This is a genomic window from Actinospineispora spinosispora DSM 44797 (assembly GCF_000429025.1).
Classification (GTDB): Bacteria; Actinomycetota; Actinomycetes; order Mycobacteriales; family Pseudonocardiaceae; genus Pseudonocardia; species Pseudonocardia spinosispora.
Genome location: NZ_KE386834.1, coordinates 226,393 through 274,740 on the forward strand (window position 1 = coordinate 226,393; position 48,348 = coordinate 274,740).

Annotated in this window: 44 protein-coding genes (1 of these 44 only partly in view); 22 read left to right on the top strand and 22 right to left on the bottom strand. The window is 70.0% G+C overall.

Annotated features, from left to right (window positions below):
- The 11 genes from G406_RS0130505 to G406_RS0130555 form a co-directional block, all read right to left on the bottom strand.
- Positions 1–172 carry the 5' portion of a hydrogenase maturation nickel metallochaperone HypA/HybF gene (locus G406_RS0130505; RefSeq protein ID WP_028936734.1) on the bottom strand. The gene continues 158 nt to the left of window position 1, outside the view, so only the first 172 of its 330 coding nucleotides appear in the window; the start codon lies at positions 170–172; its stop codon lies off the left edge, out of view.
- Between the two features lie 2 nt (positions 173–174).
- Positions 175–1,263 (bottom strand): hydrogenase expression/formation protein HypE, encoded by a 1,089-nt coding sequence (hypE, locus tag G406_RS0130510; protein WP_028936735.1) that lies wholly within the window; start codon positions 1,261–1,263, stop codon positions 175–177.
- A complete protein-coding gene (hypD, locus tag G406_RS0130515) occupies positions 1,260–2,387 on the bottom strand; it encodes a hydrogenase formation protein HypD (protein ID WP_028936736.1) in 1,128 nt (375 codons plus the stop codon). Before hypD ends, hypE begins: the two co-directional genes overlap by 4 nt.
- A gap of 10 nt (positions 2,388–2,397) precedes the next feature.
- Complete coding sequence (locus G406_RS0130520) at positions 2,398–2,673, bottom strand: HypC/HybG/HupF family hydrogenase formation chaperone (protein ID WP_028936737.1); 276 nt, start codon at positions 2,671–2,673, stop codon at positions 2,398–2,400.
- A gap of 12 nt (positions 2,674–2,685) precedes the next feature.
- Positions 2,686–3,168 (bottom strand): hydrogenase maturation protease, encoded by a 483-nt coding sequence (locus G406_RS50880; RefSeq protein WP_051342906.1) that lies wholly within the window; start codon positions 3,166–3,168, stop codon positions 2,686–2,688.
- Positions 3,165–4,517, bottom strand: a complete 1,353-nt coding sequence (locus tag G406_RS0130530) for a hypothetical protein (protein ID WP_028936738.1) — start codon at positions 4,515–4,517, stop codon at positions 3,165–3,167. Before G406_RS0130530 ends, G406_RS50880 begins: the two co-directional genes overlap by 4 nt.
- Positions 4,514–5,149 carry a DUF6084 family protein gene (locus G406_RS0130535; protein ID WP_028936739.1) on the bottom strand — a complete coding sequence of 212 codons (636 nt, stop codon included), beginning with the start codon at positions 5,147–5,149 and terminating at the stop codon, positions 4,514–4,516. Before G406_RS0130535 ends, G406_RS0130530 begins: the two co-directional genes overlap by 4 nt.
- A gap of 1 nt (position 5,150) precedes the next feature.
- Positions 5,151–5,702, bottom strand: coding sequence for a DUF5947 family protein (locus G406_RS0130540; RefSeq protein ID WP_028936740.1), 552 nt, complete (start codon positions 5,700–5,702; stop codon positions 5,151–5,153).
- A 143-nt stretch (positions 5,703–5,845) separates the two neighbouring features.
- Positions 5,846–6,730, bottom strand: coding sequence for a NifU family protein (locus G406_RS0130545; RefSeq protein ID WP_028936741.1), 885 nt, complete (start codon positions 6,728–6,730; stop codon positions 5,846–5,848).
- On the bottom strand, positions 6,727–8,520 hold the full coding sequence (locus tag G406_RS0130550) for a nickel-dependent hydrogenase large subunit (RefSeq protein ID WP_051342907.1): 1,794 nt from the start codon (positions 8,518–8,520) through the stop codon (positions 6,727–6,729). The genes G406_RS0130545 and G406_RS0130550 overlap by 4 nt, the downstream gene beginning before the upstream one ends.
- A 4-nt stretch (positions 8,521–8,524) precedes the next feature.
- Complete coding sequence (locus tag G406_RS0130555) at positions 8,525–9,568, bottom strand: NADH-quinone oxidoreductase subunit B family protein (RefSeq protein WP_037079382.1); 1,044 nt, start codon at positions 9,566–9,568, stop codon at positions 8,525–8,527.
- Between the two features lie 242 nt (positions 9,569–9,810).
- Here G406_RS0130555 and G406_RS0130560 point away from each other — a divergent pair, with 242 nt between their 5' ends.
- The 4 genes from G406_RS0130560 (at position 9,811) to G406_RS0130575 (ending at position 13,480) form a co-directional block, all read left to right on the top strand.
- On the top strand, positions 9,811–10,071 hold the full coding sequence (locus G406_RS0130560) for a hypothetical protein (protein WP_028936744.1): 261 nt from the start codon (positions 9,811–9,813) through the stop codon (positions 10,069–10,071).
- Between the two features lie 110 nt (positions 10,072–10,181).
- On the top strand, positions 10,182–10,322 hold the full coding sequence (locus G406_RS57405) for a hypothetical protein (protein WP_156935239.1): 141 nt from the start codon (positions 10,182–10,184) through the stop codon (positions 10,320–10,322).
- Positions 10,323–10,337: 15 nt separating this feature from the next.
- Positions 10,338–13,118 carry an FtsK/SpoIIIE domain-containing protein gene (locus tag G406_RS0130570; RefSeq protein ID WP_028936745.1) on the top strand — a complete coding sequence of 927 codons (2,781 nt, stop codon included), beginning with the start codon at positions 10,338–10,340 and terminating at the stop codon, positions 13,116–13,118.
- Positions 13,115–13,480 (top strand): hypothetical protein, encoded by a 366-nt coding sequence (locus G406_RS0130575; RefSeq protein WP_028936746.1) that lies wholly within the window; start codon positions 13,115–13,117, stop codon positions 13,478–13,480. Before G406_RS0130570 ends, G406_RS0130575 begins: the two co-directional genes overlap by 4 nt.
- 266 nt (positions 13,481–13,746) lie before the next feature.
- Here the strand turns inward: G406_RS0130575 and G406_RS57965 are convergent, their stop codons facing one another.
- A complete protein-coding gene (locus tag G406_RS57965; protein ID WP_169736820.1) occupies positions 13,747–13,917 on the bottom strand; it encodes a DUF6104 family protein in 171 nt (56 codons plus the stop codon).
- A gap of 367 nt (positions 13,918–14,284) precedes the next feature.
- On the opposite strand from G406_RS57965, the gene G406_RS0130585 reads away from it, so the two are divergent.
- Positions 14,285–14,926 carry a peptidase inhibitor family I36 protein gene (locus G406_RS0130585; RefSeq protein WP_028936747.1) on the top strand — a complete coding sequence of 214 codons (642 nt, stop codon included), beginning with the start codon at positions 14,285–14,287 and terminating at the stop codon, positions 14,924–14,926.
- 268 nt (positions 14,927–15,194) lie between these two features.
- Here G406_RS0130585 and G406_RS0130590 read toward each other — a convergent pair whose 3' ends face one another.
- Positions 15,195–18,887 (bottom strand): multifunctional oxoglutarate decarboxylase/oxoglutarate dehydrogenase thiamine pyrophosphate-binding subunit/dihydrolipoyllysine-residue succinyltransferase subunit, encoded by a 3,693-nt coding sequence (locus tag G406_RS0130590; RefSeq protein WP_037079682.1) that lies wholly within the window; start codon positions 18,885–18,887, stop codon positions 15,195–15,197.
- 304 nt (positions 18,888–19,191) lie between these two features.
- On the opposite strand from G406_RS0130590, the gene G406_RS50885 reads away from it, so the two are divergent.
- Positions 19,192–19,911, top strand: coding sequence for a GNAT family N-acetyltransferase (locus G406_RS50885; protein ID WP_245607270.1), 720 nt, complete (start codon positions 19,192–19,194; stop codon positions 19,909–19,911).
- Positions 19,912–19,933: 22 nt separating this feature from the next.
- Here G406_RS50885 and G406_RS0130600 read toward each other — a convergent pair whose 3' ends face one another.
- Positions 19,934–23,599, bottom strand: coding sequence for an ABC transporter ATP-binding protein (locus tag G406_RS0130600; RefSeq protein ID WP_028936749.1), 3,666 nt, complete (start codon positions 23,597–23,599; stop codon positions 19,934–19,936).
- A 136-nt stretch (positions 23,600–23,735) separates the two neighbouring features.
- Between G406_RS0130600 and G406_RS0130605 the strand changes: the two genes are divergently transcribed.
- From G406_RS0130605 to G406_RS57415, 5 genes are all read left to right on the top strand, one after another.
- Entirely contained in the window at positions 23,736–24,029 is a 294-nt protein-coding gene (locus G406_RS0130605; RefSeq protein WP_037079687.1) for a hypothetical protein, read from the top strand.
- 331 nt (positions 24,030–24,360) lie between these two features.
- Positions 24,361–24,552: a hypothetical protein gene (locus G406_RS0130610; RefSeq protein ID WP_028936751.1), complete on the top strand. Its 192-nt coding sequence runs from the start codon at positions 24,361–24,363 to the stop codon at positions 24,550–24,552.
- Positions 24,553–24,557: 5 nt separating this feature from the next.
- Positions 24,558–25,088: a DUF6879 family protein gene (locus G406_RS50890; RefSeq protein ID WP_156935240.1), complete on the top strand. Its 531-nt coding sequence runs from the start codon at positions 24,558–24,560 to the stop codon at positions 25,086–25,088.
- Positions 25,066–25,932: a helix-turn-helix domain-containing protein gene (locus tag G406_RS0130620; protein ID WP_084216485.1), complete on the top strand. Its 867-nt coding sequence runs from the start codon at positions 25,066–25,068 to the stop codon at positions 25,930–25,932. Before G406_RS50890 ends, G406_RS0130620 begins: the two co-directional genes overlap by 23 nt.
- Positions 25,933–25,977: 45 nt before the next feature.
- Complete coding sequence (locus tag G406_RS57415; RefSeq protein WP_156935241.1) at positions 25,978–26,220, top strand: hypothetical protein; 243 nt, start codon at positions 25,978–25,980, stop codon at positions 26,218–26,220.
- A 122-nt stretch (positions 26,221–26,342) separates the two neighbouring features.
- Here G406_RS57415 and G406_RS0130625 read toward each other — a convergent pair whose 3' ends face one another.
- Positions 26,343–27,125, bottom strand: a complete 783-nt coding sequence (locus G406_RS0130625; RefSeq protein ID WP_028936753.1) for an IclR family transcriptional regulator — start codon at positions 27,123–27,125, stop codon at positions 26,343–26,345.
- 192 nt (positions 27,126–27,317) lie between these two features.
- On the opposite strand from G406_RS0130625, the gene hutH reads away from it, so the two are divergent.
- On the top strand, positions 27,318–28,817 hold the full coding sequence (hutH, locus tag G406_RS0130630; protein ID WP_028936754.1) for a histidine ammonia-lyase: 1,500 nt from the start codon (positions 27,318–27,320) through the stop codon (positions 28,815–28,817).
- On the opposite strand, the gene G406_RS0130635 is transcribed toward hutH, so the two are convergent.
- Positions 28,801–30,213 carry a purine-cytosine permease family protein gene (locus tag G406_RS0130635; protein WP_028936755.1) on the bottom strand — a complete coding sequence of 471 codons (1,413 nt, stop codon included), beginning with the start codon at positions 30,211–30,213 and terminating at the stop codon, positions 28,801–28,803. The two genes, hutH and G406_RS0130635, sit on opposite strands and share 17 nt — an antisense overlap.
- 190 nt (positions 30,214–30,403) lie before the next feature.
- Here G406_RS0130635 and hutU point away from each other — a divergent pair, with 190 nt between their 5' ends.
- Genes hutU through G406_RS0130660 form a run of 5 tightly spaced genes read left to right on the top strand, consistent with a single transcriptional unit; the run spans position 30,404 to position 36,240 of the window.
- Positions 30,404–32,053 carry a urocanate hydratase gene (gene hutU, locus G406_RS0130640; RefSeq protein ID WP_028936756.1) on the top strand — a complete coding sequence of 550 codons (1,650 nt, stop codon included), beginning with the start codon at positions 30,404–30,406 and terminating at the stop codon, positions 32,051–32,053.
- Positions 32,050–33,264, top strand: a complete 1,215-nt coding sequence (locus G406_RS0130645; RefSeq protein WP_028936757.1) for an allantoate amidohydrolase — start codon at positions 32,050–32,052, stop codon at positions 33,262–33,264. Before hutU ends, G406_RS0130645 begins: the two co-directional genes overlap by 4 nt.
- A complete protein-coding gene (locus G406_RS50895) occupies positions 33,261–34,631 on the top strand; it encodes a formimidoylglutamate deiminase (protein ID WP_051342911.1) in 1,371 nt (456 codons plus the stop codon). The genes G406_RS0130645 and G406_RS50895 overlap by 4 nt, the downstream gene beginning before the upstream one ends.
- On the top strand, positions 34,628–35,785 hold the full coding sequence (gene hutI / locus G406_RS0130655) for an imidazolonepropionase (RefSeq protein ID WP_028936758.1): 1,158 nt from the start codon (positions 34,628–34,630) through the stop codon (positions 35,783–35,785). Before G406_RS50895 ends, hutI begins: the two co-directional genes overlap by 4 nt.
- A gap of 44 nt (positions 35,786–35,829) precedes the next feature.
- Positions 35,830–36,240 carry a PPOX class F420-dependent oxidoreductase gene (locus tag G406_RS0130660; protein WP_028936759.1) on the top strand — a complete coding sequence of 137 codons (411 nt, stop codon included), beginning with the start codon at positions 35,830–35,832 and terminating at the stop codon, positions 36,238–36,240.
- Positions 36,241–36,362: 122 nt separating this feature from the next.
- Here the strand turns inward: G406_RS0130660 and malQ are convergent, their stop codons facing one another.
- Genes malQ through G406_RS50905 form a run of 4 tightly spaced genes read right to left on the bottom strand, consistent with a single transcriptional unit; the run spans position 36,363 to position 41,229 of the window.
- The gene (malQ, locus tag G406_RS0130665; RefSeq protein ID WP_245607272.1) at positions 36,363–38,288 is read right to left on the bottom strand and encodes a 4-alpha-glucanotransferase; all 1,926 of its coding nucleotides are present in this window, start codon (positions 38,286–38,288) and stop codon (positions 36,363–36,365) included.
- Between the two features lie 38 nt (positions 38,289–38,326).
- Positions 38,327–39,133, bottom strand: a complete 807-nt coding sequence (locus G406_RS0130670; RefSeq protein WP_028936761.1) for a hypothetical protein — start codon at positions 39,131–39,133, stop codon at positions 38,327–38,329.
- The gene (locus G406_RS50900; RefSeq protein WP_037079388.1) at positions 39,130–40,230 is read right to left on the bottom strand and encodes an ATP-binding cassette domain-containing protein; all 1,101 of its coding nucleotides are present in this window, start codon (positions 40,228–40,230) and stop codon (positions 39,130–39,132) included. Before G406_RS50900 ends, G406_RS0130670 begins: the two co-directional genes overlap by 4 nt.
- 30 nt (positions 40,231–40,260) lie before the next feature.
- A complete protein-coding gene (locus G406_RS50905; RefSeq protein ID WP_051342912.1) occupies positions 40,261–41,229 on the bottom strand; it encodes an alpha/beta hydrolase in 969 nt (322 codons plus the stop codon).
- A gap of 289 nt (positions 41,230–41,518) precedes the next feature.
- On the opposite strand from G406_RS50905, the gene G406_RS50910 reads away from it, so the two are divergent.
- From G406_RS50910 to G406_RS0130695, 3 genes are all read left to right on the top strand, one after another.
- Entirely contained in the window at positions 41,519–42,010 is a 492-nt protein-coding gene (locus tag G406_RS50910) for a cysteine dioxygenase (RefSeq protein WP_037079391.1), read from the top strand.
- Between the two features lie 20 nt (positions 42,011–42,030).
- Positions 42,031–42,402 (top strand): rhodanese-like domain-containing protein, encoded by a 372-nt coding sequence (locus G406_RS50915; protein ID WP_051343036.1) that lies wholly within the window; start codon positions 42,031–42,033, stop codon positions 42,400–42,402.
- 634 nt (positions 42,403–43,036) lie between these two features.
- Positions 43,037–44,575 carry a long-chain-fatty-acid--CoA ligase gene (locus G406_RS0130695; protein WP_028936762.1) on the top strand — a complete coding sequence of 513 codons (1,539 nt, stop codon included), beginning with the start codon at positions 43,037–43,039 and terminating at the stop codon, positions 44,573–44,575.
- Between the two features lie 72 nt (positions 44,576–44,647).
- Here G406_RS0130695 and G406_RS0130700 read toward each other — a convergent pair whose 3' ends face one another.
- Entirely contained in the window at positions 44,648–45,331 is a 684-nt protein-coding gene (locus tag G406_RS0130700) for a DUF899 domain-containing protein (protein ID WP_028936763.1), read from the bottom strand.
- A 130-nt stretch (positions 45,332–45,461) separates the two neighbouring features.
- On the opposite strand from G406_RS0130700, the gene G406_RS0130705 reads away from it, so the two are divergent.
- Entirely contained in the window at positions 45,462–46,130 is a 669-nt protein-coding gene (locus tag G406_RS0130705) for an ATP-binding cassette domain-containing protein (protein ID WP_037079699.1), read from the top strand.
- Here the strand turns inward: G406_RS0130705 and G406_RS0130710 are convergent.
- Positions 46,127–46,888, bottom strand: coding sequence for an SDR family NAD(P)-dependent oxidoreductase (locus G406_RS0130710; protein WP_028936765.1), 762 nt, complete (start codon positions 46,886–46,888; stop codon positions 46,127–46,129). The two genes, G406_RS0130705 and G406_RS0130710, sit on opposite strands and share 4 nt — an antisense overlap.
- A 42-nt stretch (positions 46,889–46,930) precedes the next feature.
- Here G406_RS0130710 and G406_RS0130715 point away from each other — a divergent pair, with 42 nt between their 5' ends.
- Positions 46,931–47,959, top strand: a complete 1,029-nt coding sequence (locus G406_RS0130715; RefSeq protein ID WP_028936766.1) for an LLM class F420-dependent oxidoreductase — start codon at positions 46,931–46,933, stop codon at positions 47,957–47,959.
- Positions 47,960–48,348 lie beyond the last annotated feature (389 nt).

Sequence of the window (48,348 nt, forward strand, 5' to 3'; positions counted from 1 at the left end):
CGGCCCCTGCCAGGCACGTCCCGCCGGTGGCCAGCTCGAAACAGAACCGCAGAGCGTCCGGGACGACACCGCAGAGCCGTCCGACCTCGACCCGCACCCGGCGGATCGGCGTGGCCGCCACCTTGTCGGTGACCGCCGCGACGATGCTCTCCGCGATCGACAGCTCGTGCATCGTCAACAGATCCGGGGCAGCGGGTCACCGACCAGCATGTCCACGATCCGGGTGCCGCCGAAGCCGGTCTTGAGCAACACCAGACCAGGTGGGTCCTCGGCGACCCGACCGATCACCGTCGCCCCCTCGCCGAGCGGGTGTCCCAGCATCGCGGCGAGCCCGGCGTTCGACTCCTCGGCCGGGATCACCGCGACGAGCCGCCCCTCGCACGCCACGTACAGCGGGTCGATCCCGAGCAGCTCGCTCGCGCCCCGGACCTCGGGCCGGACCGGCACCGCGTCCTCGTCGACGACGATCGCCACCTTCGACGCGGTGGCCACCTCGTTCAGGATCGTCGCGACCCCGCCCCGGGTCGCGTCGCGCAGCAGGCGGGTGTGCGGTGCGGCGTCCAGCAGCCCCGCGACCAGCTCGTGCAGCGGGGCGGTGTCGGAGACGACGTCCGCCGCGATGTCCAGCTCGCCTCGGGCCAGCATGACGGTCACCCCGTGGTCACCGATCGGTCCGGACACCAGCACCACGTCACCGGGGCGCGCGTGCGCGGCGTTCAGCTCCACCGGGCGTTCCCGCACCCCGATCCCGGCGGTGTTGATGTAGCAGCCGTCGCCCTTGCCGCGCTGCACGACCTTCGTGTCACCGGTGACGATCTGAACGCCCGCCGCGCGCGCCGCCGCCGCCATCGAGGCCACGACTCGGCGCAGGTCGTCGGTCGGGAATCCCTCCTCCAGGATGAACGCCGCCGAGATCACGAGTGGTCTGGCACCGGACATGGCCAGGTCGTTGACCGTGCCGTTGACCGCGAGCTCACCGATGTCACCGCCGGGAAAGAACAGCGGCGACACCACGTAGGAGTCCGTGGTGAACGCCAGCCGCGCATCGCCGACCTGGACCGATGCCGCGTCCGACATCTGTTCCAGCTCGGGGTTGCGGAACGCGTCGAGGAAGATCGCGTCGATCAGGTTGTGCGTGGCTTTGCCGCCCGCGCCGTGCGACAGCGTGATCCGGGCCTCCTTGACCCTCGGTCTCGCCGCCCGCACCCGGTCGATGCGTTCCAGCACCTGCTGTTCGCGGCTCAGGTGTTCGGTACCCGTCATCGATGCGTCGCCTCCTTGACGCGCTCGCGGGTGAACCGGCCGAAGTTGTAGTAGGCGGCGCACGCTCCCTCGGACGACACCATGCACGTCCCGATCGGCGTCTCCGGCGTGCACGCGGTGCCGAAGACCTTGCACTCCCACGGTCGCAGCACGCCCTTGAGGACCTCACCGCACTGGCAGGCCTTCGGGTCGGCGACCCGCACCCCGGGCACGGAGAAGATCCGCTCCGCGTCGTGCGCCGCGTACTTCTCCCGCACCTGCAGCGCCGACCGCGAGATGAAGCCGAGGCCCCGCCACTCGAAGTACGGCCGCAGCTCCATGACCTCGCCGATCACCCGCAGCGCCTTCGCGTTGCCGTTCCACGGCACCACCCGCGAGTACTGGTTCTCCACCTCGCAGCGCCCCTCGCTGACCTGCAGCATCAGCTGGTACACCGACTGCAGGATGTCCAGCGGCTCGAAACCGGCGCAGACCAGCGGCTTGTTGTAGTCCCGCGACACGTACTCGTAGGGCCGGCAGCCGACGACCGTCGAGACGTGGCCGGGGCCGATGAACCCGTCCAGGCGCATGTCCGGGGAGTCCAGGATCGCCTTGATCGCCGGGATGATCGTCACGTGGTTGCAGAAGATCGAGAAGTTGTCCAGGCCCTCGGCGTGCGCGCGCAGCACGGTCATCGCGGTGGACGGGGCGGTGGTCTCCATACCGATCGCCATGAACACGACCCGCTTGTCCGGGTTCTGCCGGGCGATCTTCAACGAGTCCAGCGGTGAGTAGACCATCCGGATATCGGCGCCGGCGGCGTTCGAGTCGAAGAACGAGCCTCGGCCCCCGGGCACCCGCATCATGTCGCCGAACGTCGTCATGATCACGTCGGGTTGCTCGGCGATGGCGATCGCGTCGTCGACCCTGCCCATCGGGATGACGCACACCGGGCAGCCGGGGCCGTGCACCAGGCGCACCGACTCCGGCAGGTAGTCCTCGAGGCCGTGTTTGTAGATGGTGTGCGTGTGGCCGCCGCACACCTCCATGAACTTGTACAGCCTGCCCGGCTCGCACAGCTCGGCGATCCGGTGCGACAGCATCCGGGCCTTCTCCGCGTCCCTGAACTCGTCGACGAACCTCATGCCGCGCCCCCTACTGGGATAGATCGGACCGGGCGAGCGCGATCAGCTCGTCGGTGTAGGCCTGGCCCATGCCCTCGAGCATGCGCAGCGAATGGGCAGCCTCCTCCTCGTCGATCTTGGAGAGGGCGAAGCCCACGTGGATGAGGATCCAGTCGCCGGCCGCCAGCTCCTCGTCCTCGAGCAGACCGATGTTGACCGCCCGCTTCACGCCGGCGACGCTGACCATCGCGAAGTCCTCGCGGTCGGCCAGGATTTCGACGATCTCGCCGGGGATACCCAGGCACATGGCGTGCTCCTCTCAGCCGATCCGGGCGAGGATCTGGGGGACGTACTCGGCGGCGCGCGGCACCGAGGCCGCGACCGGTTCGGACAGTCCGATGCCGTCGTCGACGGTCGACGGTTCGCAGCCGAGCACCAGTACCGTGGCGAGCCCGGCGGTCGGTTCGAGACCGCTCGCCGTGGCCAGCGACCGCAGCAGCGCCAGCACCGCGTCCGGGGTCATGCCGTGTGCGTCCGGGACGTCCGGTTCGGGTTGCGCGCTCAGGTCGTGCTCCAGCAGGTACAGCTCGCCGGGCCGTCCGCCGCGCTCGGTCGCGTCGATGATCAGCAGCGCACGGTAGCCGTCCAGCAGCTGGTGGGCCAGGTGCATGCCGCGGATACCGATGTCGACCACCTCGACGTCCGGCGGTAGCTCCTGGTGCCTCAGCGCACGCACGACCTCGACCCCGAAGCCGTCGTCGGACTTGAGGACGTTGCCGACACCCGCCACCAGGATGTTCATTCGATGACCTGGACCTCGTGCGGACCGAAGTAGCGGAACCGGCCGTGCGCCGCCTGGAACTCCGACGCCGGGTCGTCGAGCAGGCTGACCGCGAGGTGCACCTGGCCGTCGATGTCGTTCAGGACAGCCTCGACCAGGGCTTCCTTGCCGTCGAGGAACAGGTCCTGGGCGTCGGCGTTGCCGCTCGGCCGCAGGCGCACGTGCGTCCCCCGGCTCACCGGTGTCGCGTCGACCAGCACCGAGTCGGTGTCCGGGTCGACCGAGGCGTCGGCGGCCGGGTCCCACCAGGGCTTGCCACCCGTCTCGGTCGAGTAGGTCGGGACCTCGTCCGAGGTCCGAGGTTCGACGCCCGGCCCGGACATCGAACGGATCACCCCGTGCAGCCGCTCGAAGATCTCCGGCGGCATCGAGTCCACCGCGTCGACGAGCGCCGCCGCTCTCGGGTCGGTGGCTCTGGCCTCGCGTTTCTCCGCGTCGGTCAGGACGAGGGTGCGCAGCGTCAGGATCTCGTCGTTCTCGGTGCCGTCGAACATCTCGTTCGGGCTCTCCGGAGCGATCTCCGGGAAGTCCGCCAGGATGATCGGCGAGGACAACACCAGCCGAGGTCGCTCGGGTGAACCCGCCAGCACCGGCCAGGTGTGCTCGTTCGTGCAGGATCGCGCGGCGGGACGGGCCCATTCCGGCGGGTCGGTCAGGGACAGGAACTCGCCCTCGGTCAGCGCGAGGATCGTGTGCGCGCCGATCAGCGAGGACCGCAGCGCCTCGTCCCTGGACCCGGCAGGCCCGGTACCGAGGTTGGTGACCCGCAGGCGCAGCCGCAGCGCCCCGTACGGGCCGGGCAGCGGCTCGGCCGAGACGGCGATCATGGCGTTGAGCGGCCAGGTCTCCCGGACCAGCCTGCCCTCGGTGTCCAGCAGCTCGGTGGCCGTCGCGCCGGGCAGCTCGACCGGGACGCTCACCTGGCCGGCGAGCAGGTCGGTCACCGGGAACGACGCGTCGACGACCTCCGGAACGCCCTCCTCCCACGGCAGGTGCAGCTCGTCGCCGACGGTGAGCTCGTCGACGTCGACGAAGCCGTACGGCCCGGCCCGCTGCACCCTTCTGCCGCGCAGGCGTAGGAACCGCAGGCGCACCTGGACCCGGGTGCCGTCCCGGGGCTCCAGGAGGCATTCGGTGTGCGAGTAGTGGGTCTCGTTGTGCTCCCTGGCCCAGTCCTGAGGGGTCAGCACCCCGAACTGCCAGCGCAGCTGGTTCTTCTGCGCCGACGCCCGGTACGGATACAGCAGGTAACCCTCGAACAGGACCGTGTCGGCGACCTTGGCCACGTCGTCCATCAGCGTCGCGGTCATCGGCCATCCACTCGTTTCAGCAGGTCCGCGAGGGTGTCGTCCCAGTTGAGCGTGCCGCGTCGCGCGCGGTAGCTCTGCAGCGCGACGTGTGTCTCGGTGCGGACCGACAGCCACGTCGACGCGGGGAAGTGCTGGTCCATCACCTGGCGCCACACGGTCACCGGCAGCCGGTGGGCCACCTCCAGGTGCCAGGGCACCAGCTCGACCTGGACACCCGCCTCGGACTGGTAGAACGCGGTCCCGCTGAACAGCATCAACAGCGGGATCTCGCCGTCGTCGAGGCCGTGGAAGTACTTGCCGGTGGCCACCTCGGTGTCTGCCGACAGCGGGACCGGCATGGGCACGTCGATCGACTCGGTGAAGCCCTGCACCATCACTCCGACCGTGGCCAGCTGCATCGGCTTCACCGTGTCGCCCCAGCGGGACGGCTCGCCGAACAGGTCGGTCAGCCGGGACGCCTCGTTCGCCGAGTACCGCCGCTTGTGCGGTTCGATCCGCAGCTGACAGCGCAGCGCCACGGTATGCATCCGAACGCCGGTCGCCTCGCTGACCCGCAGGGTGAACAGCAGGCTGGGGCTTGCCGCGTAGGGTTCCGCGACCGCCCCGGTGCAGCAGAATCCGAGCTCGGGCATGTCAGGTCCCCAACGCCCGGGCGCGGTCGGCCAGGTCGGCGAAGAACGCGTCGATGCGCTCCCAGGCCTCCTGACCGCCGTCGAAGCCCTTCCAGTACAGCCGCACCAGGCCGACCAGCTCGTAACAGACGTCGATCGGCACCAGCAGACAGCTCGACACACCGCCGACCTGCCGCAGCAGCAGCGCCTCGACGTCCGGTTCCAGCTGCGCGGCGAGCGGGGTCGCGCCGAGCCCGTCGCGCCAGGCGTCCATCGGCAGCAGGCTCTCCGTCGCGCCCGCCGGGCTCGGGTAGAACGCCAGCGTTCGTTCCTGGTCGGAGTTGTGGAAGAAGAACGCCATCCGCACCGGGATCTGCAGCGAGTCCCATTCCGTCCCGGTCATGGAGAATCCCGGATCGTGCAGGTAGCGGCTGGGCACCGCGCGGTAGCGGCCGCGACCGGCGCCGCGCTCGGTGAACAGCAGCGCACACGGCCGGCACGTGCACAGCAGCGACCGCTTCTCCAGGTGCACGACGTGCGAGTGCTCCCGCTCGTCGATGACCTCGGTACACATCTCGCACCGCTCGTCCGGTTGCACTAGCGGCCGCGGCTCCGCCTGCTTCGGCCGCAGGAGCCGCCGTAACGCTAAGCCGCTGGTCACCTCCCGTGAGTGATGTGGGCTGTCCTGGCAGCCCACATCACTCACGGGTTTGGTGGTCATGAGGCTGCGCCGACGGTGGGGCGGGGGATCGCCAGCCGGAGGCCGCCTGCTCTGGTGACCAGCGGCAACGGCTCCAGGTGCAGGCCGCCGGTCAATGCGCGGCCTGCCTTGCGGACGTCGTAGCCGGCCTGGCAGGACGGGCAGAACAGCCGGTCGCCGGTCAGCGGCGCGCCGTCCAGCTCGCCTCGGCAGACCGGGCAGCGGTTGCGGTAGGCGACCAACCCACCCGACCCCGGCGGCAGTGCCAGCAGCACCGGACAGCCCTCGACGTCGAGCGTCGCGCACTGGCCCGGTCGCAGCGACGGATCGTCCAGGACCACCCAGGACGTCTCGACCGGCGGGCCGGACTGAATCTGCAGCAGCGGCAGCTCCTTGACCGATGCCGCAGGTTCGTTCATGCCCTCGACGTCGACCCGCAGCACCTCTGGGCAGGCCTCCACGATGGCCTTCTCGATCGCCGTCTTCACCGTCATCGCCGAGGACGGGCATCCGTCGCAGCTGCCCTTCAGCCGCAGCGTCACGACCACGCCCTCCGGTTCGTCGGCCACGCCGAGCAGCTCGACGCCACCGGCGTGCGACCCGAGGTAGGGCCGTACCGTCTCCAGCGCTCGCGCGACCCTGGCCGAGGTGTCCTCGGGATGCAGGTCGTGCAGCACCAGCAGGCTCGACACCAGGTCGTCCTCCAGGAGCTTCGACAGCAGCGCGGGCCCCTCCAGCGCGGACCCGGCGAGCATCGAGACGATCCGCTCCAGACCCGCCCCGTACATGCCCATCAGCAGCCGGACGAGCTCCTCGGCCACGTCCGTGACAGCGGGCTCGCCGAGCTCACCCAGGAGCGCCTCGATGCGCTGCCCCACCTCCTGGGGATCGGTCGGAGTCACTCCGGCAGGTTGAGCATCGCGGGCGACGTGGTCTTGTCGAGCGTCTTGCCGTTGCCCAGGTACATGTGCACACCGCACGGCAGGCACGGGTCGAAGCTGCGGACCGCGCGCATGATGTCGATGCCCTTGAAGCTGTCCGGCGGGTTCTCCTCGAAGATCGGCGTGTTCTGCACCGCGTCCTCGTACGGGCCGGGTGTGCCGTAGCTGTCCCGGACGCTGCCGTTCCACGGCGTCGGCGGGTACGGGTGGTAGTTGGCGATCTTGCCGCCCCGGATCACCATGTGGTGGCTCAGCACGCCGCGCACCGCCTCGGTGAACCCGACGCTGATCGACTCGTCGGGGACCTTGAACGGCTCCCACGTCTTGGTGTGCCCCGAGCGCACCTCGGCCATGGCCTTCTCCGCGAAGTACAACGCTTGCGCGGCCGCGTACGCCTGGAAGTAGGTGCGGGCCCGGTTACGTTCGATCGCGTTGGACCACTTCGGGATCGTCCACTCGAAATGCGCCTCGGGCTTCAGGGCCGTACGCGGCAGGTTGATCTGGACGCTGTGGCCGGTCGCCTTCACATAGCCGGTATCGACGAGCCCGGCCAGCGCCGTCACCCACAGCCGGGGCAGCGGGCCGCCGCCGGTGTCCAGCGCGAGATGGTCGGTGCCGTCGAACCAGCGCGGCGACATCGTCCAGCTGTACTTGTCGTCGAAGTCGCGCTTCTGCGGCGCGGGGATCGTGTGCTGGTTCCACGGGTGACGCCGGTCGACCGGGTTGCCAAGCGGGTCCCTGGTCACGAACATCTCCTGGTCTTCCCAGTCCCGGTAGAACGAGCTGCCGAGCAGGATGCGAATACCCAGGTTGATGTCGACCAGACTCGTGGTGACGAGTTTGCCGTCCACCACGACGCCCGGGGTGACGAACATCTTGCGGCCCCAGGACTCCATGTTGCGGTAGCTGAAGTCGCAGTGGTCCGGGTCGTTGAACGCGCCCCAGGAGCCCATCAGGATGCGTCGCCGCCCGACCTCCTCGTAGCCGGGCAGGGCCTGGTAGAAGAAGTCGAACAGGTCGTCGTGCAGCGGGACGACGAGTTTCATGAACTCGCAGTAGCGCATCAGCCGGGTCAGGTAGTCGGTGAACAGCTGGATCGTGGCGACCGTGCCGACACCGCCCGGGTACAGCGTGGACGGGTGCACGTGGCGCCCCTCCATCAGGCAGAACATCTCCCGGGTGTACCGGCTGACCTGCAGCGCCTCGCGGTAGAACTCGCCGGTGAACGGGTTGAGCGCCCGCATGATGTCGCCGATGAACTTGTAGCCGTGATCACCGGCGTGCGGTGCTTCGGTCCGGTTCGCCAGCTCCAGCACACCCGGGTTGGTCTCGGCGACCATCCGCTCGCAGTAGTCGACCCCGACCAGGTTCTCCTGGAAGATGTTGTGGTCGAACATGTACTCGGCGGCCTCACCGAGGTTGATGATCCATTCGGCCAGGTGCGGCGGGCGCACGCCGTAGGCCATGTTCTGGTTGTAGACCGAGCAGGTCGCGTGGTTGTCGCCGCAGATGCCGCAGATCCGGCTGGTGATGAAGTGCGCGTCGCGCGGGTCCTTGCCCTTCATGAAGATCGAGTAGCCGCGGAAGATGGACGACGTGCTGTGGCACTCGGCCACGCGCTTCTGCTTGAAGTCGATCTTCGTGTAGATGCCGAGGCTGCCCACGATCCGGGTGATCGGGTCCCAGGACATCTCCACCAGGCCCTGGTCATTGGTCTTGAACGAGCCCATTCGGTCCTGTGTTGCGGTCATGGCTCTACCAGACCTTCCGATAGCCGGTGCTCAGTTCGCGGCCCTTGGCGCGCCACTTGGGTTCGGCGTCCAGCTTCTTCGCGGTGATGTTGCGCAGCCGTCGGATGACGCCGCCGTACGCGCCGCTCGCGGCGCCGGAGACCTTGCTGCCCGGCGGTGCGTCCATGAACGGCATGAACTTGTCCGGGAAGCCGGGCATCGTGCAGCCGATGCAGATGCCGCCGACGTTCGGGCAGCCGCCGACGCCGTTGATCCAGCCGCGCTTGGGCACGTTGCACTTCACGACCGGACCCCAGCAGCCCAGCTTCACCAGGCACTTCGGCGAGCCGTACTCCTTGGCGAACTGGCCCTGCTCGTAGTAGCCGCCCCGGTCACAGCCCTCGTGGACGGTGGCCTCGAACAGCCACTTCGGCCGCAGCTCGTCGTCCAGCGGGATCATCGGCGCGGCGCCGGTGGCCTGGTAGAGCAGGTAGAGGATCGTCTCGGACAGGTTGTCCGGGTGGGTCGGGCAGCCGGGCACGCACACGATCGGGATGCCGGCCTTGGACTTCCAGTTCCAGCCGAGGTAGTCCGGGACGCCCATCGCGCCGGTCGGGTTGCCGGCCATCGCGTGGATGCCGCCGTAGGTGGCGCAGGTCCCGACCGCGAGCACGACCAGTGCCTTGGGTGCCAGCCGGTCGATCCACTCGCTCGTGGTCATCGGCTGGCCGGTGGCCGGGTCGTTGCCGAACCCGCACCAGTATCCCTCCGGCTTGATCGCCTCGTTCGGGATGGATCCTTCGATGACCAGCACGAACGGCTCCAGCTCGCCGCGTTCGGCCTTGAAGAACCATTCGATGAAGTCGTTCACGCCGCCCACCGGGCCGTTGTCGAAGTCGATCAACGGCCAGTGCACGGCGACCTTGGGCAGTCCGGGGAGCGCGCCGAGCGCGATCTCTTCGATGCTCGGCTGGGTGGCGGCGGTCAGTGCGACCGAGTCGCCGTCACAGCTCAGTCCTGCGTTGATCCACAAGATGTGGACGGTCGGGTCTTCGCTCTCGGTCGACATCGGTGTCGCCCCTAACAGCGTGAGGGCACCGAAAACGGCAGCGGTGCCTGGCCTCGTGGTGGGAGGACCCCTGGTCTACTCCTGTCGGGCTAGCGCCGGTAAGTGACCGGGGTCACTAGAGGCGCGATGCATGCAGCGTCGACCTGCGGATTCACCGAGGTGGACCGCATGTCCTCCCCGCTGTGAGCACGGCGGGGGATTACTTTTGTTCCCACAGCCAAATGCGATCGTGAGGTGGGCTCGTGGCAAGCATCGGAGAAGCCGGCAGTGCGATGAAGCAGGCGGGTCAGAAGGCCGAGGAGAGCCTCGGCATGTTGCAGCAGGCGCAGTCGCACATCGAGGAAGCGCAGGCCATGATCCAGCGAGCGGGTGAGGGCAGCTCGCAGTCCGACGTCCAGGAAGCGACCAATCAGCTGCAGCAGGCGGCCAGCAGCCTGAACGACGTGCAGCAATTGGTGCAGGCGGCGGTCAGCACCACCGAAGGCATTTCGCAGCGGCTGTGAGCGCGTCCATAGCTGAGGTCCGAGCCCAGCTCGCGGAGGTTTCGGAGCAGCTGCGCAACGCTTATCGTTGTGGACGGGATGCACAACAGCAGCTGGCTGAGGTGGTGGCGATGCTGACCGAGCTGGAACGGTCGCATCACGAGAAGCTGGTGTCGGCCGACCTGCTGCGCGCACACGAGGAATTGACGTCAGTTCTGGGGTTGATCAGCGGTGGAGCCGATGCGGTTGCGGCCCTCGACGCACGGATCTGAGATCGGGCCCGGACGATGAGCCGCCGGGGCGACCGGCGGACGCGCATCGACGCCGCGTTCGAGGAGTTCCGGCAGGCGGCAGGTGCCGCGTTGAGCGCCGCCGCCGCCGCGCGCGAGGCCACCCAGCTCGAACATGCGCAGACCATGTTCGAGATGTGGCTGCGGGCCGAGGGGCTGGACACGCTCGCGGCGAACCCGTCGTTCGAGCGGATCCTGCGCAACCCTCGGATGGCACCGCCGCTGAACCGGATGCTCGCGGACCGTCGGGCCACGTTCGGTGACTGGGTCACGACCGAACCTCCGAGGCTGGTCGAGCTGGTCGCCGACGCCGCTCCCGGCGCGGCGGGCGACCAGGGTGACGGCTGGCTCGGTGAGGTCGGCAAGGTCGACGGCGGGGGACCGATTCCCCAGCTGTGGCGAGTCGGTTCGGCGGTCGTCGACGGAGCGCCCCGGCACCAGCCGTTCCCGGTGGCGGTGCCGCTGCTCGACGACTCGCACCTGGAGATCATCACCAACCCGGGGACCCAGGCGGCGGCCGAGGCGCTGATCGAGAACCTGCTGATGCGGGTGGTCAGCTACTTCCGGCCCGGCATGATCGCGCTGCACGCCTGGGACGTCGGTCAGGTCAGCGGCGCGACCCCCGGCCTGTACCCGCTGACCCGCTCCGGTGTGCTCACCGTGCACCACCCCGGCAGGCTCAGCGAGCTGCTGGAGGAGCTGTCCGACCACATCCGGCGGGTGCACAACCGGATCCTGATCGACGGGCACCCGTCGCTGCGCGCGCTGAGCGCCGCGACCGGTTCGCGCACCGAGCCGTGGCAGGTCGCCGTGCTGATCGGCGGCGGGCAGGACCTTCGTGACGACGACCGCCGCACTCTGCAACGCGTCGCCCGCAACGGCCTGGCCTGCGGAATCCAGCTCATCCTGGTCGACATGCCGGTCGCGGTGAGCGCGCCGATGGAACGCCTCACCCTGATCGAACCGCCGCGCACCTGGACCGGTCCGATCAACGCCAGAAGCTCGATGACCGGCACGCACGCCACGGTCACCCTGGACGCCCCGCTGCCGCGCGAACAGGTCACCGCCGCGTGCCACGCGATTTCCGACGAGCTGGAACGGGTGCGCAGCCGCATCGGGCGGTTCGGCGACCTGATGCCCCTCGAACCGAGGGACTGGTGGCAGGCCAGCTCCGTCACCGGGGTGCACGCCCCGGTCGGGTTCCGCGACGGCCTGGTCATCGAGCTGGCGCTGTGCGACTCCTCGCCGCACGCACTGATCGGCGGCCCGAGCGGCTCCGGCAAGACGAACCTGCTGTTCACGATGATCGGTTCGATGGCGGCGCGCTACTCGCCGGACGAGCTGGAGCTGTACCTGCTGGACTTCAAGGAAGGCGTGTCGTTCGCCCAGTTCACCCCCGGCAGGCGCGACCCCACGTGGCTGCCGCACGCGCGGCTGGTCGGCGTCAACATCAACACCGACCGGGAGTTCGGCCTCGCGCTGCTGCGGTTCCTTGCGGGCGAGATGCGCCGGCGCGCCGAGGCCGCCAAGTCCTACGAGGTCACGAAGCTCGAGGAGCTGAGGACCGCCGATCCGGAGGGTCGCTGGCCCCGGATCGTGGCGGTGATCGACGAGTTCCAGTACCTGTTCGCGGAGAAGGACGGCGTCACCAGGGAAGCGGTCATGCTGCTCGAGGACGTCGCACGGCGAGGCCGGTCACAGGGCATCCACCTGGTGCTGTCCAGCCAGGACGTGTCCGGCATCGAGGCCTTCTGGGGCCGTCCGGCGATCTTCGAGCAGTTCGTGCTGCGGGTCGCGCTGCCCCGGTCCCGCAGGGTGCTCGCCGAGCTGAACGACGCGGCACTGTCGCTGCCCCGCTGGCACGCGGTGCTGAACCACGAGTCCGGCATCAAGCACGGCAACGAGGTCATCCGCATCCCGGACGCCACCGCGAAGGGCACCCTGGACAAGCTGCAGGCCGAACTGTGGGAGATGCGGCCGGAGGATCTGCCGGAGCCTCGGCTGTTCGACGCGGACCGCTCACCGCGACTCGCCGATCTGCTGGACGATCTGCCGCCAGGGCCCGCGCCGATGGCGGTGCTGGGTCAGCTGATGGACGTCGCGGGCAGCTCGGCCTCGGTCCCGATGGCCGCAACCCCCGGGCGCAACCTGGCGGTGATCTCGTCGGCCGTACCCGACGCGGCCTCGGTGCTCGGCGCGGCGGCATGGTCGCTGGCCCGCCAGCACGCCCCGGGGCAGGCGAGGTTCACCCTGGTCACGCTCGTGCCGGACGCCTCGGCGCCGGTCGACGAGCTCGCCGCCCGGCTGGTCACCGCCGGGCACACGGTGACCACCGTGGGCCTGGACGGCATGGCCGCGCTGATCGGGGAGCTCGCCGCCGACACCACAGGCAGGCTCACCGGCGGCGAGGCCCGCTCCGAGCCGCACTACCTGCTGCTCTACGGCGTCGACGGCGCGAGCGGGGTCCTGGAACAGAAGAACCCGGAGACCTTCCGCAGTGGCCTGGACAGCCTGCGCCAGGTCCTCAAGAGCGGCCCGGAGACCGGTCTGCACGTGCTCGGCTGGTGGCGCAGCGTGCAGCGGCTGCGCGCGGTGCTGACCATGGGCGCCGGGGTGGACGACATCGGGTGCTGGGTCGCGTTCGACGTCCAGGGCGCCGAGCTGGGCACCCTCGCGCCGGGTCTGGCGACCTGGTCACCGCGCCCGGCACGCGGGCTGATGTTCGACCGCTACACCCAGCAACGCCCGGAGGTCATGATCGTGCCGGACATCTCGTGACGGACACCGACCCTGCCCGGCGGTACAAGGAGATCACCTCGGGCATGAGCGACGCGGTCGAGGACATGCGACTGCGGGACGCCGCGCTGGCCAGGGCGTTGGAAGACCGGCTGGTCGAGCTGCAGGAACAGATGGAGGCCGCGGCTGACGCCGAGCTGCACACCCTGATCGGCGTGGAGCTCCAGTGGGAGACCGCGCTCACCGAGCTGTACCACGAGCAGTGGATGACCATGCGCACCCTGCCGAAGCAGGACCCCGCGGTTCCACCGGGCAGGCTCGACTACCTCTACGACGTGACGATCCAACGTTTCGAGGCCCTGATGGAAGCCCTGCGCCAGAGACCTCCCCTGGGCCGCCGGTAACCCCGCTCCGCACGAGGAGCGAGGACGAAGGCAATCCTCAACCCGGCCAACGGCTGAGCCGGCTCCGCAAGTCTCCGAAGGAGTTCCGGCGAAGGCCGGCGTGGTGAATGTCCGCAACAACCTCGCCAACGCCCCACGGCGATTCCTCAAGCGACGACAAGTGCGCGCCCGGCCGACGAAGGAGGCTTGTTTTTCCGGAAGCACCCCCGAAGCGAAGCGAGTGGGGTGGTTACGGAAAAACTCCGCGCGGAACAGGCCCAGCGGATTCAGTCCTCGTCGTCGCGGGCCAGGAAGGTGGCCAGGCGGTCGATGGGGACCTCGAAGTCGGGGTTCAGGTCCACGAACGCACGCAGGCGTTCACCCAGCCATTCGAACGACACCTGCTCCTCGCCGCGCCGCTGTTCCAGCTCTTCGATACCCCGGTCGGTGAAGTACACGCGGAGACTCTAGAACACACCGGAGGCCGCGGCCTCGCGCCGTCGACCGCCGCGGACAACAAGATCACCAATATTCACAAGATTCGCGCAGGACGGCATTTGGCCGTGCGCGGTGCGCATCCGGGTGTCACAGTGATCCAGCCCGGCAGTACCTTGAGCAAGTACGCGCGGAGTACGGGCAGCTCCGTAGCGGAGCTGATGCGGAAGAACCCGCAGCTGACCGACCCGAACCGGATCCTTGCCGGAGGCCGACTCTATGTATGAAGCCGGGCCGGGGCCACGTGGCCCCGCGCGGGGCCACGGTGGCCCACGGCCAGGGGGGTCGTATCCGCCGCAGGGGGCGCCGGCACGGCCGGGTCCGCAGCGGGTGCCGTTCCACACCGCCCCCGCCGGGCGTCCGGCCACCGGCCCGCAGGGTCCGCCGAGGCCCGTACAGGCCCGACCGGTCCCGACGGGGCATCCCGCTCCGAGGCTGACCCCGAACGCCCGTCCCGAAGCGCCACGCGGCTTCACACCGCCAGGACGTCCGGCACCGCGCGGTGACCTCACACCCTCGCGGAGCCCGCAAGAACCTCAGAACAAGCTCATCGAAATCCGGAACCGCGCCTGGGCGATCCTCGGCGCCGCGAGCCTGTTCACCGTCGCGATCGTGCCCGGCGCCGCCATGGCGGCCGGCGCGCTCACCGTCGCCGCCGACGCCTACTGCAGCTACGGCTCGTTCTGCCTCTACTCGGAGCCGAACTTCACCGGCACGAAGGTCGAGTACAGCCACGAGCAGGTGTTCTGCCAGGACAGCCACCCCGCGCTCGACGTCGCGACGGTGCTACCCCAGGGCGCACGCTCGATCGTCAACAACACCCGCACCGAAACCTCGGGCCTCGGCGTCAAGATCTACGGCGCCAACGACCACCTGGTGTTGACCACGGTCAACCCCGGCGAGGAGAAGCAGGACCTGCGCACCGACGGCGCCCAGGACCTGCAGTCCCTCTGCGCCTTCCCCAAATCGTAGGGCCTGTTTCGCGCGAAGTTTTTCCGTGACCACCCCGGCTCGCTATCGCTCGCTGGGGTGCCCCCAGAAAAACAAGCCGACTTCGTCGGCCGAGCGCGCGCTTGTGGTCGCCCTGGGAGCCGCCGTCCGGCTGGAGAGCCTGCGTGCGGACATTCACTACGCCGGCCTTCGCCGGAACTCCTTCGGAGACTCGCGGAGCCGGCTCAGCCGTGGTGATGGCTCGTGAGTGGTGCGGGCGCCTATAGGCGCCCGCACCACTCACGATGGGTCACTCTCCCAGCGCTTCTTGGATCAGGGCTGCCTGCTCCACCTCGTGCACCTTGCCCGAACCGGGGGCCGGGGCGGCCATGCGGCGGCGGGAGACCCGCTTGATGCCGGCGAAACGCTCCGGGAAGAACTCCGGCAGCGCGAGACCGAAGTACGGCCACGCACCCTGGTTCGCCGGCTCCTCCTGCACCCACCGGATGTCGGTGGCGTTCGGGTAACGCTCCAGCGCGGCCTTCAGCTTGCGCTTGGGCAGCGGGTAGAGCTGCTCGACGCGAACGAGCGCGATGTCGTCCTTGTCGTCCTTCGCCAACGCGGCGGCAAGCTCCCAGTAGATCTTGCCGCTGCACAGCACCAGCCGGCGCACGCCCTCCTGCGGGCCTTCCTTGTCGGCGAACCTCGGGTCGTCGAGGACCGAACGGAAGTGGTTGTCCGTGAAGTCGGTCAGCGGGCTGACCACCTGCTTCGCCCGCAGCATCCACTTCGGCGTGAACACCACCAGCGGCCTGCGCACCCCGTCGAGGGCGTGCCGGCGCAGCAGGTGGAAGTAGTTCGCCGGGTCACTCGGCAGCGCCACCGTCATCGAACCCTCGGCGCACAGCTGCAGGAACCGCTCGATCCGGCCGGACGAGTGGTCCGGGCCCTGTCCTTCGAGACCGTGCGGCAGCAGCATCACGACATCCGACATCTGGCCCCACTTGGCCTCGCCGGAGGAGATGAACTCGTCGATGACCGACTGGGCGCCGTTGACGAAGTCGCCGAACTGGGCCTCCCAGATGACCATGGCGTTCGGGTTCGCCACCGAGTAGCCGTACTCGAAGCCGAGCGCGGCGAACTCGGACAGCGCCGAGTCGTACGGCAGGAACCGGCCCTGGTCCTCGGCCAGGTTGCGCAGCGGGTAGTACTCCGCTCCGGTCTTGCGGTCGATCACCACGGCGTGGCGCTGCACGAACGTGCCGCGCCGGGTGTCCTGACCGGACATCCGGATCAGGCGGCCGTCCATGGCCAGCGAACCGAGCGCGAGCAGCTCGGCGAACGCCCAGTCGACGTTGCCCTCGCGGGACATCTTGTGCCGCCGCTCCAGCACCGGCTTGACCCGCGAGTGCACCGAGAAACCGTCCGGCAGCTCGGTGTGCGCGTCGCCGATCCGGTGGATGACCTCGAGCGGGACGCACGTGTCCAGCTTCGCCGGCAGCGCCTGCTCGTCCTCGACCGACGGACTCGCGGTGATCTTGCCGCGCTCCAGCTCGCGCACCTCGTTGAAGACGTGTTCCAGCTGGTTGGAGAAGTCCTTGAGCGCGTGTTCGGCCTCCTCCATGGAGATGTCACCACGGCCGATGAGCGACTCGGTGTAGTTCTTACGCACGCTGCGCTTCGCGTCGATGATGTCGTACATCGCCGGCTGGGTCATCGAGGGGTCGTCGCCCTCGTTGTGGCCGCGGCGGCGGTAGCAGATCATGTCGATCACGACGTCGTTGTGCCAGCGCTGCCGGTACTCGACGGCCAGACGGGCGACCCAGACACAGGCCTCGGGGTCGTCGCCGTTCACGTGGAAGACCGGCGCACCGATCATCTTCGCCACGTCGGTGCAGTACTGGCTCGACCGGGAGTTCTCCGGCGCCGTGGTGAACCCGACCTGGTTGTTGACCACGATGTGCACCGTGCCGCCGGTGCGGTAACCGCGCAGCAGTGCCAGGTTCAGCGTCTCCGCGACCACGCCCTGACCGGCGAACGCGGCGTCGCCGTGCATCATGACCGGGAGCACCGTGAAGCCCTCGGGCCCCTGGTCGAGCAGGTCCTGCTTGGCGCGGACGATGCCCTCCAGCACCGGGTCGACGGCTTCCAGGTGCGACGGGTTCGACGCGAGCGACACCGTGGTCTCGCCGTCACCGAACATCCGGAAGTACTTGCCCTCGGCGCCCAGGTGGTACTTGACGTCGCCGGAACCGTGCGCCTGACCCGGGTCGAGGTTGCCCTCGAACTCACGGAAGATCTGGCTGATCGGCTTGCCGACGATGTTGGCCAGCACGTTGAGCCGGCCACGGTGGGGCATGCCGATGACGACCTCGTCCAGCTCACCCTCGGCCGCCGAGTCGAGCACCGCGTCCAGCAGCGGGATGACCGTCTCGCCGCCCTCGAGGGAGAACCGCTTCTGACCGACGTACTTGGTCTGTAGGAACGTCTCGAAGGCCTCGGCGGCGTTGAGCTTCGACAGGATGTACTTCTGCTCGGCGGCCGGCGGCTTCTGGTGCGGGCGCTCGATGCGCTGCTGCAGCCAGTCGCGCTGCTCCGGGTCGGCGATGTGCATGTACTCGGTGCCGATCGTGCGGCAGTACGCGTCGCGCATGACACCGAGGACGTCGCGCAGTTTCATGTGCGACTTGCCGGCGAACCCGCCGACGGCGAACTCCCGCTCCAGGTCCCACAGGGTCAGGCCGTGGCTCAGCACGTCCAGGTCGGGGTGGCGGCGCTGGCGGTAGTTCAGCGGGTCGGTGTCGGCCATCAGGTGACCGCGCGTGCGGTAGGACTCGATCAGCTCGAGCACCCGCGCGGTCTTGTCGATCGCGCCTTCCGGGAAGTCCTGCACCCAGCGGACCGGCTCGTAGGGCACCCGCAGCGACGCGAAGATGTCGTCGTAGAACGACTCCTCACCGAGCAGCAGCTTGTGCACCTTGCGCAGGAAGTCGCCGGACTCGGCGCCCTGGATGATGCGGTGGTCGTACGTCGAGGTCAGCGTGATGATCTTGCTGATGCCCATCTCGGCGAGACGCTCGTCGCTCGCGCCCTGGAACGAGGCCGGGTACTCCATCGCGCCGACGCCGATGATGGTGCCCTGCCCGGACATCAGCCGGGGCATGCTGTGGTTGGTGCCCAACGTGCCCGGGTTGGTCAGGCTCAGCGTGGTGTCCGCGAAGTCGGCGGCCTGCAGCGCACCGGTGCGCGCTTTGCGCACCATGTCCTCGTAGGCCGACCAGAACTGCGCGAAGTTCATCGACTCGCAGCCCTTGATCGAGACCACGACCAGGGTGCGCGCGCCGTCCTTACCGGGAAGGTCGATCGCCAGGCCCAGGTTGACGTGCTCGGGCTGGACGACGTTCGGCTTGCCGTCGACCTCGACGAAGTGCCGGTTCATCACCGGGAAGTCGGCCATCGCCTTGACCACGGCGTAGCCGATCAGGTGGGTGAAGCTGATCTTGCCGCCTCGAGTGCGCTTGAGGTGGCTGTTGATCACGATGCGGTTGTCCGCCAGTAGCTTCGCCGGCACCGCGCGCACGCTCGTCGCCGTCGGCAGCGTGAGCGAGGTCTGCATGTTCTTGACGATCGTGTTGGCCGACCCGCGCAGCTGGGTGACCTCGCCGTTCAGTGCGCCCTTCGGCGGTGCGGCCGGCTTCGCCGCCCGGGACGTGCTTCCGGCGGCGGGCTTCGCCGGCTCGGCTTTGGCCTCGGGCTTGGCTTCGGGCTTGGCTTCGGGCTTGGACTGTGCCGGTGCGCTGGACTTGGCCGGTGCCGAGCCGTTGGAGCTGGGGGCGCTCTTCGCCGCCGGTGCGGTGGCGGCCTTGCCGTTGGCCGCCGCGTCGCCCGTCTCGGTCTTGGTGTCGCCAGCATCGGCCTTACCGGCGCCGGTGCGGTAATCGGCGAAGAAGTCGTGCCACGCCGGGTCTACGGACGACGGTTCGTCGAGGAAACGCTGGTACATCTCCTCGACGAGCCACTCGTTGGTGCCGAATTGGGCAGTCGGAAACGGAGGGACCGACGAGCTGCTCGTGGACACGGTGGAAGATCGCCTCACTTGAACTTGTTCGGATAGCACGGGGGCCGGCTGGCGTCCAGGTTAGTCCTTCGGTGGGGGCGCGCGTAACGGTTGGTCGCGTTGCGGGAACATCAGCACACAGACTTAAGAGAGATTTGATTCAACGCAACCCTGCCGGGTCGCGGTGGCCTTGTCCAACGGTCCCGAAATGGCTGTTCCCGATCGCCACCTGCGAATACAGGATCCAGGTGTGCGAATCAACGACTTCAACCAGCCGATCGGCGACGAGGTGCCCGGATGGGCGGCGCGGCCGCTGCCGACGGCGCCGGTGCTCAAGGGACGGTACTGCCGGCTCGAGCGGCTGGACGCGCGTCGGCACGCCGAGGAGCTGTTCGCCTCCGACCAGCTCGATGTGCGGGGTGAGAGCTGGACCTACCTGCCGTACGGCCCGTTCGCGGACCTGGCCGAGTACCGCCGCTGGATCGAGAACAGCGGTAGCGGTGACGATCCGATGTTCTACGCGGTCGTCAACACCGACCCGGTGTCGCCGGAGTACGAGCGGCGAGCGGTCGGCGTACTGAGCCTGCTGCGGATCCAGCCGGACATAGGCGTGATCGAGGTGGGTCACGTCCACTACTCGCCGTTGCTGCAGCGCAGCCGGGCCGCGACCGAGGCGCAGTACCTCGTCGCGGCGTATGCGTTCGACGAGCTCGGCTACCGGCGGTTCGAGTGGAAGTGTGACGACCTCAACGCCCCGTCCCGCGCCGCGGCGGAGCGGCTCGGCTTCACCTACGAGGGCACGTTCCGGCAGGCGGTCGTCGTCCGCGGCCGCAACCGGGACACGGCGTGGTACTCGATGACCGACGGCGAGTGGCCGCTCCTGCGGGACCGATTGGCCGGCTGGCTGGACCCGGCCAACTTCGACGCCGACGGCCGGCAGCGGAGACCGCTGAGCAGCGCCGTGTGGTGAGGCTCTCCCGACAGCCGTGTGCTCAGACCGCGGACTCGGTGTGCTCGGGTGCCCGACTCGCCGGGGCGTCGGGTGTGACGTGGCCGTCGCGCCAGAACGCGGCGTAGGCGCCATCGGCCGCCAGCAGGTCGGTGTGGCTGCCCTGCTCGACGATGCGGCCGTCGGCGAGCACCACGATGCGGTCCGCCCTCGCCGCGGTGGCCAGGCGGTGTGCGACCACCACGGTCGTGCGACGCGCGGTGAGGCGATCGCCCGCTGCGAGCACGGCGGCTTCCGCCGCCGGGTCCAACGCCGCGGTCGCCTCGTCCAGCAACAGCAGGTCGGGCTGTACCAGCTCGGCTCTGGCCAGCGCCACCAGCTGGCGCTGGCCGGAGGACAGACCCTGCCCGCGCTCACCGACCGGCTGGCGGAACCCGGCGGGCAGCGAGGCGATCATGTCCAGCGCGCCGACAGCGCGGGCCGCCGCCTCGATGCTCGCCTGGTCGGCGTCGGGCCGTCCGTAGGCGATGTTGGAGGCGACGTCGCCGGTGAACAGGTGCGCCTCCTGCGGCACGACACCCAGCCGCTGCCGGAAACCGCGCAGCGGGTAGTGCCGCACGTCGACCCCGTCGACCAGTACCTGACCGGCGGTGACGTCGTAGAACCGGCCGAGCAGCTTGACTACGGTCGACTTGCCGGCACCGGTCGAGCCGACCATGGCCACCGTCTCACCGGGAGCGATGCGCAGCGACACGTCGTGCAACGCGTCGCGCTCGGCCTGGGAGTAGCGGAAACCGACCGAGCGCAGCTCCACCTCGCCGCGCAGCCGATCGGGCATCTGCACCAGCCCGGTCGGTGCGTCCGGCACCGAGGTGGGCGTGCGCAGCAGGTCGCCGATGCGGGACAACCCGACCCGAGCCTGCTGGTAGCCGTCGAACACCTGCGACAGCTGCTGGACGGGGGAGAAGAACAGCGCGAGGTAGAGCAGGAACGCGGTCAGCACGCCCGGCGTCAGATCGCCGCCGGCCACCCGGTACGCGCCGAGCGCGAGCACGGCGGCCTGCGCGATCTCGGACAGCATCGCGACGAACGGGAAGTACGTCGCGATGTAGCTTTGCGCACGCAGCCGCGACACCCGGTATGCGGCACTGCGTGCCCCGAACTCCCTGCTGCTGTACTCCTCCCGCACGAAGGCCTGCACGACCCGGATACCGGAGACGTTCTCCTGCAGGTCGGCGTTCACCACGCTGACCCGCTCGCGCGCCTCCGTGTAGGCGGCCGACGCCCGGCGCCGGAACACCACGGTCGCCAGGATCAGCGGCGGCAGGGCGGCCAATGCGACCAGGGCCAGCTCGGAGTCGGTGACCAGCAGCGCGACCGCGACGCCGACCAGCGTCAGCAGGCTGACGACCGTCTGGGCCAGCCCGGTCTGCAGGAACGTCGACAGCGCATCCACGTCCGTCGTCATCCTGGTCATGATCCGACCGGCGAGCTCACGCTCGTAGTAGTCGAGGCCGAGCCGCTGCAGGTGCGCGAAGCTGCGCACCCGCAACAGGTAGAGCACGCTCTCCCCGGCACGGGCGGTGACCACGGTCTGGACCGCGGTGATCGTCCAGTCGGCCGCCACGACGAGCAGCCCGATCGCGGCCGCCACCGCGAGCATCCTCGGTGAGTTCGCCAGGATTCCGCCGTCCACCGCGAGCCGGGCCAGCGACGGGTAGGCGACGGTGGCCAGCGCACTGCCGGCGACCAGCAGGATCGTCAGGATCAGCTGCGCGCGGATGGGCCGCAGCAGCCCGCGCAGGGTGAACCCCGGGTCGGGCGCGGTCACGTCGATGTCGCCGAGCCTGGGGGTGTCGGTGGGCTCGGGCATCGCGGCGACCGCCGCTCGCAGCCTCGGGTCGTCGATCTGGCTGGGCGCCGGGTCGGGCGCATCGGTGGGCCACAGCCCGTCGCGGGACGGGCAGGGCGGGCTGTTGCGGTTCTCCTCGGTGACCGGCAGCAGCGCTCCGCGTGCCTCCAGCTCGGCCTCGGTGCCGACGTCGAGCACCGTGCCGCCGTCGAGGACGACGATGCGGTCGGCGAGCGCCAGCGTCGAGCGGCGGTGGGCGATCAGGATCGTGGTGCGGGACGCGGTGACGGTGCGCAGCGTGTCGTGGATCGCCGCCTCGGTGCTCGCGTCGACCGCCGAGGTCGCATCGTCGAGCAGCAGGATGCGCGGGTCCGACAGCAGGGCCCTGGCCAGCGCGATGCGCTGACGCTGGCCACCGGACAGGGTCAGCCCGCGCTCGCCGACCATCGTGTCGTAGCCGTCGGGCAGCGCGTCGACGAACTCCTCGACCTGCGCGGCCTTGGCGGCCGCCCGGATCGCGTCCTCGTCGGCGTCGGGCTTGCCGTAGGCGATGTTCGCCCGGATGGTGTCGGAGAACAGGAACGCTTCCTCGAACACGACGCCCAGCTCGCGGCGCAGCGCCGCGAGCTGTAGCTCGGGCAGCGGGACACCACCGATGCGCACCTGGCCGCCGCGCGGGTCGTAGAACCGGGGCAGCAGCATCGCCACGGTCGACTTGCCGGAGCCGGCCGCGCCGACCAACGCGAGCGTCTCGCCGGGCTCGACGCGCAGCGAGACACCGTCGAGCACCGGCTCGTCGCTCGTGTAGCCGAACCGCACGTCGTCCAGCTCGACCGACAGCGGCCCGGCCGGAAGCTCGACCGGATTCGGCGGATCGGTGACCTCGGGGCGCGAGTCGATCAGCTCGTAGACCCGCTCGACGCCCGCCCTGGCCAGCTGCCCGTACACGACGAGGCTGCCGATCATCCTGGCCGGACCGACCAGGTTGCCGACATAGGTGGAGAACGCGAGGAACGTGCCGATGGTGATCTGCCCGCGCAGCGCGAGCATGCCGCCGACGCCGAACACCGCGATCAGCCCGAGCGACGGCAGCGCCGCCAGCGGCGGGGCGAGCCGGGCGGTCAGCCGCGCGGCGCGCAACCGCTCGCCGAACAGCCGCAGCGCGCGGGCCCGCAACGTCTCGACCTCACGGGATTCCTGGCCGAAGCCCTTCACCACCCTGACCCCGGTGACCGTCTCCTCGACGTGCTGCGCGATGTCCGCCGCACGCTGCTGAGCCGACCAGGTCGCCGGGAAGAGCGCTCTCCTGGTGCGCGCGGTGAGTGCCAGCGACAGCGGCAGCATGATCACCGCGACGAGCGTGAGCAGCGGGGACAGCCACAGCATCGCCGCGATCGAGGCACCCAGCAGAACCACGTAGCCGGACACCAGCGGGACCATCGACAGCAGACCCTGCACCTGCTGCAGGTCACTGATCGCCCGGGACGCCACCTGCCCGGTGCGCAGGCTGTCCTGTCGGGGACCGTCCAGCCGCTGCACCGAGGCGAACACCGCGCGCCGCAGGTCGTGCTGCACGTCCAGCGAGAGCCGGCCGCCCAGGTAGCGACGCAGGAACGCGGACACGAACCGGATCAGCGCCAGCCCGATCAGCGCGCTGATCAGCCAGCTCAGCCCGGTGACGACGCCGCGCACCGAGTTGTCCACCGCGACCCTGACCAGCAGCGGAGTGGCTGCTTCGAGCCCGACGCCGATGGTCGAGGCCAGCATCGCCCCGATCGTGACCCCGCGATGGCTCCAGCACGCGGCGAACAGCCGCCGCATCCACAGCGTGGCCTTCGGTGGTTCATCCCCTCGCATGCAAATCAGGTTATGTCAGGACACCGACAAGGCTCGGCTCGCAACCCGTCGCGCGAGAACGACCGCCCGTCTACGGATCCGCCGAGAGCGCCGCCCCACGCTGCGAGCGCCGGTGGGCTTCCCTACGGTCGGGCGGATGTTGGCAATCACCGAGAGCGCAGCAGACGCCATCAATGCCCTCGTGTCGCTCAACGAGATGCCGGAGGGCTCGGGCGCACGGATCGCGACGGACGACCAGGGACAGGGGCTCGAGCTGGCCCTGGTCCAGACCCCGTCGCAGGACGACACCGTTGTCGAAGGCAGCGGGGCGAAGGTCTACCTGGAGCAGAACGCGGCGCAGGTACTCGGCGACAAGACACTCGACGTCGAGCAGGTCGCCGAGGGCGAGGAAGCACAGATGCGCTTCGCCATCGTGCCGCAGCAGGGCTGACCAGCTAGCCCGTCCACCTGAACCTGGGGGTGGCTCCCGCCGGACACCGACGTCCGGCAGGGGCCACCCCTTTCCCATGCACGGACGCGGGCCAGGGCTCGAGCGACTTCGCAGAGCCTCGTGTCGTGTCGCAGACACTGCAGCGTCTGCGACACGACAGCTAGCTCTGCGACGTCGTGCCGGTGGGGCGGGGCGCGCTGGGCGCTGGAACTCGCGCCGGGCCCGCGAGTGCTTCGCTAGGCAATGACCCTGAACGCTGGACCAGCTCTAGTCACTACGTTAATTTAAGTGAGTGACCTAAGAAGGTCGCGGAGTGAATCGGGGTGGGGACATGCTGAGACGGCTCTCGGTGGACGGCTCTTGTCAGGGAATCGAGACGTGTCAGTCGGTATGGGGGGATGACGACTGGGAGGACGTGGTGGTCGTCGGTCTGGAGGTGGCTCCAGACACGGTGCCGTTGGCGCCGGGCGAGGTGGCTGCTCGGATTCGCCGGCGGATCATCATCGATGCCGGGCTCGGGTGACCACGTTGGATCTGGATGACCTGAGACGGATCATCCAGCGGTCGACCGATGCATTTCGGCTAGAGACGCTGCCGCAGTATCTGGTGCCGCAGGAGGAAACGGACTTCGCGGCGTGGCGACGTGGCGATCGGGTGCGCGCCCATCCGGACCGGGATGCGTGGCTCGGCGAGATGCGCGACGTCATCTCTGCCGGTAGACGATTCTGGCGAGTTCGGATCCTGGACTATCCGCTGGTCGAGTACAGCGAGTTCGAGCTGTTCGGATACCAGGACACCGCTGCCGTCGGTCAGGAAGTGTTCGTGGCGAACCGGGCTTGGAACACTGACCTGGCGGACCTGCACGAGGATTTCTGGCTCTACGACTCCGCGACCGCGGTCAGCATGGTTTACGACGACGAGGGACACTTTCTTTATCCGGAGCTTCGGGAGAATGTGCGGCCCTACCTGGAAATCCGCGATCGTGCCGTGCGTCATGCCGTTACGCTCACCGACTACTTGAGAAAGTACGAGCCCGATCTCATCGCCGACCCGGTCTGACGACCGTCACGAACTTGCCGCTGGCCTGCGAGCCTTGCGGCTCGATTCGGGCTGCAGTACGACCGAGCTGGCGCGTCGGCTCGGTTGGTCGCAGTCCAAGGTGAGTCGCGTCGAGCGGGCTGTGACGCTGGCGAAGCCGGATGAGGTCGACGAGTGGGCGCGGCTCCTGCATGCCGCACCTGAGCTGCGGAGTCGTCTGACTGAACTGGCGCGGCGGCAGGGTGTCGAGCTGACCGAATGGAAACGCCGTGTAGCTCCTGGCCGGCGAAAGGTGCAGGAGGAGATCAGGGCGCTCGAGGCTGCCGCCAGTGCGATCTGGGTATTCGCTCCCCAGGTTGTGCCGGGCCTTGCTCAGACCGGGGCGTACGCCGCAGTGATGTTCCGGCTCGGTCAAGGTCAGGCGCTGTCTCCTGAGGAGCTGGCCGGCGCGGTTCAGGCGCGGCTGGCACGCCAAGCGGTGCTGGGTGACCGGGCGAAGCGGTTGAAGCTGCTGTTCACCGAGTCGGCGCTCCGGCGCTCGCTGCTCCCAGCCTCAGCCATGCGGGACCAGCTTCAGCGGATGGTGGAGGTCGCCCGGCTGCCGAACGTCGAGATGGGGATGGTGGCGTTCTCGACCCGGGAGCGCACGCACATCTATCACGGGTTCTCGATCATCGGCGACCCCGATGTGGACAGAGCTGCTCTCGTGCTGGCCGAGACCGTCACGTCGAGCCTCAGGGTGCGCGATCCCGACGAGGTTCGGCAGTACGTCGAGCACTATCGGCGGCTGGCCGAAGGTGCGCTGTTCGGCGATGAGCTGGTGGCGTTCCTCCAGGAGATTTCCGCGCGGTCCCCCTGGTCATGATTCGCGACGAAAGCTAGTCACTCATTTAGATGAAAGGAAAGACTTATGCCGTGGATGACCTGCCTCATGGATGGTCGCCATCACGCTGTCGCCGAGCCCTACCTGGTCGCGGGGCTCGCCGAGGGGCGCTATCTCGCCGCCTGTGGCCTCCGGGTCACGCCGGGATCGATGTTCAGCCCGCCGGGCCGGCGCTGCATGAGCTGCCATGTCCTGGTGACGGCGCGGACGTCACAACCACCGGGCCGGAGGCAGTGGTGGCGCGCCGCCACCCGGCCACCGGATGAGTGACGGAGACAGCCACCCGCGAGTCGGGCGCCTCAGCACACCGAGTCGGCGCTTTCGGTACAGCCTTGTGTGCTGTGGTGCCCGACTCGGTGTGCTCACGCGCCCGACTCGCGGGCGTCGAGTGCCTAGCGTCGGCCGCCGATCCGGACCGACAGCTCGCCCGCCGCTCGGCGTACCTCGGCCGCCAGGTCGGGCCAGTCCTGGTTGCATTCGCGCGGACCTGGGCACTCGTGCGGGAAGACCACGCTGATCGCTGCGACGGGGTGGTCGCCGTGGTCGAGCACCGGCGCCGCGACCGAGGCGAAGCCCGCCGTCACGTAGCCGTCCTCCACCGCCCAGCCGCGTTGCCGTTCCTTCGTCAGTAACCGACGTAGCTCGGGCAGGTTGGTGGGCCCCCGTCCGGTGCGGCTGACGAAGCTCACGGTCGACGGGAACAGCGCACGCACCTGGGACGCGGGCAGCCTGCCGAGCATTGCCCGCCCGGACGCCGGCAGATGCGTGGGCATGCGGACGCCCACGTCGGTGACCAGCGTCAACGGCCGGCGGGGTTGTTCGCGCAGCAGGTAGAGCGTCTCCGGACCGTGCAGGACGCCGAGCTGTGCCGGCCTGCGCAGACGATCGACCAGGCCGCGCAGTAGAGGACGGGCGAGTGCTTCGAGCGGGTCGTGGCGCAGGTACGCGGACCCCAGCTCGAACACCGCGACCCCGAGCCCGTACCGGCGCGCCTCCGGGAGGTGCGTGACGAATCCGGCGTCGGTCAGCTCGGCGAGCAGGTGGTAGGTCGTCGAGCGGGGCAGGTCCAGCGCGCCGGCCACGGCGGATGCGGTCATCGGGCCCGCGTGGCTTGCCAGCAACCGCAGGATCGCCAGCCCCCGGCGCAGCGCGGGCACCTCACTGCTCCCACCCATCACACGAAGTGTGTCACGACAAGTACTTCTCGGCGCTCGACAGTCGCCGTGCGGTCGGGCGAGGTGTGTCACTCGGCCGTTCGAACGAATCCTCGGGGGATTTGCGCTGTGATTCCTCCAGAGTCTCGTATCGCAGACACAGAGTCCGGCGCCACGCTCGCTTCCCGGGGCGGCGAGCGATGAGATGGTCGGATGCCTGACACCGTGCTGCTGGATGAAATTGCGTTGAGTCGTGACCAGGTCGTCGCCGTCGCCAGGCGGGGAGCGCCGGTCCGGGTGACCGATACCGCCAAAGCCGCGGTGCGCGAGTCGCGCACCCACATCGAGCGGCTCGCCGACGCGGAGACGCCCACCTACGGCGTGTCCACCGGTTTCGGGGCGCTCGCCACGCGGCACATCCGGCCGGATCGCAGGGCCGCGCTGCAGCGGTCGCTCATCCGGTCGCACGCGGCGGGCGCCGGGCCAGAGGTCGAACGCGAGGTCGTCAGGGCGCTCATGCTGCTGCGATTGCACACCCTGGCCAGCGGGCACACCGGCGTTCGTGCCGAGACCATCGAGTCGCTCGCCGATCTGCTGAACGCCGACATCGTGCCGATCGTGCACGAGTACGGGTCACTCGGCTGTTCCGGCGACCTCGCGCCGCTGTCCTCGATCGCACTCGCGCTGATCGGTGAGGGCGAGGTGTACGACGCGGCAGGCAACCGTCGTCCGGCCGCCGAGGCGATGGCCGACGCGGGAGTCAAGACCGTCGAGCTCGCCGAGAAGGAGGGGTTGGCGCTGATCAACGGCACGGACGGCATGCTCGGCATGCTGACCCTGGCCATCGCGGACATCACCCGGCTGCTCGACATGGCCGACCTGACCGCCGCGATGAGCGTCGAGGCGCTGCTCGGCACCGACCGGGTGTTCGCGGCGGACCTGCAGGCCCTGCGCCCGCACCCGGGCCAGGCCACGTCGGCGGCGCGCATGACCGAGCTGCTGCGGGGCTCGGAGATCATGCAGAGCCACCGGGGGCCGGACTGCAACCGGGTACAGGACGCCTACTCGCTGCGCTGCTCACCGCAGGTCCACGGCGCCGCGCGCGACACGCTCGCGCACGCCGATCTCGTTGCCGGACGCGAGCTGGCCTCGGTGATCGACAACCCGGTCGTGCTCGACGACGGCCGGGTCGAGTCGAACGGCAACTTCCACGGCGCCCCGGTCGCCTACGTGCTGGACTTCCTCGCCATCTGCGTCGCGGACGTGGCGAGTATCGCCGAACGCCGCACCGACCGGATGCTCGACGTCAGCCGCTCGCACGGGCTGCCACCGTTCCTCGCCGACGACGCCGGCGTCGACTCCGGGTACATGATCGCGCACTACACCCAGGCCGCGGTGGTCTCGGAGCTGAAGCGGCTCGCGGTCCCGGCCTCGGTCGACTCGATCCCGACCAGCGCGATGCAGGAGGACCACGTGTCCATGGGCTGGTCGGCGGCGCGCAAGCTGCGGCGCGCGATCGACGGTCTCACCACGGTGCTGGCGATCGAGCTGCTCACCGCCGCGCGGGCGCTCGATCTGCGTGCGCCGTTGCACCCGGCGCCCGCCACCGCCGAGATGGTGGCGAGGCTGCGTGCCTCCGTCCCGGGACCGGGCCCGGACCGGCACCTCGCGCCGGAGATCGCCGCTGCCGAGGACCTCATCCGCGCTGGGTGACCGTCTCCGGCGGGTTGCTGGTACGCCGGGCGAGCGGGTAGTACACCGCCCCGGTGACCAGCAGCGCGACGATCCAGGAGATGTCCGCGCCGCCGAGCAGCCTGGTCACCGGTCCGGTGTAGAGCGACTGGGCGAGGAACGGGATCTGCACGCAGATGCCGAGTACGTAGACGGCGAGGGCGGTGACGTTCCAGCTGCCGTACCGGCCCCTCGGGTCGTACAGCGCCGGGACGTCGACCCGTTCCTTGGACACCAGGTAGTAGTCGATGAGGTTGATGGCGCTCCACGGCGTGAACACGGTCAGCAGCACCAGGACGAAGTTCTTGAAGTTGTTGAGGAAGTCGGCGCTGGCGAACAGCGCGATACCGACCGTCGCCGCGACGAACACGACGATGGACACCACCCGCGCGGCCTGCGAGACCCTGGTCTGACCGGTGAACGCGGTGACGCCGGTGACGGTCGACATGAACCCGCCGTAGGCGTCCAGGCAGGTGATGGTCAGTTTGCCGACGACGATCACGAAGTAGATGCCGATCGCGACGACCGCGGGCCCGGCGAGCGTGCCGATGAATCCGACCTGGTCGGCGACGAACTTCGGGCCGACGACGGCGGCGAGCAGCGCACCGAACGTCATGGACCACTGCGAGCCGATGACGCTGCCGGCGAACGTCGAGAGGAACGCGGACCGCACGCTCGTGTCGCTCGGCAGGTAGCGGGAGTAGTCGGCGACGTATGGTCCGAAGGTCAGCTGCCAGCCGGCGCCGAGGGACACCGCCAGCAGGAACGTCGCGGCGTCGAACGGCTTCAGACCGATGAACGCGGCCACGTCGTAGCTGGTGAACAGCCGGACCGCGAGGTAGGTGAAGCCGATCGCGCCGACGACCGTGGCGAACCGCCCGACGATGTGCACGAGCTTGTAGCCGGCCACCGCGATGACGGCGGTCAGCGCACCGAAGATCAGGATGCCGATCGTCGGGCTGCCCAGGTGCAGCAGCGCGCTGACCGCCTGACCGGCGAGAACGGTCCCGGTGGCGGCGAAGCCGAGGTAGAGCAGTACGACCAGCGCCAGCGGCACACAGGCGCCGAGGACACCGAACTGCGCCCGGCTGGAGATCATCTGCGGCAGACCGAGCCTGGGGCCCTGCGCGGAGTGCAGCGCCATGACGGCACCGCCGAGCACGTTGCCGATCAGCAGCCCGATGATCGCCCACAGCGCGTCCGCGCCGAAGATCACCGCGAGCGCGCCGTCGACGACGGCGGTGATCTGCATGTTCGCGCCGAACCACAGGGTGAACTGGTTGAACGGAGTCCCGTGCCGTTCGTCCTCGGGGATGACGTCGATCGTCCGTCGCTCGGGAGTCAGGCTCGACCGTGCCGTATCCGGCTGCTCGACCATCGGGACCTGCTTTCTCGCTGCCTTCGCTGTGTCGTGACCTTCGCACGTGCTCGCGGTCCGGACGATCCGGAAGAACGCACATGTGTCTGGGATTCCAGACAAAGGTTGTCGTGGGGCCCTGGTAGAGCTGTGGCGGTCACCTCAAGACTGTTGAGGAACCAACACCGGTGAGCCCGAGATGGGGAGAGTCATGTCAGGACCGATCAGGGCCGCGCGCGGCAGCGCACTGACCGCGCAGGGCTGGGCCACCGAGGCGCCGCTGCGCATGCTGCACAACAACCTCGATCCCGAGGTCGCCGAGCGGCCGGAAGACCTGGTGGTCTACGGCGGCACCGGTCGCGCCGCGCGGGACTGGCCGAGCTTCCACGCGATGACCCGTGAGCTGACCAACCTGGGCCTTGACGAGACACTGCTCGTGCAGTCCGGCCGCCCGGTCGGTGTGCTGCGCACCCACGAGTGGGCGCCCCGGGTGCTGATCGCCAACTCGAACCTGGTGCCGGACTGGGCGAACTGGCCGGAGTTCCGCAGGCTGGAGGCCGCCGGGCTCACCATGTACGGCCAGATGACCGCAGGCTCCTGGATCTACATCGGCACCCAGGGAATCCTGCAGGGCACCTACGAGACGTTCGCGGCGGTGGCGAAGAAACGGTTCGGCGGGTCGCTGGCCGGCACGCTCACCGTGACGGCGGGCCTCGGCGGCATGGGCGGCGCTCAGCCGCTCGCGGTGACCATGAACGGTGGCGTCGCGCTGGTCATCGAGTGTGACGCGGCCCGTGCCCGGCGTCGGGTCGAGCACCGCTATCTCGACGAGATCGCCACCGATCTCGACGACGCGATCCGCCGGTGCACCGCCGCGAAGCGCGACCGGGTCGCGCTGTCCGTCGGGCTGATCGGCAACGCCGCCGAGGTACTGCCCGAGCTGCTGAAACGCGGCGTCGAGGTCGATGTCGTGACCGACCAGACCAGCGCGCACGACCCGCTGGCCTACCTGCCGAAGGGCATCGATCCCGCCGACTGGCACGACTACGCGGAGAAGAAGCCGGACGAGTTCACCGACCGCTCGCGCGACTCGATGGCCGAGCATGTGGACGCGATGCTGGGGTTCATGGACGGCGGCGCCGAGGTGTTCGACTACGGCAACTCGATCCGCGACGAAGCGCGCAAGGGCGGGTGCGAGCGCGCGTTCGACTTCCCCGGGTTCGTGCCCGCCTACATCCGGCCGCTGTTCTGCGAGGGCCAGGGCCCGTTCCGCTGGGTGGCGCTGTCCGGCGATCCCGCCGACATCGCCGCCACCGACCGGGCGATCATGGAGCTGTTCCCGGAGAACGAGTCGGTGAACCGGTGGATCAAGCTCGCCGGTGAGCGCGTCGCGTTCCAGGGGCTGCCGGCGCGGATCTGCTGGCTCGGCTACGGCGAACGGCACCTGGCCGGGCTGCGGTTCAACGAGATGGTGGCCAACGGTGAGCTTTCCGCGCCGGTCGTCATCGGGCGCGACCACCTGGACTGCGGTTCGGTCGCCTCGCCGTACCGGGAGACCGAGTCGATGGCCGACGGCTCCGACGCGATCGCCGACTGGCCGCTGCTCAACGCGTTGGTCAACACCGCGTCCGGCGCGACCTGGGTGTCGCTGCACCACGGCGGCGGTGTCGGCATCGGGCGGTCCATCCATGCGGGTCAGGTCACCGTCGCGGACGGCACCGAGCTGGCTGCACAGAAGCTGGAACGGGTGCTGACGAACGACCCCGGCATGGGCGTGCTGCGTCACGTCGACGCCGGCTACCCGGAAGCGTCCTCGGTCGCCGCCGAGCGCGGCGTGCACATCCCGATGGCGCAGGCATGACTGTCACGGCGCTCTTGGGCGAGATCGCCGACGTAGGCCGCGACGGCCGCCGGGGCGGCTACTCGCGGCACGGTTTCGCTCCCGTCGAGGGTGAGCTGCGGACGTGGTTCGTCGAGCAGGCACAGCGTCGCGGCCTCGATGTGCGCACCGACCGCAACGGCAACCTGTGGGCCTGGTGGGGCACACCGGGGCCGAACGCGGTGATCACCGGGAGCCATCTCGACTCGGTGCCCGGCGGCGGCGCGTTCGACGGCCCGCTGGGTGTCGCGGCCTCGCTCAGTGCTGTCGACCTGCTGCGATCCGGGGGGTTCCAGCCGGGACGCCCGTTGGCGATCGGTGTGTTCAGCGAGGAGGAAGGTGGCCGGTTCGGGGTCCCGTGCCTCGGCTCGCGGCTGATGACCGGCTCGCTCGACCCTGATGCCGCGCGGCGGCTCACCGACTCCGACGGCATCACCCTCGCGGAGGCGGCGTCCTCGGCGGGTGTGGACCCGGCACGGTTCGGGCGCGACGACGAGGCGCTGGCCGACATCGGTTGTTTCGTGGAGCTGCACGTCGAGCAGGGGCGGGCGATGGATCTGCTGGACGACCGGCCCTCGGTGGCCGTGGCGTCGTCGATCCTGGCGCACGGCCGGTGGCGGTTCACCGTGACCGGGGTCGGCAACCACGCCGGTACGACCGAGGTCCCCGACCGGCGCGACCCGATGCTGCCGGCCGCGGCCGCCGTACTGGCGGCTCGGCGCGCCCTGGGCGGGAGGGCCGGTGCTCGGGCGACGGTCGGGCGGCTGACCCCGACCCCCGGCGGCACCAACGTGATCGCCTCGTCGGTGGACTTCTGGCTGGACGCTCGAGCGCCCGAGGAGGCTCCGGTCCGCGAGGTGGTCGAGGAGATCACGGCGGCGGCGAGGGCCGCCGCGGCGGAGGAGGGCTGTGAGCTGTCGGTGCGGCAGGAGTCGTTCGGTGACACCGTGCTGTTCGACCCGGCTCTGCGGGACCGGCTGGCCGCCGAGCTGGGTGGTGTTCCGGTCCTGCCGACCGGTGCCGGCCACGACGCGGGCATCCTGGCCTCTCGGGTGCCGACGGCGATGCTGTTCGTCCGCAACCCGACCGGGATCAGCCACGCACCCGCCGAACACGCCGAGCCCGCCGACTGCGAGGCCGGAGCGGCAGCGCTCGCCCGAACCCTGGAGTCCCTGTGCCGGGACGAGCCGTGAGTGGCGAGTGGTCCCAGGGGACCACTCGCCACTCACGAGCCCACGTCGGGTACTGGTGTGAGCGAGCCTGGGTCGGGGACGGGGTTGCCGATCGGGTGCTGGTCGAGGTGGACGACGCCGGTGTGATCAGCGCCGTCGCCACCGGACAGGAGCCGCCGGAGGGCGCCCATCGGCTGGGCGGCGTGGTGTTCCCCGGGTTCGCCAACGGGCACTCGCACGCGTTCCACCGGGCGCTGCGCGGGCGCACCCACGGTGACGGCGGCACGTTCTGGACCTGGCGCGAGGCGATGTACCGGCTCGCCCAGCGGCTTGACCCGGACAGCTACCACCAGCTGGCCAGGCTCGTGTTCGCCGAGATGGCGCTCGCCGGCTACACCGCCGTCGGCGAGTTCCACTATCTGCACCACGCACCCGGGGGCCGACGCTACGCCGATCCGAACGCGATGGGCACCGCGCTCGTCGAGGCGGCCCGCGAGGCCGGAGTCCGGCTCACGCTGCTGGACACCTGCTACCTCAGCGGCGGCCTCGACGACACCGGCTACCTGCCGTTGTCGCCGGAGCAGACCCGGTTCTCCGACGGCGACGTGGACGGTTGGCTGGCTCGCGTCGGCGAGCTGACCGGCGACGACACGGTTCGCATCGGCGCGGCCGTCCATTCGGTGCGCGCGGTTCCGGCGACCGCGTTCGGCCGGGTCGCCGAGGGGTGCGCCGGACGACCGCTACACGTGCACCTGTCCGAACAGCCCGCCGAGAACGAGGCCTGTCAGGCCGTCCACGGCTGCTCGCCGACCCGGCTGCTCGCCGATTCGGGGCTACTCGGCCCGGACACCACCGCCGTGCACGCCACCCACCTGTCAGGCGACGACATCAGCCTGCTCGGCGGCTCCCGCACGACCGCGTGCTTCTGCCCGAGCACCGAGGGCGACCTGGCCGACGGCATCGGCCCGGCCCGCGAGCTGGCCGACGCCGGCAGCCCGATCAGCCTGGGCAGTGACCAGCACGCGGTCGTCGACCCGCTTCTGGAGGCCAGGGCCTTGGAACACGGTGAACGGCTGCGGACCGGGCGGCGAGGCCGCTTCGACCCGGCCCAGCTCGTCCGGTCCGCCACCGAGCACGGCCACCGGTCCCTCGGCTGGGACAGCGGACGGATCGCCCCCGGCGCACTGTGCGATCTGGTGTCGCTGCGGCCCGACACCCCACGCACCGGCGGTGCACTCCCCGGGCAGCTCGTGCTGGCCGCCACGTCCGCCGATGTGCACAGTGTGGTGGTGGGTGGGCGAGTGATCGTCCAGGATGGGGTGCATCGCGCATTCGGCGAGCTGGGGCGAGACCTTGCGCGAACCATCGGGGGGTTGTGGGGACCATGAGCATGGTGATCACCGGCATCGGTGAGCTGACGACGAACGACGACGAGCTCGGCACGGTGACGGACGCGGCGCTGGTGCTGACCGACGGGCTCGTCGAGTGGGTGGGCTCCTCGGCGAACGCGCCGGAGGCCGACGAGCGGGTCGACCTGCAGGGACGGGCGGCGCTGCCCGGCTGGGTGGACAGCCACAGCCACCTGCTGTTCGCCGGTGATCGGACCGCCGAGTTCGGCGCCCGCATGGCTGGCGCGCCCTACCAGGCTGGCGGCATCGCGGTCACCGTCGAGGCGACCAGGGCGGCGAGCGACGTCGAGCTGGCGAAGAACCTGCGCCGCCACGTCGCGGAGGCCGCCGCGCAGGGCACCACGTACCTGGAGACGAAGACCGGCTACGGCCTCACCGTCGACGACGAGGAACGGGCCGCACGAATCGCCACCAGCTACGCCGACGAAGTGACGTTCCTCGGTGCGCACCTGGTGCCCGACGGCTGGGTGCCCGACGACTACGTCGACCTGGTGTGCGGTCCGATGCTGGACGCCGTCGCGCCGTACGTGCGGTGGGCGGACGTGTTCTGCGAGACCGGTGCGTTCGACGCCGACCAGAGCCGCGCGGTGCTCACCGCGTCCGCGGAACGCGGCCTGGGCCTGCGCGTGCACGGCAACCAGCTCGGACCCGGTCCCGGAGTGGCGCTCGCGGTCGAGATGAGCGCCGCGAGCGTCGACCACTGCACGCACCTGAGCGCCGCGGACGTGGACGCGCTCGCCGGTTCGGACACCGTGGCGACGCTGCTCCCGGCCTGTGACCTGTCGACCCGTCAACCGCTGCCGGACGCCCGCGCGCTGCTCGACGCCGGCGCCACGGTCGCGTTGGCCTCCAACTGCAACCCGGGCTCGTCGTACACATCGTCGATGGCGTTCTGCGTGGCCACGGCGGTGCTGCAGATGCGGATGAGCGTCGCCGAGGCGGTCCGCGCCGCCACCTGGGGCGGCGCGCGGGCGCTGCGCCGCGAGGAGGGCACCGGCGCGGTCGGCGTCCTGCGCCCGGGCAGCCGGGCGGACGTCCACGTCCTCGACGCCCCCTCGGTGACCCACCTCGCCTACCGCCCCGGAGTGCCGCTCACCTACGCAGTGTGGCGGGCAGGCCTGCGCATCCACTGAGCCGTAGCGGAATGGGCGCGGGCGAACGGTTGTTGGCACCGGGCATGGCTGAACTGACGGAAGACGTGCGCGCCCTGCTCAGCGCACGCAACATGGCTCACGTGGCGACGCTGATGGCGGACGGATCACCGCACGTCTCGCCGGTGTGGATCTCGGTGGAGGGCGACCGGCTGGCGATCTTCTCCACCGAGGCACATCTCAAGGTGCGCAACCTGCGCCGCGACGCCCGCGTCGGCATCTCGGTGACCGACGAGGAGAACCCGTACCGCTCGGTGATCATCAGAGGCCGGGTCGTCGAGGAGATCGAGAACGACGAGGCGATCGAGATCATGGACCGGATGAGCAACCGCTACGTCGGTGTCGACTTCCCGGTGCGCAAGTCCATCGTGTCGTTCATCGAGCCGGAGAAGGTGGCATTGAAGGAGCTGCCGTTCCAGCATCCGCGGCCGGCCTGACCGGGTAGCGGAACCCTCTGGTCGGCCGGCCCGCGGGCGGCTTTGCACATCTACGTGCTGTGTCGCACATGTCCGGACATGTGCGACACAGCACGAACACGTGCAAAGCCGCCCGCGGTGCGCTAGGAGCGGGTGCGGAACGCGGCGGTGACGGCCGCTACGCGGGGGTCCGTGCGCAGGGCCTCCAGGGTCACCGGGAGGGGGAGGCGCCAGTTGGGGTACTCGTCGACCGTGCCGGGCAGGTTGGGCTGGCGGGGTTCGGCGATCACGTCGTACGGCGAGATCAGTGCCAGCCGGCACGGCGTCCTGGCCAGGAGCTCGTGCATCGCCAGGATGATCGCCTGCTCGTCCGGCTCCTCGGGGGTGTCCGGCAGCAGCGACTCGGACCGCAGCAGCGCCAGCCACTCGGTGCGCTCCCGGGCGGCGGCGTCGCGCTCGGCCGGAACGTCGTCGAGCAGGCCGAGGTCGGCGCGGATCGTGACGTGCTCGCCGCGCAGGAACCCCGCCGCGGTCGGAAGGTCGTGGGTCGACAGGCTGGCCGCGCTGCGTTCCGGCCACCGTCCCGGAGCCAGCAGCGGTTCACCGGGTGCCGACTCGTCGCGCGCGAACCAGGCCACCGAGCAGCCCAGCATCTCCTGCGCCGCCAGCGCCTCGGTGACCTCCGGCTCGACCGTGCCCAGGTCCTCGCCGACGACGACCGCGTTCGCCCGGTGCGCCTCCAGCGCGAGTACCGCCAGCATGGCGTCCGCGTCGTAGTGCACATAGGTGCCCCGGTCCGGTTCGTCACCCGGCGGCACCCACCACAGCCGCCACAGCCCGGCCACGTGGTCGATCCGCAGCCCGTCCGCGTGCGACAGCACCGCGCGGAGCATGTCGCGGAACGCCGCGTACCCGGTCTCGGCGAGCCGGTCGGGACGCCACGGCGGCAGTCCCCAGTTCTGTCCGCGAGGGGTGAAATCGTCCGGCGGGGCGCCGACCGACACCCCGGTCGCCAGCACGTCGGCCAACGCCCAGGCGTCCGCGCCTTCCGGGTCGACCCCGACCGCGAGGTCGTGCAGCACGCCGAGCGACATGCCCGAGTCCCGCGCGGCGGTCCGGACGGCCGCGAGCTGCTCGGTACACCGCTGCTGCACCCAGCCATGGAACGCGACCCGCTCGGTGCGACTGGACTCCACGGCCGAGCTGGTCGGATCGCGCAGCTCGGCCGGCCACAGCGTCCACCGTCCGCCGTGCTTTTCGGCCAACGCGCAGTAGGTGGCGAAGTCGATCAGGCCCGCGCTGGGGTCGACCGGCTCGGGGCGCCCCGCCGAGCGCCACAGCAGCTCCAGCGCGGACCGCTTCGCCGCCCACGTGAGGTCGTGGTCGATGCGCCACCGAGCGGGCGCGACGCGCAGCGCGTCCACCTCGGCGCGGGTGTCCGGGTCGGCGTGTCGGTAGGCGTCCAGGTCCTCGATCCGCAGCGCGAGCGGGTTGGCGAAGCGTCTGCTGGACGGCGTGTACGGGGAGGGCTGCACGGGGTGCGTCGGACCGGGCGCGTGTAGCGGGTTGAGCAGCACCGCCCCCGCGCCGTGCTCGGCCGCGGTCCACTTCACGAACTCGCGCAGGTCACCGAGGTCCCCGATGCCCCAGGAGCGTTCCGAGGTCAGCGCGTAGAGCTGCAGCATCCAGCCCCAGGTCCGCTCCGGGGTCGGGACCTGAGCGGGGGCGACGACCACCGAGCCGTACTGCTCGGTCCCGTTCACGACGCCGGTGAGGTGGTACCAACCGGGGCTCAGGCCGGTGGGCAGCTCGTCGCGCAGGTCGGTCCGCGTGCCGTCCTCGGCGACCAGCTGCCGCGCACCGGCGACCTGCCGGGGGCCGTCGCCGACCCGCAGCGCGACGGTGGGCGCCCACGCGGCCGAGTGCTTCCGTTCGGCGACGGCGGCCAGCTCGCGGCGTCGGTCGGTCTCCGTCGTCGCGTCGACGTCCAGCAGGCCCAGCACCCGCACGACCACGTCCGGATCGACCTGGACCGGACGGCGCCGCCCGTCGAGGTAGCTCGTCGCCACACCGTGCGCGGCGGCGAGCTGCTCCAGGTCGCCGGTACTCAGGTCACGTCCCTGGTCTGGGCCACGGCGGCACCGGCGAGCACCGCGACCAGCGCATACCCGAAGAAGATCAGCAACGCGAGCCACCAGGGCAGCGGCGAACCGGTCGACAGGCTGAACGCACCGTTGTCGACCAGCCCCTGCAACGCCCACGCGGCCGAACCGCCGGGCAGGAACTCGTCGATCTGACCGGTGTCGGTGAACCTGGCGACGCCGGTGATGAGCCCTTCGGCGAGCAGCAGGTAGACCAGCACGCCGAGGATGGCGCCGACCTGGTTGTCGATGAGCGTGCCCACCCCGACCCCGATGACCGCCCACAGCGCGAAGACCATCATCCCGACGGCGCCGATGGCGAGCATCGAGGACAGCTCGTCGCTGGTCATCTGACCACCGCCGGCCAGGATCCCGAGCAGGCCCAGGATCCAGCAGGCCAGCCCGTAGCCGGCGCCGACGACCGCGGCGACGACGACCTTGGCGACCAGCAGCTGCGGTCGGCCGGGCGCGGTGAGGTAGCTGGTGGTGATCGTGCGGTGGCGGAACTCCGAGGACGCGCACACCACCCCGAACACGACGGCGAACTTGCTGCCGAACGAGCTCAGTGCGAGCGCCTGCGGGGCCGGCGCGGAGAACGTCAGACCGCCGATCTCGGCCAGAGCCAGCCCGACCAGCGCACACAGCACGACCGCGGGGATCAGCAGTGCCCACCACGCGGCGGTCGAGAAGGTCTTGCGGAACTCGGAGATCAGCAGTGCCAGCACGACCGTGGGTGACCAGCCGGTCTGCTGCGTCGGTGCCGGTGCGCTCATCGCTTCTGCTCTCCTTCCGAAGGCTCGGCCGGTTCCTGCGCGGGCGGCGGTGGCGCCGGCGGGAACTCCGGGGTGGGCGAGCTCGGCCGCGCGAACGGGCTCGGCTGCTGGGGCTGCGGATAGCCGGGCGGCACGGCCGGAATCTGGCCGGTCAACGGCGGCGGCGTGTACTGCCCGTTCGGCTGGTACTGGCCGTTGGTGAGCTCGAAGAAGTGCCGCTCCAGGTCGGTCCGCTCCTCGGCGATCCCGTACAGCGCGACCCCGGCCGCGAGTGCGACCTCACCGACCGTCGTGCTGGTCGCCCCGGTGACCGCGAGGCCGCCCTCGGGCAGCGCTTGGACGTCGGTGATACCTCGTTCGGCGAGTGCGATGGCGAGTTTCGCCTGGTCCGCGCACTGCACCTTGAGCCGGCTCTGCGTTCCGCCGCCGAGCTGCGCGAGGCTGCCCTCGTACACGCTCGCGCCCTGGCTGATGATCACGACGTGGTCGACGGTCTGCTCGATCTCGGCGAGCTGGTGGCTGGACACCAGGACGGTGCGCCCGGACGAGGCGAACGCGCGCAGGAAACCGCGCAGCCACGCGACACCCTCCGGGTCGAGCCCGGACCCCGGTTCGTCCAGCACGAGTACCTGCGGGTCGCCGAGCAGCGCGGTCGCCAGTGCCAGCCGCTGCCGCATCCCGAGTGAGAAGCCGCCGACCTTGCGGTGTGCCGCGTCGGTCAGCCCGACCAGCGCGAGCACCTCGTCGGCGCGGTGATCGGGCACACCGATCGCCGCCGTGTAGATCCGCAGGTGAGCGCGCGCGGTACGGGACTTGTGGAAGCCCTGCGAGTCGAGCACCGCCCCCACCACCCTGGCCGGATGGGCCAGCTGGTCGTAGTGCACGCCGCCGATCGTGGCCTCGCCGTCGTTGGCCGTGACCAGGCCGAGCACGATGCGCAACGTCGTGGTCTTCCCCGCGCCGTTCGGACCGAGGAAACCGGTCACCCTGCCTGGTTCCACCGTGAAGCTCAGGCCGCGGACCGCCTCGACCGAGCCGAACTGCTTGCGCAGGTTCCGGACCAGGATGCGGCCGGTGCCGTCGTAGGAGACGTTCATCAAGCCCCATACTGCCTGATGGCGCCGTACTCAGTTCGAGACGGTTGTGGCGGAGGCGAACACGGTGCGCGCGTACTCGCCGACCTCGGCGATCACCTCGCCCGCCCGGTCGACGGAGCCGGCGAGCCAGCAGAAGCCGTGCGCCATGGACTCGTTGTGGCAGGCGCGCACCGGCACACCCGCGTCGGCCAGCGCGTTCGCGTAGGCGAGTCCTTCATCGCGTACCGGGTCGAAACCCGCCGTGACGACCATGGCCGGCGGAAGCCCCGACAGATCGGGCGCGCGCAGCGGCGACAACAGCGGGTCGGCGGGATCGACGCGGCGCCCGGCCGCTCCCAGGTAGTGGCTGGCGAACCAGTCGAGATCCCGCACGGTCAGCAGATGGTCCTTGGCCTGCTGGGTGCGCGACGGCCAGCTGCCGACGAAGTCGGTCGTCGGGTACAGCAGCAGCTGCACCGCCAGCACCAGCTCACCCTGACGCAGCGCGAGCTGCGCGACCACCGCGGCGAGGTTCGCGCCGGTGCTGTCGCCCGCGACCCCGATCCGGGTGGGGTCCCCGCCGAGCTCGTCGGCGTGCTCGGTCAGCCATCCGGTGGCCGCCTGGCAGTCCAGTACCGCGGCCGGGAACGGCGCCTCGGGTGCCTTCCGGTACTGGACCGACGCGATCACCGCGCCCGCCGCGTTGGCCAGCGCGCGGCACGGCCGGTCCGCGACGTCCAGGTCACCCAGGACGAACCCGCCGCCGTGCAGGTAGACGATCAGCGGGAGCAGCGCCTCGGGCTCGGCCTCCCGGGGACGGTAGATGCGGGTCGGCAGCATCCCGGCCGGACCGGGGACGTCCAGCTCCACGACCGTGTCGACCGGTTCGGGATCACCCTGCAACGCGGTCATACCGCTGAACGCGGAACGGGCCTCGGTGACACTGAGATCCGCGAAGTCCGCCATCCCCCGGGCACGACACAGCGCGATGACGTCGTGCACCTGCGGGTCGAGCGCCATCGCGACCTCCCACCTGGGCTCGGGGCGTCGTACACAACAGCAGTCAGGGGCACCCGGTCAACCGCGCGTCACCCGTCCGGTAGCACGCCTGGCGAAATTGCATCCGCTCGGGGGAGGACCATCCGGTGTACAAACCAAACCGGTTTTGTGGTGAAATGGGGGCATGCGGACCGCCGACCTCCTTGACCCGTTCTGGGCGGGGCGTCGCGGCGACTGCTTCGACCAGTGCTGTTGCCAGGGCTGAGTTCTCACCGGCCCTGTTTTCTAGCGACACACTGGAGTACCCGCTGTGACCGTTACCGCGCCGACCTCGCTCGCCCTGCCGGAGCTGCGAGGGCTCACCCGTCGGATCGCCGATGAGGTCAGGGCCGGCCTGCACACGGTGCACGTCGACCCCGAGCAGCGCTGGTACCAGCTGCTGTCCAGCGACGGCTACGTCGACGTCTGGCTGATCAGCTGGGCCCGCGAGCAGACCGCCGAGCTGCACGACCACGCCGGCTCGCTCGGCGCGTTGACCGTGGTGCGCGGCGCGCTCACCGAGCAACGCTGGGTCCCGGCGAGTGCGCAGCTGCGCACCCGGTCGCTGCGCGCCGGGACGAGTGTGGGCTTTCCGCCCGGTTACGTGCACGATGTGACCAACACCGCCGTCGAACCGGCGGTGAGCGTGCATGCGTACTCGCCGCCGTTGACCGCGATGTCGTACTACCAGGTCGAGCCCGGTGGTCTGCTGCGCAGGACACGCAGCGAACTGACCACCGAGCCGGAGAAGGTGCACGCGTGAGCCACCTGACGATCGATGAGATGCTGGCCAACGCGCGCGCCCGGCTGACCAGGCTGGAACCGGTCAGCGCGCAGCACGCGGTGGCCGCCGGTGCCCTGTTCGTCGACATCCGCCCGGACTGGCAACGCTCGTCGGAGGGCAGCATCCCGGGCGCGATGCTGATCGAACGCAACCACCTGGAATGGCGCCTCGACCCGACATCCGACGCCCGGATCGAGCAGGCCGTCGATCACGACGTCGCCGTGGTGATCTTCTGCTCCGAGGGCTACACCTCGAGCCTGGCGGCCGCATCGCTACAGGACCTGGGCCTGCACCGGGCCACCGACCTGGTCGGCGGCTTCCAGGCCTGGAAAGCGGCGGGCTTGCCAACCGGCGGGCCCCCGCGCGTCTAAAGTTTCCGGCAGGACCCCACTCCGCTTCGCTCCGGGGGCCGCAACCGGAAACTTGGGCGGCTACGCCCTCGCTGACGCTTCGGGCTTCGCTGCCCTCGCTGGACGCGCGCTTGCTGCCGCGGCTTGGGAGCCGCCCCTGGTGCACTACCCGCCTGCGGCGGAACGGCCTTCGGCCCGCTGTGCGAGGCCCGTTGTGACACACGGCGTCACCCCATGGTCGGTGCAGGGTGAGGTGGTCCCGCGTGCTGCGCATCCCACGACGAACACGTACAGCTACCGCCCGGCTACAACTCACCCAGCCATAACTAGCCCAGCCACGGTTCATCCGACTACGGTCAACTGGCCACCATTAGCCGGGCGCGGGTGACCGGGCCACAGCCGCGACCGGCGCACAGTTCAACGGCAAGTCCACTTCCATACTTGGCTCCGCGAGTCTCCGCGTAGGGGGTTCAGTGCGACGCACTGCAAAGAACGCAACAGGCGAAGCAGAAGGTGAACAGTCAAGCGCGCGTCCAGCGAGGGCAGCGAGGCCGGAGCGAAGCGAGGGCGTAGCCGCCCAAGTTTCCGGTTGCGGCCCCCGGAGCGAAGCGGAGTGGGGTCCTGCCGGAAACTTTCGACGCGCGGGAGCTGGCCGATGATCACAGCACTGTTGAGCCGCTGGGCGTCCGAGCGGGCGGAGCGGGAGGCGCTGCGCTACGGCGATTCGAGGTGGAGCTGGGCGGAGCTGGCCGATCGGGTCGCGCGCGCAGCCGCCGCTCAGCGCGCGGCCGGTCTGCGTCCCGGCGCCCGGGTCGCGGTGCTGGACTTCAACCATCCGTCCTGTCTGGAGACCACCCTGGCGTGTGCCCAGGTCGGCACCGCGAACGTGGTGGTCAACTTCCGGCTCACCCCGTCCGAGGTGGAGTACGTCCTCAACGACTCCGAGGCCGAGGTGCTGTTCGTCGGTCCGGAGTTCGCCTCGACGGTCGAGCAGCTACGGGACAAGCTGCCGAAGGTGCGCCGCGTCATCCATGTCGGCGGCGACGAGGACAGCTACGAGTCCTGGCTGGACGTCGAGCCCGACCAGGAGGTGCACCCGGCCGACCCCGACGACTGCTTCCTGCAGCTCTACACGTCCGGGACCACCGGCTTCCCCAAGGGTGCGATGCTCACGCACCGGGCGATGGTCGCGCACTCGGCGAACGTGTCCGCGACGATCGGCGCCCAGCCGGACGACGCGTTCATGGTCGCCATGCCGCTGTTCCACGTCGGCGGTTCGAGCTACGCGCTGTGCGCGCTGTACACGGGCGCCCGGATGGTGATGGTCCGGACGCCGGAGCCCGCGACGCTGCTGCGGCTGCTCGAGTCCGAGCGCATCACCCACTCGTTCTTCGTGCCCGCGCTGCTCGCGCTGATGGCGAAGGTCCCGGATGCGACGAAGCACGACTACTCGGCGCTGAAGGTGCTCTGCTACGGGGCCTCGCCGATGCCGCTGCCCGTGCTACGCGCGTCGATGAAGGTCTTCCCGAACGTGTTCATGCAGGTCTACGGGATGACCGAGGCGTGTGGCGTGGTGACGGTGCTCGGCCCGGAGGACCACGCCGAGGGCGCGCCCGAGCAGCGCCTGATCTCGGCCGGACAGCCGATGGACGGGGTGTCCATCGAGGTCCGCGAGCCGGCGACCGGCGAACCGGTGCCGACCGGTCAGCAGGGCGAGGTGTGGGTGCGCACCGAGCAGCTGATGAGCGGCTACTGGAACCGCCCTGAGGCCACCGCGTCGGCGATCGGCGAGGACGGCTGGTACCACTCCGGCGACGCCGGGCACTTCGACACCGACGGCTACCTCTACATCACCGACCGCATCAAGGACATGATCATCAGCGGCGGGGAGAACATCTACCCCGCCGAGATCGAACGGGTGCTCGCCGAGCATCCCTCGGTCGGTGACCTGACCGTGGTGGGTGTGCCGGACGACAAGTGGGGCGAGGTGCCCAAGGCCGTCGTGGTCGCCGCCGAGGGCCACACGGTCGACGAGGCCGAGCTGCTCGCCTACTGCCGCGAGCACCTGGCGTCCTACAAGTGCCCCAAGTCGGTCGACGTCGTCGACGAGCTGCCGCGCAACCCGACCGGCAAGATCCTCAAGAAGGACGTCCGAGCCCGCTACTGGGGTGGACGAGAACGCCAGACGGTGTGATGTCAAGATCATCACCGCCTGAGGGCTGATCTCGCGCCGGAAAAGAGCCCTCACGCGGTGATGATCTTGGGGTCAGCCCTCGCCGTACAGTTTGGCGATGGCGTCTGAGTCGAGCCAGCGGCTGTAGGTGGGGCCCTGTGGCCAGTCACTCGGCGAGTCCTGCCATTCCTCCTGGCGGCCGTAGGGCAGCAGGTCGACCAGGCCGAACAGGAAGCTGAGCTGCTCGGTGCCCCGGCCGTTGGTGTGCCAGGTGCGGTAGACCGTGTCGCCGTCGCGCAGGAACACGTTGACCCCGAAGCCCGCGCCCAGCGGCGCGTCGACGTCGGCGCCGAACGAGCTGTTCGCGGTCGAGTACCAGTCCATGGTGTTGCCGACGCGTCGCTTGTAGGCCAGCGCCTCGTCGATCGGTCCCGGGGTCACGATGACGAACCGGGCGTCGAAACTGCCCAGGCCGTCGAGGCGGGTGAACTGAGAGGTGAACCCGGTGCAGCCGCCGCACTGCCATTCCTCGCCGGGGAACCACATGTGGTTGTAGACGATCAGCTGCGGGTGGCCGTCGAAGATCTCGGCGAGGGTGACCGGGCCGTTCTCGCCTTCGAGGGTGTAGGCGGGCATCTCGACCATCGGGAGCCGGCGCCGCTGCGCGGCGATGGCGTCGAGCTCCCTGGTCGCGGCCTTCTCCCGGTTCCGCAGCTCGTCCAGCTCACGGCGCCACGTGGCGGCGTCGACGACGGGCGGCAAGGCGTTCGTGGTCATGGGATCTCCCTGGCTGCTCGGATCGCGTACCTGTGTTGACCCGCTTCGGCGTCGGAACTCATCGGGACTCTGTCAATTCACTCGAACGAGCGTATAGTCCTGTGTCCTGAGTCACTCTCGGAGTGTGGACATGGTGCAGCCGCTGATCAGGTTGTCCGGGGTCAGCAAGGTGTACCGGACCGGCGCCGAGGAGGTCCATGCGCTCGACCGGGTCGACCTGACCGTGCACGCGGGCGAGTTCCTCGCGGTCATGGGGTCGTCGGGTTCGGGCAAGACCACGCTGATGAACGTGCTCGGCTGCCTCGACCCGCCGTCCGAGGGCAGCTATGTGCTCGACGGTGTCGACGTGAGCGGCTACAGCAAGCGGGAGATCGCGCGGGTCCGGGGACGCAAGGTCGGCTGCGTGTTCCAGTCGTTCAATCTGATCCCGCGCACCAGTGCCCTGCGCAACGTCGAGCTGCCGCTGGTGTACGCGGGTGTCGGTGATCGGGCGGAGCGGGCGAGGGAGGCGCTGCGGCAGGTCGGGCTGGGGGACCGGATGTCGCACGCGCCGAGCCAGCTGTCCGGAGGGCAGCAGCAGCGGGTGTGCATCGCGCGGGCGTTGGTCGCCGACCCGGCGATCCTGGTCGCCGACGAGCCGACCGGCGCGCTCGACGGGGTGACCGGCCGCGAGATCCTGACGCTGCTGGTCAACCTGCACAAAGCCGGCCGGACGATCGTGCTGATCACCCACGAGAAGGAGGAGGCGCGGATGACCGACCGGGTCATCCAGCTGCGCGACGGCCGGGTGATCGACTAGTGGGCGGTCCACCCGCCGTCCACCGGGAGCGTGACGCCGGTCAGGTAGCCGCTGCCCGGATCGGCCAGCAGTAGGGCCGCGCCGGCCAGCTCCGTCGGCTGCGCCCAGCGCCGCATCGGGACCTCGGCCTCCAGGAACCGCCGCACCCGCGGGTCGTCGTCGATGCCCTCGTTGAGCGGCGTCCGGAACGGGCCGGGCGCCAGGGCGTTCACCGTGATGCCGTGCTCGGCCAGCTCGACGGCGAGACTGCGGGTCAGCTGGACGACAGCGCCCTTGCTCGCCGCGTACCCGGACCGCCCCGCGGCGCCGACCAGGCCCAATGCGCTGGCCAGGGTGACGATCCTCCCGTACCCGGCCGCGCGCATCGGCTCGGCCGCCGCCCGGCAGGCCAGCCAGGTGCCCACCACGTTGACCTCGAGGCATGTGCGCAACGTGTTGACGTCGAGTTCCCCGAGCCCACCCCGGGCCTGCACGCCCGCACTGGTGACCAGCACGTCGAGGCGGCCGTGCTCGGACACGGTGTCGTCCACCAGCCGCTGTACGGAGTCCTCGTCGGTGACATCGCACGCGACGCCCCGGACCGTGCGTCCGGTCCGTGCGGCGAGGTCCCGCGCGACCTGCCGGGACCGTTCGGCGTCGCGGCCGCACAGCACGACCTGCGCGCCCGCTTCGGCGAGCGCGGTGGCGATGGTCAGGCCGAGCCCGGCGGAACCTCCGGTCACGAGAGCGACGCGGCCGGCCTGCGAATCATTTGTCACACTGTTATTTAACTACGTGGGTTCGCCGACTAGGGTTGCGGCATGAAACTGAGCACCCAGGTGATGTACGGCGGCAATCCGGTCGAGACGATCAACCAGGTCGTCGCGCTCGAACAGGTCGGACTGGACACGGTGTGGTTCGCCGAGGTCTACACGTTCGACGCCCCGACGCTGATGGGCTACGTCGCGGCCAAGACCGAACGGGTGGAGATCGGCTCCGGCATCCTGCCGATCTACAGCCGCACCCCGACCCTGACCGCGATGACCGCGGCCGGCCTGGACTCGATCTCCGGCGGCAGGGCGATCCTGGGTCTCGGCGCATCCGGCCCGCAGGTCATCGAGGGCTGGCACGGCGTGCCCTACGACAAGCCGATCGCGCGCACCCGTGAGATCGTCGACATCTGCCGCAAGGTGTGGCGCCGCGAGGTCGTCGAGCACGACGGCCTCTACCAGCTGCCGCTGCCCAAGGACCAGGGAATCGGCCTCGGCAAGCCGCTCAAGCTGATCAACCACCCGGTGCGCGAGCGCATCCCGATCTGGCTGGCCGCGCTCGGCGACAAGAACGTCGAGATGGCCGCCGAGATCGCCGAGGGCTGGCTGCCGTTCGTCCTGTTCCCGGAGAAGCTCGACGCGGTGTGGGGCGACGCGCTGCGCGCCGGCAAGGCCAAGCGCGACCCCGCGCTGGGCGAGCTGCAGATGACCGGCGGCGGCATCCTCGCGCTGGAGGAGGAGCACTACGCGAACGCCGAGGCCGCCGCGCGCGGCCTGGCCGCGCTGTACATCGGCGGCATGGGCGCGAAGGGCAAGAACTTCTACAACACCGTCTTCCAGCGCTACGGCTACCCAGACGTCGCGGCTCAGGTCCAGGAGCTGTACCTGAGCGGCAAGAAGAACGAGGCGGCCGCCGCCCTGCCCGACGAGTTCATCTCGCACACCAACCTGATCGGCCCGCCCGAGTTCGTGAAGGAACGGATCGCCGCCCTGCGCGAAGCCGGGGTCACCCACCTGCACGTGAACCCCGTGGGTTCCGACCCGGTGAAGCTGATGGCCCAGCTGAAGGAATGGCTGTAGCAGCCGGGTGACGTCGCAGACCCTGACGTTGCGTCGCAGACACTGCACCGTCTGCGACGCAACACCACCCTCTGCAACTCCGTGACGCCTGTGGCGGGTGTGACCCTCCCGCAACCTCGCACACCCTGATGCTGCGTCGCACACGTCCGAACATGTGCGACACAGCACCACGGTGCGCAAAGTCGGCCGGGCCGGGCGCGGCCCGGCGCGGGGCGCGGCGCAGCCGTGGCCCAAGAGAGCGCGATCGGCCCGCCAGCACCACGGCGGACACGCACTCTGCCCCGTTCCCCGCGATCCTGGCCCGCACTTGGCGTGGTCGGGCGGTGTCAACCCGGAACCCTCGCCCCCGAACGCGTGCAACCAGGAACGAGCGCGAGGCCGGCGCCAGC

Bases quoted from the DNA above. Each gene is read 5' to 3' on its own strand.
- G406_RS0130695 (WP_028936762.1), top strand. From the start codon at position 43,037: ATGATCACAGCACTGTTGAGCCGCTGGGCGTCCGAGCGGGCGGAGCGG.
- G406_RS0130645 (WP_028936757.1), top strand. From the start codon at position 32,050: ATGACTGTCACGGCGCTCTTGGGCGAGATCGCCGACGTAGGCCGCGAC.
- G406_RS57405 (WP_156935239.1), top strand. From the start codon at position 10,182: ATGCTGACCGAGCTGGAACGGTCGCATCACGAGAAGCTGGTGTCGGCC.
- G406_RS0130570 (WP_028936745.1), top strand. From the start codon at position 10,338: ATGAGCCGCCGGGGCGACCGGCGGACGCGCATCGACGCCGCGTTCGAG.
- G406_RS0130535 (WP_028936739.1), bottom strand. From the start codon at position 5,149: ATGCCCGAGCTCGGATTCTGCTGCACCGGGGCGGTCGCGGAACCCTAC.
- hutI (WP_028936758.1), top strand. From the start codon at position 34,628: ATGAGCATGGTGATCACCGGCATCGGTGAGCTGACGACGAACGACGAC.
- G406_RS0130625 (WP_028936753.1), bottom strand. From the start codon at position 27,125: ATGGGTGGGAGCAGTGAGGTGCCCGCGCTGCGCCGGGGGCTGGCGATC.
- G406_RS50900 (WP_037079388.1), bottom strand. From the start codon at position 40,230: ATGAACGTCTCCTACGACGGCACCGGCCGCATCCTGGTCCGGAACCTG.
- G406_RS0130660 (WP_028936759.1), top strand. From the start codon at position 35,830: ATGGCTGAACTGACGGAAGACGTGCGCGCCCTGCTCAGCGCACGCAAC.
- G406_RS0130670 (WP_028936761.1), bottom strand. From the start codon at position 39,133: ATGAGCGCACCGGCACCGACGCAGCAGACCGGCTGGTCACCCACGGTC.
- hypE (WP_028936735.1), bottom strand. From the start codon at position 1,263: ATGACGGGTACCGAACACCTGAGCCGCGAACAGCAGGTGCTGGAACGC.
- G406_RS0130700 (WP_028936763.1), bottom strand. From the start codon at position 45,331: ATGACCACGAACGCCTTGCCGCCCGTCGTCGACGCCGCCACGTGGCGC.
- G406_RS57415 (WP_156935241.1), top strand. From the start codon at position 25,978: ATGCCGTGGATGACCTGCCTCATGGATGGTCGCCATCACGCTGTCGCC.
- G406_RS50880 (WP_051342906.1), bottom strand. From the start codon at position 3,168: ATGAACATCCTGGTGGCGGGTGTCGGCAACGTCCTCAAGTCCGACGAC.
- hypD (WP_028936736.1), bottom strand. From the start codon at position 2,387: ATGAGGTTCGTCGACGAGTTCAGGGACGCGGAGAAGGCCCGGATGCTG.
- G406_RS0130635 (WP_028936755.1), bottom strand. From the start codon at position 30,213: ATGGTCGAGCAGCCGGATACGGCACGGTCGAGCCTGACTCCCGAGCGA.
- G406_RS0130550 (WP_051342907.1), bottom strand. From the start codon at position 8,520: ATGACCGCAACACAGGACCGAATGGGCTCGTTCAAGACCAATGACCAG.
- G406_RS50915 (WP_051343036.1), top strand. From the start codon at position 42,031: ATGCTGGCCAACGCGCGCGCCCGGCTGACCAGGCTGGAACCGGTCAGC.
- G406_RS0130520 (WP_028936737.1), bottom strand. From the start codon at position 2,673: ATGTGCCTGGGTATCCCCGGCGAGATCGTCGAAATCCTGGCCGACCGC.
- G406_RS0130590 (WP_037079682.1), bottom strand. From the start codon at position 18,887: ATGTACCAGCGTTTCCTCGACGAACCGTCGTCCGTAGACCCGGCGTGG.
- G406_RS0130705 (WP_037079699.1), top strand. From the start codon at position 45,462: ATGGTGCAGCCGCTGATCAGGTTGTCCGGGGTCAGCAAGGTGTACCGG.
- G406_RS0130555 (WP_037079382.1), bottom strand. From the start codon at position 9,568: ATGTCGACCGAGAGCGAAGACCCGACCGTCCACATCTTGTGGATCAAC.
- G406_RS0130610 (WP_028936751.1), top strand. From the start codon at position 24,361: ATGCTGAGACGGCTCTCGGTGGACGGCTCTTGTCAGGGAATCGAGACG.
- G406_RS0130715 (WP_028936766.1), top strand. From the start codon at position 46,931: ATGAAACTGAGCACCCAGGTGATGTACGGCGGCAATCCGGTCGAGACG.
- G406_RS0130540 (WP_028936740.1), bottom strand. From the start codon at position 5,702: ATGTGTACCGAGGTCATCGACGAGCGGGAGCACTCGCACGTCGTGCAC.
- G406_RS50905 (WP_051342912.1), bottom strand. From the start codon at position 41,229: ATGGCGCTCGACCCGCAGGTGCACGACGTCATCGCGCTGTGTCGTGCC.
- G406_RS0130530 (WP_028936738.1), bottom strand. From the start codon at position 4,517: ATGACCGCGACGCTGATGGACGACGTGGCCAAGGTCGCCGACACGGTC.
- hutU (WP_028936756.1), top strand. From the start codon at position 30,404: ATGTCAGGACCGATCAGGGCCGCGCGCGGCAGCGCACTGACCGCGCAG.
- G406_RS0130600 (WP_028936749.1), bottom strand. From the start codon at position 23,599: ATGCGAGGGGATGAACCACCGAAGGCCACGCTGTGGATGCGGCGGCTG.
- hutH (WP_028936754.1), top strand. From the start codon at position 27,318: ATGCCTGACACCGTGCTGCTGGATGAAATTGCGTTGAGTCGTGACCAG.
- G406_RS0130605 (WP_037079687.1), top strand. From the start codon at position 23,736: ATGTTGGCAATCACCGAGAGCGCAGCAGACGCCATCAATGCCCTCGTG.